Consider the following 57,671-nt stretch of genomic DNA (forward strand, 5'->3'; position numbering starts at 1 on the left):
TCCAAGCTTCGGTCGTGGGTTCGATTCCCATCACCCGCTTTTTATAAAATTTAATGGGCCTATAGCTCAGCTGGTTAGAGCGCACGCCTGATAAGCGTGAGGTCGATGGTTCGAGTCCATTTAGGCCCACCATTATATTTATAATTAATTTTTCCGCAGTAGCTCAGTGGTAGAGCACTCGGCTGTTAACCGAGTGGTCGTAGGTTCGAATCCTACCTGCGGAGCCATATGATAGAGAAGTACCCAAGTGGCTCAAGGGGCGCCCCTGCTAAGGGTGTAGATCGGGTAACCGGTGCGAGGGTTCGAATCCCTTCTTCTCTGCCATTTTTTTTTTGGCCCGTTGGTCAAGCGGTTAAGACACCGCCCTTTCACGGCGGTAACACGGGTTCGAGTCCCGTACGGGTCATATCTAAAGCTCAGTTATTTGTGATAACACAGGTAACTGAGTTTTTTATTTGTCTTTTATTAGGACTTTAGTTAACGATATTTAATTGAATCCGTTTGTCTTCATTATGTTAGAGTGTTCTTCGTTCGTTTTAAGATGTACAGGGCGTTATCGTTTCGAATTAAAGCTTTGTTTTATACAAAATGTCTTAGAAGCTAAAGGTAGAAGCCTATTTCATAACTCAGAATAGCAAAAAGTTAGTGTTTTAGCGTTAAACTCCATAAAGATTGATTTAATAACTAATTTTCTCTTGTGTATGAAAAAACGGACTAACTGAATTGTTAATCTGAATATTAGTAACCTTTGCTTTAAACGGTTACTTAATCATTCTTTATCATTTTTTGATACGCTTTAATTTCATCATCTAAAAAGACATTAGTTGCTAGCCGTTTCACTCGACTCCAGTATTCTTTGAATTCGTTATATTCATATCCTTGTTCCTCAATAAAATCAACTAAACAATCAACTAAACTGCCTCCATTAAGAAAATTAGGGTAAGCTACATCTCAATAAATATTCCCTTGTAGATTCAATATGTTTTCTGTCTCTTTTACAAATAAAGTAATGGAAACAGCACATCGCAGTCATAGCTCTCCACGGTCTCGCTATTCTCCTTTTCCATTAATCTTCATTCGGGTCACATATTCTTCATTTTCAATCCTAATAGCCCTTTCACTCATTTTAAGATGGTTTATTAACTATTATCCTTATTCCGAAGAAAATTAGAAAGCAAGAAATTGAAAGCAGGCGCATTATCTTAGTGTTAAAATGTGAATAGCTAAAGAAGAGGTGATTAAATGAACGGATTAAATAAACAGGTCATGTGGAATGCAGTTGAATCATGCGATGAAAACTATGATGGAGTATTTATTTATGCAGTTAAGTCCACGGGGATCTGTTGTAAACCTTCGTGTAGGTCAAGAACCCCATTAAAAGAAAATGTATCATATTATCCGTCATTTTCTTTGGCAATTAATGATGGATACCGTCCATGTAAAAGATGTCGTCCTGATTTACTTCACTCAAATGAAGAGGATATTATTTTATCAGCTAAACATATTATTGAAAAAGAATATCGAAATAGCTTAACATTGGATCGGTTAGCAATTGAAGTTGGAGTAAGTAAGTTTCACTTGCAAAGATTATTTAAAAAATCCACGGGTTTATCGCCGTTAGAATACGCAACTAAGTTAAGAATGAGAGAAGCTTTGAGATTATTACGAGATACTGAGAAAGCCATAACTGAAATAGCGCATATTCTTGGTTTTAAAGGCTCGGCACATTTTTCAAGCATGTTTCGTCATCATTTTAATTACACTCCAACTGCATTCAGAAAGGGGTTAAATAAATGAAATTAAAAGATGGATTAGCTTTATTTAGCCTAGCTGCATTATGGGGAGCTTCATTTTTATTTATTCGAATAGCCTCACCAGTTTTTGGTCCAATTTTAACAATACAAGGAAGAGTTACTATAGCTGCGTTTGCCCTGGTGCTATATTTGGTTATTACTAAAAAGCAATTACACTTTAAAAAGAGATGGAGACAATATTTAATAATAGGGGCATTAAATGCAGCAATTCCATTTACATTAATAGCTACATCAGCATTGCATTTGACAGCCTCAATGTCATCAATTCTAAACTCCTTGACACCATTATTTACAGCGCTAGTTGTCTTTTTATGGACGAAAGAAAAGTTGAGTATGCGAAAGTGGACTGGAATAATTGTGGGAGTAATAGGAGTGATCTTGCTAGTAGGATGGAGTTCAATTCCGTTTACTTATGATGTTAAAATAGCAATTGGACTAGCGGTTTTGTCGACTATTTCATATGGAATTGCAGGAGTTTATGCAAAGAAAGCATTTGTTGGGGTACCACCACTTTCACTTGCAGCTGGTCAACAAATTGGTGCTGCAATTTTACTTTTACCTTTTACATTTCTAAATTTCACTGTATCTACAGATAAAATATCGGGAGTTGCTATATTGGCAGTTCTAGGATTAGCATTATTTTGTACTGCTATAGCATATTTATTGTATTTTTATCTAATCGAAAGTGTTGGGCCAACCAAAACTTTAAGTGTTACTTTTCTAATACCTGTGTTTGGAATGATCTGGGGAGTTCTTATTTTGAAAGAACATATTACATTAGGAATGTTGTTTGGTTTTCTTGTCATTTTATGTGGTGTATATCTGATTTCAGATATTCGTTTAGGTGTAGTATCGTCAAGAAAGCGAATGCAAGTCTAATAAGCCTTTAAATAATAATGCAAAAAAAGGATTTTCGTAAAAACGAAGATCCTTTTTACTATATTACGATTATTATTTTATTGAGATAAAAATAAGTCCAACCAAAGGAGGTAGCACAACTCGGAAACTAATGATATTGACACGAGCTTTAGTTATTTTGAAGTGAACCTATGTATCTCAATAATTTTATTAAATTGCCTAAAACGTAAGTCAGATAATTTAATTCCACTATTTTGATCAATATATATTGTTGCTTGGTCTTCCATATTACCGAATAAATAAGAATTAGTTTAGAGATAATTTTTACTTTTGCATCTGAATTTCCTAATAATTTGTGATGAGCTTCTAAATATTTTTGTCAAAAAAAACTCTCCCTTACAATTCGACAATATTCTACAATTCTTTTTAAATACAAAGTTTATATGAGATAAAAGTGTGAAATATGTATGAATTTTTATGAAAAATCAAAAATTTACAAATTGTTACAAGGGAATTTTAAAATATTATGTATAAATATACATAAATATTCGTTCGACAAATTCGACATTTTTACGACAAGTGCAATAATGACAACGGTTTCATGAATGGTTATTCATTTTCCAAAAAATGTTTTTGAATTTTTTTTGCATAAAAACAAGGTGAATATATATATTTGTAGAATATTAAGAGATAGAAGAATTTAAGAGATTGTAATGAGGTGAGGATGTTGCTTTTGACACGGCCAACTGAGTTTGATGTGCATTTATTCCATGAGGGAAGTTTATTCCATAGTCATGAATGCTTTGGGGCACATGTAGTAAAAAAAGGGAATAAAGTTGGAACTACTTTTACAGTGTGGGCTCCACATGCGAAAGGTGTCTCAGTTGTTGGGGACTTTAATAGTTGGAATGGTTCTGAACATAAAATGGAAAAGTTGAACAATCAAGGGATTTGGACGATATATATCCCCGAAATAGGTCATGGGACGATATACAAATATGAAATTTCAACCAAACATGGTGAAGTTTTATTAAAAAGTGATCCTTTTGCTTTCTATAGTGAACTTCGACCAAGCACAGCTTCGATTGTTTATGATCTTTCGGGTTATAAATGGAAAGATGCAAAATATCGTAAGCAGAAATTTAAAAAGTCGGTATATGAAGAACCAGTTTTAATTTATGAAGTGCATTTAGGGTCTTGGAAAAAGAAGGAAAACGGTGATTTCTACACTTATGCAGAGCTAGCGACAGAACTAATTCCATATGTAAAAGATCATGGTTTTACACATATTGAAATATTACCATTAGTAGAACATCCATATGATCGTTCTTGGGGGTATCAAGGAGTAGGATATTTTTCTTCTACTAGTCGATATGGAAATCCTCATGAACTAATGAGCTTTATTGACGAATGCCACCAGCACGGATTAGGAGTCATTATGGATTGGGTACCTGGTCATTTTTGTAAGGATGCACACGGATTATACATGTTTGATGGTGAACCGACATATGAATATGAAGGTTATGATGCTAGAGAAAATGAAGTATGGGGAACAGCGAATTTTGATTTATCAAAACCAGAAGTAAAATCATTTCTTATTTCAAACGCCTTATATTGGATGGAATATTTTCATATTGATGGTTTCCGAGTAGACGCTGTTGCAAATATTTTATATTGGAAAAATAGAAATGAAGAGAATCCTTTTGCAACTTCTTTTTTAAGAAGGTTAAATGAAGCGGTTTTTGAACATGATCCTCAAGTATTAATGATTGCAGAAGATTCTACGGATTGGCCATTAGTTACTGCACCTACATACGAAGGTGGATTAGGTTTTAATTTTAAGTGGAATATGGGTTGGATGAATGACGTTTTAACTTATATGGAGACTCACCCAACGGAAAGAAAGCATCATCATAATCAGATGACTTTCTCGTTTTTATATGCCTTCTCAGAAAATTTTGTTTTACCTTTTTCACATGATGAAGTAGTACATGGTAAGAAATCTTTGCTAAATAAAATGCCAGGTACATATGAGGAAAAGTTTGCTCAATTAAGAGTACTATTTGGTTATTATTTATCTCATCCAGGTAAGAAGCTCTTATTTATGGGAAGTGAATTTGGGCAATTTGATGAGTGGAAGGATTTAGAGCAAGTTGATTGGATGATTAAAGATTATGAAAATCATTCCAAGATGAACAAATATTTCAAAGAATTATTATCAATTTATAAAAAAAATAAATCACTTTATGAAGTTGACAATCATTGGGATGGATTTTCATGGATTGATGCAAATAATGCAGATCAAAGTGTATTTTCATTTATCCGTAAAGGAAAAAACAAAGATGATTATGTCATCGTAATCTGTAATTTTAGAGAAATTTCTTATGACACATATCGAATTGGAGTACCTGCAAAACATCGATATAAAGAATTGCTTTCAAGTGACTATATACAATTTGGTGGCGATAGTAAAATAAATCGTTCTGCCATTGAATCAGAAGAAATACCATTCCATGGTTTACCATACAGTATTGAAATAGCATTACCTGCCTTTAGTTTTACAATCATTCGTCCAGTTAAAATGCGAAAGGGGATTAGCAGCAATGGTTCAGAAAAAATGCGTAGCAATGTTACTAGCAGGGGGAAAAGGGAGTAGATTAAGTTCTTTAACAAAAGAACTAGCAAAACCAGCCGTAGCTTTCGGAGGTAAATATCGAATAATAGATTTTACTTTAAGTAATTGCACAAATTCAGGTATTGATACTGTTGGGGTGCTAACCCAATATCAGCCACTAGTACTAAACTCATATATTGGTATAGGAAGTGCATGGGATTTAGATCGCTTAAATGGTGGGGTAACTGTTTTACCACCATATTCAGAAGCATCTGGAGTTAAATGGTATACAGGTACTGCAAGTGCAATTTATCAAAATTTAAATTATATAAAGCAATATCAGCCTGAATATGTGTTGATTCTTTCAGGTGATCATATTTATAAGATGGATTATAGTAAAATGTTAGACTATCATGTTGAAAAAGAGGCAGATGTATCTATTTCTGTTATCGAAGTTCCGATTGATGAAGCTAGCCGTTTCGGAATTATGAATACAAATGATGAAATGGATATTATAGAATTTGAAGAAAAACCTCAATATCCGAAGAGTAATTTAGCATCAATGGGAATTTATATTTTTAAATGGAATGTTTTAAAAGAGTTTTTAGAGATGGATGATCGCAATCCTGAATCAAGTAATGACTTTGGTAAAGACGTTATTCCACTTTTATTAGAAGAAAAGAAAAAAGTAGTTGCTTATCCTTTCAAAGGTTATTGGAAAGACGTTGGTACAGTAAAAAGCTTATGGGAAGCAAATATGGATTTATTAAATGAAGATAGTGAACTAAATATATATGACCGTGATTGGCGCATATATTCAGTTAATCCAAATCAACCACCACAATATATTGCACCTACGGCAATCGTTGAAGACTCTCTAATTAATGAGGGGTGTGTTGTTGAAGGGTTTATATCACATTCTGTATTATTCCAAGGTGTAACAATCGGAGAAGGCAGTATGATAAAAGATTCTGTCGTAATGCCAGGTTGTGTTATTGGAAAAGATGTTCGAATCGAAAACGCAGTAGTAGCTCCTGGAATGGTTATTCCTGATGGAAGTCTTTTAGGTCCTGAGAAAGATTATGAAGAGGTAATTCTAGTTACAAGCGAAGAATAAGAGGTGGCTCATTCCTCAAATAGAAAAATAGATTGAGAGGGTTATTTGATGAAACATACTATGCTAGGAATAATTGAGGCGTCAACACATTTTGAATCTTTAAAGCCGTTAACACAGCATCGACCATTAGCAACACTTCCTTATGCAGGTCGATATCGTTTAATCGATTTTATGTTAAGTAATATGGTGAACTCGGGTATTACGAGTGTCGCTGTATTTCCTGATCAACCTTATCGATCAATTATTGATCACTTAGGCTCCGGTAAACATTGGGACTTAAATCGTAAAAAGGATGGACTATTTATTTTTACGCCAGAGCCAACTGATGGAGCTTTTGGTACATTCGATTTCATCGAAAAGCATATTCAATTTTTACAACGTTCTACTCAAAAGTATGTAGTAGTAGCAAATACTTATACAATTTGTTCTGTGGATTTTAGACCAGTTTTAAAGAGACATATCGAAACAAATGCACAAATTACTGAGTTAAAGCAGTTCGGTAAATCTTTAAATATCTATATCCTTGAAAAAGAGTTATTGTTAAAGCTTTTTGAAAACTTCCACGAAAAAGGCTATGAAACAATTATGGACGTTGTACGTGATCAAAATAATGAGGTTGAACTAAGTGCGTATGAAATACCTCAACAAGTTGCAATCATTCAAACAATTGAGGATTATTTCGAGCAAAGTATGAAATTATTAAATCCTGAGATATGGAATCAATTATTCTTAAAATCTTATCCTGTCTTTACTAAGGTTAAAGATGAGCCACCAACAAAATATTCAAAAGAAGCAATTGTAAAAAATTCAATTGTAGCTAATGGATGTGAAATTGAAGGAACGGTTGAAAATAGTATTATTTCAAGAGCTGTGAAAATTGGAAAAAATACGATTATTCGCAATTGTGTTGTTATGCAAAAATCAAACATTGGAGATAATTGTATATTAGATGGCGTTATATTAGATAAAGATGTTCGAATTGAAGATGGTGTTGAAATAAAAGGAAGCTTAAGTGAGCCAGTAGTGCTTCAAAAAGGTTCAGTCCAAGGAGCGTTGATTCAGTGGTAAATGTTTTATATATTGTTTCAGAGTGTGTACCATTTGTTAAATCGGGAGGGCTTGCAGATGTTGCAGGCGCTCTCCCTAAGTATTTAAATAAACTAAATACGAATGTAAGAGTAATGCTTCCATTCTACTCGTTAATTCCCGCTAAATTTAGAGAAGAAGCTAAGCTGGTAAAAGAGCTATCTATAAATCTAGGCTGGAGAAAACAGTATTGTGGTTTATTTGAATTGAAAGTAGAAGGAACAACTTATTATTTTATTGATAACGAGTACTATTTCAATCGAGATAAGTTGTATGGTCATTTTGATGATGGAGAACGTTTTGCATTCTTTTCTTTAGCTGCAATTGAATGCATTAAAGAATTAGATTTTAAACCTGATGTAATACACTGTCATGATTGGCATACAGCAATGATCCCATTTTTCATGAAAGAGTATGGTGCATTAAAAGATATTAATCCAAAAATGAAATCTGTTTTTACAATCCATAACCTTCAATTCCAAGGCGTATTTTCAAAAGAAGTAATGGACGATATGTTAGGAATCGATGAACAATATTTTCGCGATGACTATTTGAAATTTTACGATTGCATCAATTTTATGAAAGCTGGAATTATTTCAAGTGATTTCGTAACAACTGTTAGTCCAACATATAAAGAAGAAATTAAGCATGAATTTTTTGGAGAGCAATTAGATGGACTATTACGTGAGCAAGATCACAAACTTTTTGGGATTGTAAACGGAATTGATGAAACAATTTATAATCCAGCTACTGATCGAAAAATTTACTCTAATTACGATGAGTTTACAATCGAAAATAAAACAGAAAATAAATTGAAATTGCAGGAGTCGCTTGCATTAAAAATGGATGAAAATATTCCTATCATTGCAATGGTTTCTCGATTAACAAGTCAAAAAGGCATTGATCTCATTCAACACGTATTCCCTCAAATTATGGATCATAATGTCCAAGTAGTAATTTTAGGTTCCGGTGATGAAGAATTCGAGAACTTTTTTAAAGCAATGGAGCATAACTACTACGATAAAGTAAGAGCTTATATTGGATTTGATGAAGGCTTTGCTCATCAGATTTATGCAGGTGCAGATTTATTCCTAATGCCTTCATTATTTGAGCCATGTGGACTAGGTCAGCTAATTGCGATGAAGTACGGGTGCGTTCCAATCGTAAGAGAGACTGGGGGGCTAAATGATACTGTCCAGTCATATAATGAAGAGACGAATAGTGGAAATGGTTTTACCTTCACTAACTATAATGCTCACGATATGCTTCACACAGTTGAACGTGGATTGAGTATTTATGAGAATAAAAAACATTGGAAATCAGTCAGAAGGAATGCAATTAGAAGAGATTCAAGTTGGTTAAAATCTGCTAAAGAATATGCAAAATTATATATGCAGTCTTCAAAGTAAAAATCTTTTAGGGCGAGGTGATTCCATGTTTTCTAGTGTGGAGGAGTTTGAGTGGAGTTTCAAAGAGAAACTAGAAAGTATGCATGGAAAGAGTACTGCAGATAGCACTACTCAAGAGCAATTTCAAACACTTGGAACAATGATTCGTGAACATATAAGTGGTAATTGGTTAGGAACGAGTGAACAATACCGCTTAGAGCGAAAAAAACAAGTTTATTATTTATCAATTGAATTCTTATTAGGAAAGCTTTTGAAAAGTAATTTAATTCATCTAGGGCTTAGAGAGTTATGTGAATCTGGCCTCGAGAGATTAGGAATTTCTTTAAGTGCTCTTGAAGAGTTTGAAAGCGATGCTGGACTTGGAAATGGTGGACTTGGACGGCTAGCATCATGTTTTCTGGATTCGTTAGCATCACAAGACTTGCCTGGTCATGGATGTGGCATCCGCTACAAACATGGCCTATTTGACCAAAAAATTGTTGATGGATATCAAGTGGAGCTACCTGAACAATGGCTAAAATATGGAAATGTTTGGGAAGTTAGAAGAGATGATGAATCAATTGAAGTTTTATTCGGAGGAGAAGTAGAAGCATTTAATAATAAAAATCGATTGGAATTCCGCCTTCATGGTGCAGAAGCAATCACAGCGGTACCATATGATTTACCGATTATTGGCTACCATACAAACACGGTAAATACATTGAGATTATGGAGTGCTGAGGCATCTACTCATTCTTCAAATAAATCACTGATGAAGTATAAGCGAGAGGCAGAAGCAGTTTCAGAATTCTTATACCCAGATGATACACATGATGAAGGAAAGATTTTACGCCTAAAACAGCAATATTTTTTAGTTTCTGCAAGTATTCAAAGAATAGTAGATTCATATAAGGAACAATATGGTAATATTCGTAAGCTCCATGAAGAAATTGCTATTCATGTAAATGATACACATCCCGTTTTAGCGATCCCAGAGTTAATGAGAATTTTAATTGATGTTGAAAAGTTATCCTGGGATGAAGCATGGGAAATTACAACTCAAACGATTTCATATACGAATCATACAACCTTATCGGAAGCACTTGAAAAATGGAGAGTTGATTTATTTAAGCCTTTATTGCCAAGAATTTATATGATTGTAGAAGAAATAAATGAAAGATATTGTAAAGAGCTTTGGAACAAATACCCAGGTGATTGGGATCGAATTGAACAAATGGCTATTATTGCTCATGGAGTCGTTAAAATGGCTCATTTAGCAATTGTAGGCAGTAAGAGCGTTAATGGAGTTGCTGAAATCCACACGGAAATTTTAAAACAAAGAGAAATGAAGCTTTTTTATGAGTATGAACCATTTAAGTTTAATAATAAAACAAATGGCATTACTCATAGAAGATGGTTACTCCAATGTAATCCTGAGCTTAGTAGCTTAATAAATGATTCGATCGGAGACGGTTGGATACACGAACCAACTCAACTTGAGAATCTATTAGAATATCAAGATGACGATGCATTCTTATCGCAATTTATGAATGTAAAGAAAAAGAGAAAAGAAGTTCTCGAAAATTATGTTCACTATACAAATGGAATTGCATTAGATACAGATTCAATCTTTGATATACAAGTAAAACGGATGCATGCATATAAAAGACAATTACTAAATGTGTTACATATCATGTATTTATATAATCGTTTGAAGGAAGATTCACATTTTAACATGCATCCTAGAACATTTATTTTTGGAGCAAAAGCATCTCCTGGTTACTACTTTGCTAAAAAGATCATTAAATTAATTCACTCAGTAGCTGATATTATTAATAATGATCGTTATATAAGTCAATTTATTAAAGTAATTTTTATTGAAAATTATCGTGTTTCATTAGGTGAAATCATTTTTCCAGCAGCGGATATTAGTGAACAAATTTCGACAGCAAGTAAGGAAGCTTCGGGTACTGGAAATATGAAATTTATGATGAATGGTGCTTTAACGCTTGGTACACTTGACGGTGCAAATATTGAAATCTTAAGAGAAGTTGGCGAGGAGAATATTTTTACATTCGGACTAACAGCTGACGAGGTATTAAATTATTACCAATACGGCGGATATAAAAGCAGTGATTATTACCATCATGATCTGCGAATAAAAAAGGTGTTAGATCAATTGCTTCACGGGTTATTTCCGTTACCAAGAGAAGAATTTGAACCAATTTTTGATTCGCTCATGTCTTATAATGATGAGTATTTCTTACTTAGAGATTTCTCTTCGTATGTAAAAGCGCATGAATGTATCAATCACACGTATCAAAATAAAAGAGATTGGGCTATAAAAAGCCTTAACAATGTTGCGAAATCGGGATTTTTTACAAGTGATCGGACGATTCGTCAATACGCATCAGAAATATGGAATATTCATCAAAGGACCTTACACCATTCTTAACCTCCTCTTAGATTATTAGGAGGTTTTTCATATCATGATGAAAAGCGAGAAAGGAGAGATACGTTGAAATTCCTTTCAGTTGACTATGATAAGGCCTTAGAATTATTACTTTGCATTGAACAGGCATATGCTCAGTTTGATAATGATGGTAAATTTATGATTCCAGCAAGCTATTCATTAGTAGATACAATTAAAGCGTGTGTTATTAGCGAGCTAGAATGGTTTGGCTATATTATTGAAAATGATGAATCCGTGATCATTGTGTTTCGAGGAACGAAATCAGACTTGGATTGGTTAGCTGATTTGAAAATTGATCAAGACTTATTTCCTTATGTGATGAACGGTGGAAGTGTCCATTCAGGGTTTCTATCAATTTATCAGTCTTGTCGAGAAATGCTTTTAGCAATTGTGAAGGAAAAGGCTCTTTCAAAAAAAATATTCATAACTGGGCATAGCTTAGGTGGTTCATTGGCCACGTTATTAGGATATGAAATAGCAATGACTGGAATTTGTAACCCGAATGTCTATTCATTTGGCTCTCCAAAAGTTGGAAATATAAAGTTTAAAGAAAACTATGATGAAAATGTTAGGCATAGTTTAAGATTTGTAAATTTATATGATATAGTACCCTTAAGCCCACCCTTTAAAGTAGAAGTGAAGCCATTAAACATTTATTTAGAATACGTTCAAGTGAAACATCCAATCACTTTTTCACTAAATAAAGGGTCAATTAAGAATAGCCACCATCTATCGACTTATATTGAAGGCGTTAAAAAGATGCAGTTGGATTATGATTATACTCCAACCTTTACTTACAAATTACGTGAAGCAGAACCAGCAGAAGAGGAAGTAATCTAATGGCACAGAAAAAAACTAGTCAAGATTTCGTTGACTAGTTTTTTGTATGTAAACAAAAAAACGCTTTTAAAGTAGTCTGAATTAATCATTACCATCCAGTAGATTACCAAGGCCACCTAATATACTTCCTTCTTCTTTAGATGAATTTGGTAAGTATTGACCAATTCGAGAAGCTAATCTTGCTAAAGTTAATGATTGAACCCAAATTGTACCTGGACCCTGTAATGTAGCGAAGAATAAACCTTCTCCTCCAAAAAGTGCAGTTTTTACATTTCCAACATATTCAATTTCATAATTAACATCACCAGTGAAGCCAACAATACATCCAGTATCGATCTTAACTTTTTCACCTGGATGAAGTGTTTTTTGGTAAATTGAGCCACCAGCATGTAAGAAAGCAAGACCATCACCTTCGAGTTTTTGCATGATAAATCCTTCACCACCGAATAGACCGGTACTCAATTTCTTTCTAAATTCGATTCCAACTGAAGTTCCTTTTGCTGCTGCCAAGAAAGAATCTTTTTGACAAATAATTTTATTTCCATACTCATGTAAATCTAACGGAATTATTGTTCCAGGGTATGGAGCGGAGAAACTGACAGTTTTTAAAGAGCTTGATCGGTTTGTAAAGCTAGTCATAAATAAGCTTTCACCTGTTACAAGGCGCTTACCCGCTCCGACCAACTTTCCAAATAATCCACCTCCTGATTGCGATGAACCGTCACCAAATATTGTTTCAAGTTCGATACCATCATCCATCATCATCATTGCTCCAGCTTCAGCAATCACGGTTTCCTTTGGATCAAGCTCTACTTGTACAAACTGCATATCATGGCCATGAATTTTATATGTAACTTCATGAGAATTTTTCATTTTTATTCCTCCTTTTAGTTTAACTATACAAATATTCTAATACTAAAATCTAGTTATTTATTTATAAATAATTTGATAAATTACTACAGAATCCGCATTTAGTTAGATTAATTGCTTAAGAAATTATAAACTTTTTTAGGACGTCAGTTAGGCCTAAATGTATAAAAGATAAATATTATGAATTATATAAAAAATTCCCTCAATTAAGCCTAAGTGTCATTGACGCACTTTTTTAGATATGATATATTTAGGTTACTATTAACTGCATATTTATTTGAAGGTAAGAAATTAACGATACATTTGCACTACAAAATTTTTAGTAACGCTCATTTTTCTTTGTCTTGAAAAGAAGTTTTGACCACTTTCAATGTTGTAGCAATCCTAAGCTGATTGGACAATGACGTTCTTTTTCTTTATCCCTCTTTTATGCACGCATTAATAGTGTATATATGTATTTCTAGGAGGTATTATCGATGGAATTCGGTAAAGTTAAATGGTTTAACAGCGAAAAAGGTTTTGGATTCATCCAAACTGAAGGTGGAAACGACGTATTCGTACACTTCTCTGCAATTCAAGGCGAAGGTTTCAAAACTTTAGAAGAAGGTCAAGAAGTTGAATTCGAAATTATCGAAGGAAACCGTGGACCACAAGCAGCTAACGTAAACAAAAAATAATTTTTGTTATGTTCAAGGCATCCTTTTTAGGATGCCTTTTTATATTAATCTAAAAATCTATCAATTCAGTAAGTAGATATTGTAGTTTAAATAGGTTGCAAATAATGACCAAATTGAATAGGGAATGAGTAATACAAATGAAGTTTTTGAATGTTTATATGCGATGATCGTTAAAAGAATTGCTGTAACAAAGACGAGTCCACAGTCGATTGTAGCCATAAGTAAATCTTTTTGTTTGAATTGAAAATAGCTAAACATCTGGTTAAATACATAATTAATAATCAATATAATATAAAACCATTTTGCTTTTTTGAAGGATTCTCCTAAAGATACGATTATACATACGCTCAAAGAAATGAAGGAATATAAGAATGCCCAAATAATTCCGATTGTTTTTCCTGAAGGAGTATAGCTAGGTTTATTTAGGTGACTATACCAATCGTAGTCGATCGGAAATAATATAGAAGCAACAAAAAATAAACAGTATAAGGAGAAAAATAATACAATTAACTTAATATTCATAAAACCTCCTTAATTAAGTTGTCTTGATTAAGTATATGTATTTAATTAAAAAATATAAAAAAAACGACCACATTGTAGTGATCGTTTTTAATGAAAGTTTAATTCATTTAGTACTTTTCAATGTCTTTCACATCAATTTCAGATAATTCTCCGTTTAAAGCTTGTTCTTCATAGTCATCAAGATCTTGTTCATATTGTTCATGTTTTTTTGTAGGGTAAACAGTTTGATTTTTTCCGTAAATATCAGTACCGATAAAGTTTTCAAATTCCTCAACATAACCTACATTTTCATAACTCTCAGTAAATGTGCTTCCATACTCCTCAATATTATTAAATTCAAAATCAGACGGTGTTTGAGAATTTCCATATCTTTCAACATCTTGTAAAGCGTCTTCAGCGTCATACATCATTGAGCGATCTTTAGGGTCTCTACTAAATGGAGGGTTTAGTACTTCTTCCTCAACAGGACGATCGTATCTTATACTAGAACTTGAAATATGCTGATCGTGAGTATGTTCGATCATCGCTTTTGCTGTAGGAAGAGCTTGTAACCGTTCAAAAGGTATTTCTTCACCACTTACTTCGCATATACCGTATGTTCCATTTTCTATTTTTTGTAACGCTGTATTAACATCAACTAGTTCGTTTCTTAAATGCTCATGAAGAGATATGTCTTTTTCACGCTCAAATAATTCAGTACCTAAATCACCTGGGTGGTTGTCTGCAAGTGAAAGCTCATCAACAGAATCTCTAAGTGAGTATGGTGTAAAGGCTGGATCATTTAGTCTTTCTTCTATATGTTTTTTTTGTTTTAGTAATTCGTTTTTAAATGTTTGGATTTGTGATTGTGAAAGCATCATGCTCCCCCTTTTCAATAAATGAATTTGACTATCCATATTTTGTTCAAAAAGGAGGAAAACATGAATTAAGTTTTTTGAGGAATTGTTCTTTCTTAATTAGGAAAAAATATTTCCAATTATTAAGCCTATAACAAGAAGGAATCCCATTATAGTATTTGTTTTTGCTGTTGCTGCCATGGCTGGCATCATTTCCATTGGTTGGGTCTTACCTATAAATCCTTTTGTTGCTTTTATTGCAACAGGGATACTTATTAATGAAATAAGTGCAAAAGGTGTAATTAAATTCATGATAACAAATACAATAACTAAAGCATAAGCAACGGCAAATAATGAACCAATAAAGATAATTGCATTCTTTTTACCTAATAAGATAACAAGTGTTTTACGTCCATTTTCTTTGTCATTATCTAGGTCACGAATATTGTTTGCTGTTAAAATTGCTCCAATTGTAATTGAAGTAGGGATAGAAAGTAAGATTACATTTGATGGTAAATTTCCAGCTTGAATATAGTAAGTAATTCCAATAATTACAACTCCCATAAAAAAGCCCGCTACTAACTCACCAAATGGAGTGTATGCGATTGGAAGTGGTCCTCCAGTATAAAAATAAGCTGCTGCCATACAAATAAGTCCAATAACTGCTATCCACCAGCTACTTTGAATACAAATATAAATGCCTAATAGAAGAGCGATACCAAAAAAAGTAAAAGCAAGATTTAAGACAGTTGAAGGTTTAATACCATCTCTTACGATTGCTCCTCCGATACCGACAGAACCTTCATGATCTAGCCCTCTTTTATAATCATAATATTCATTAATCATATTTGCAGCGGCTTGGATCAGTAAACTTGCAATAAGCATTGAAAGAAATAAAAGTAAATGAAATGAGTGATCTATGTGCGCTAACATTGTTCCAATCGCAACAGGAATGAACGCTGCGGTTAATGTATGTGGTCTTAATAAATTCCACCATGTTCTAAAACCTGTTGAGGAAGTTGGAGATTGAACAGTTGGTTGCATTTTAACATCCTCCTTTTTAATATTATTTGAAAATGTAGGTCATTTTACTTTAAAAAAGTATGGACGAACTTCATAAAATTGACAGTCTACATTCATCGTTGTATCTTTAGTTATATCATGTATTTAACGTATATTTAAGCTAGGGGGAACTATTATGCTTAGAACAGGTCAACTGGAATCGATTGCCTTCTTTGAGCATTCACTTCAAAAGGCAAAAGCTTGTTCAAAACGCTTCATTTGTAAAGTGGAAAAAATAATGAATATCCATCCCCTAAGTGTTTACCATTTTTATCATGAATTGGGTTTTACTGAACGCTTTTATTGGTCAAACCAAGAAAACTCGTTAATTCTCACAGGAATTGGTACTTTAGTTCCTTTTCATCATAGTACAGAAGAACAGTATTCTGCAATAGAAAAAGAATGGAAACGCTTTGGAGAGCAAGTGTATATCGAGCAAGAAAATTGCTTTGGTACAGGACCGATAGCTCTTGGGGGTTTCTCTTTTTTTGATAACTATAAAAATGATCAAGATTGGAAGAATTTTGGTACCTCCCATTTCTATGTACCTAAATTAATGGTGACGGTTACAAACGAAGGGACATTCATCACCTCTAATTATGAAATTAATGAACAAACTTCAGTAGAGGATTTATTGCTTCAATATAAAGAATATGATGACTTTTTAGAAAGATTTGGAATGAAGCAACCAAGTTTTACACAATCAGAATGTATTAACAAAGATGAATTTGAACCAAATGAATGGATTCAAAGTGTAAAAGAAGCAATTCATCAAATGAAAAACGAAGAATTAGAAAAAGTTGTTTTAAATCGAACTTTAAATGCAACATTTTCTGCAGAAGTAAATTCAACAAAAGTAATTTATGAATTAGAAGCAACAAGAAATGTTAACTATGTTATTTCTTATCAATTAAAAGATACTGTATTTATTAGCGCTACACCTGAGAGATTAATTTCTAAGAAAAATAATACAGTTTCTTCGATGTGTCTTGCTGGATCTGCCGCAAAAGGAATAACGAAGGAAGAAAACACAGAAGCCGCTAATTGGTTATTAAATAGTAAAAAAAATAATGGTGAACATGCTTTTGTTGTAAACTATATCCGAGAAACACTACAACAATATTGTAATGAATTATCAATACCCTCAACACCAAGAATAATGGCGACAAAAAGCTTATTGCATTTATTCACGCCAGTTGAAGGAAAATTATATAATCATGTTTCTTTATTTGAATTAATTCAAGCATTACATCCAACCCCTGCACTTGGTGGCTTTCCTAAGGAAGAGGCATGTAAATTAATTCGTGAACTTGAACCTGTGGACCGAGGATGGTATGGTGCACCGATAGGATGGATTGATTTAAATGGAAATGGCGATTTTGCTGTAGGTATACGTAGTGCCTTAATTAAAGAAGATAAAGCAAAATTATATGCCGGTTGTGGTGTTGTACAAGATTCAAAACCAGAGGAAGAATTTTTTGAAACTGGTGTAAAGTTTCTGCCAATGCTAAATGCATTAGGAGGGTTACGAAATGAAAGATAATGAAGCACTAACAAAGTATATTGGCGCACTTGTAGATGAAATAAGTGCATTAAATATTCAAAACGTTGTAATTAGTCCTGGATCACGCTCTACACCAATATCGATGTTAGTAAATGAACATCCAAAATTAAAGTCATATATTGCAGTAGATGAAAGAGGGGCAGCATTTTTTGCTTTAGGTATCGCTAAAAGTACGAAACAGCCTACAGTATTAATCTGTACTTCTGGAACAGCTGCTGCTAACTATTTGCCAGCTATATCTGAAGCAAAGGAATCTAGAATTCCATTAATCGTACTGACAGCTGATCGACCACATGAGCTTAGAGATATAGGTGCACCACAAGCTATGAATCAAATTGGTTTATACGGTTCATTTGTAAAAAAATTTATTGAACTAGCCTTACCAGAGGCATCGGAAGCAATGTACCAATATGCACGTTCAAGCGTTAATCGACTGTACCGTTCTTGTGTGACCGCTCCAATAGGGCCAGTACATATGAATGTGCCACTTCGAGAACCATTGGTGCCAAATTTTGCGATTGATGATTTATTTTCAGCAGGAAAGCGTAAAAATTCTGCTCACACAATACTTACTGAAACTCTTGCGACAATTTCAAACGAAACAAGTAATGAGTTCACCAAGCTTTTTCAATCAAAAAGAAAAGGCTTATTAGTTTGTGGTCCTTATGTTGAAGAAGAAGCTTTAAAGAAGATTAAAACTTTAGGAAATTTATTAGACTACCCAGTTTTGTGTGATCCTCTTTCAAATGGAAGAATGATTAGTGGTAATGATGAATCGAATGTAATTGATACATATGATACATTTCTTCGTTTTGAAGACATTGTTGATTCGCTTGATTCTGAAGTTATCGTACGATTCGGGGCAATGCCTGTATCAAAAACGTTTACTCAATATATACAAAAGCAAAAAGATTGCGAGCTAATTGTTATTGATGAAGGAGACTTATGGAGGGATCCGACGTTAAAAGCAACTCAAATGATTTCTTGTGATGATATCCAGTTTTGTAATGCAATTTTGGAGTCATATCAGAAAACAAGTAGTATAGAAATAGATTGGTTGAATAAATGGAAAACAATTAATGAAAAAACAAAAAATGGACTACAACAAGCAGAACAGTTTGATGAACTTTTTGAAGGAAAAATCGTTCAAGTTTTAGCAAAAAATTTACTTGAAGAAAGTACATTGTTTGTTTCAAACAGTATGCCTATTCGTGATGTGGATACGTTTTTACATAATCAATCTAAAAAGTTAAAAATTGCTTGTAATCGAGGGGTAAATGGAATAGATGGGACGATTGCAACCGCATTAGGAATGGCAGCAGCTGGAGAAAGTGTCACATTATTAATTGGAGATTTATCTTTCTATCACGATTTAAATAGTCTGGTCCTTTCTAAACTACATCATTTAACTTTAAGAGTGATACTTGTTAATAATGATGGGGGTGGAATCTTCTCATTTTTACCTCAATCAAAAGAAGAAAAACATTTCGAAGACTTATTTGGAACTCCTTTAGGATTGGAATTCGAGCATGCAACAGCTCTTTTCGGTGGAGTTCATACAAAAATTCATAATTGGTTTGAACTTGAAGATGAATTATCTAAAAAAAATAATGGATTACATGTAATTGAAATTCAGACAAATCGTAAAGAAAATTATGATCTTCATCAAAAAGTTTGGAGCATTGTAAAAGCAGAATACGAGAAATGAAATTAGGTGTTCTTGTTCATGGAAATTAAAATAAATGATGTCACATATTCATACATTGAATCTGGCCAAGGACAAACAATATTATTATTGCATGGTTTCACAGGTTCAAAGGAGACATGGGGAGATTTAATCAGTAAACTAGAACGAAATTATCATGTGATAGCAATTGATTTATTAGGACACGGAAAGACAGATTGTCCAATTAATGATGAGCGGTATAGAATGGAGTTTGCTGCTAAAGATTTACATGATTTTTTAGTACAAAAGCAAATTGATTCTGTGCATCTATTAGGCTATTCGATGGGAGGTAGACTAGCCCTCTATTTCGCTTTAGCCTATCCAACAAAAATTAGATCGCTCATTTTAGAAAGCTGCACGGCTGGTCTTAAAACCGACAATGAAAGATTTGCTCGAATCGAACAAGACAATCATCTATCATCAATGATCCTAAATGAAGGTATTGAAGTATTCGTTAATTATTGGGAAAACATTCCGTTGTTTTCAACTCAAAAGAATTTGACATCAGAGTCACAACAAACGATTAAACAAGGAAGATTAAATCAGTCACCAATTGGCTTAAGTAATAGTCTAAAAGGGATGGGGACGGGCATTCAGCCATCACTATGGAGTGATTTGAAGCAATTTAAAAAACCTACTTTATTAGTTTGTGGAGAATATGATGAAAAGTTTTGCTTAATAATGGGGAAAATGAACGAGAGGCTAGAAAATAGTGAAATTATTAAAATTCCACATGCAGGACATGCAATTCATGTGGAACATTCGGAAAAATTTGCTACAATAGTAATTGGGTTTTTATTGAAAAGTGAAAAGGAGGAAATTTCATGACTATTGAATGGGTACAAGAAAGAAAATATGAAGAAATTTTATATTCTACATATAATGGAATCGCTAAAATTTCAATCAATCGTCCACACGTACATAACGCATTTACACCATTAACAGTATCAGAAATGATTGATGCTTTTGCTTATGCAAGAGACGACGAAAAAATTGGTGTTATTATTTTAACAGGTGAAGGTGGAAGAGCATTCTGTTCTGGTGGAGACCAAAGTGTTCGCGGACACGGTGGTTATGTTGGACAAGACCGCATTCCTCGCCTAAATGTATTAGATTTACAACGCTTAATTCGCGTTATTCCAAAACCTGTAATTGCAATGGTAGCAGGTTATGCAATTGGTGGAGGAAACGTATTAAACGTAGTATGTGACTTAACAATCGCTGCTGAAAACGCTAAATTTGGACAAACTGGTCCTAAGGTTGGTAGCTTTGATGCTGGTTATGGCTCAGGCTATTTAGCTCGTATTGTAGGGCACAAAAAAGCTCGTGAAATTTGGTACTTATGCCGTCAATATAATGCACAAGAAGCATTAGATATGGGCTTAGTTAATAAAGTAGTACCTTTAGAAGAATTAGAAGCTGAAACAGTTAAATGGGCTGAAGAAATGCTGGAAAAAAGTCCAACTGCACTTCGCTTCTTAAAAGCAGCAATGAATGCAGACACAGACGGTTTAGCGGGACTTCAACAGCTAGCTGGAGATGCAACACTTCTTTACTACACAACTGAAGAAGCAAAAGAAGGTCGCGATGCATTTAAAGAAAAACGTACACCTGATTTCGATAAATTCCCACGTTTTCCTTGATTTGAAAGAAGATAAAAGCTTGATGAGAAATCATCAAGCTTTTTTTGCACATTAAGAAAGTATAAATTGACAGCGGAGAAGAAACCACGTCATAATTGCCCATTTTAGGAATTAAGTATAAGTGCAACTACGCCTCTGTCTTCGCCTAAAATCTCGCCAATAGAAGAGTTTTCTTTAAATGAACTTTTGTAAATTTTGATAAGAGTCAGGAAGTGTTTTTTATGAATCAAATTCCGAATTTTTTACTTGAGAGAGTCAGATTAACTCCTAATCGAATAGCAATTGCAACAGATGGAGAGGAAATTACGTTTAAGGATTTACATGAACGAGTTATAAATCTTGCATATAAACTTCACCATTTTGGCATAAAAGACGGATCTCACGTTTCGGTTTTAATGAATAATTCCGTTGAATTTATAGAAGTTGTTTATGCACTTCATTATATCGGAGCAACATCAATTTTATTGAATATAAGATTAAGTGATGACGAAATAGTATATCAATTAGAAAATAGTGATTCTGAATTTTTAATCGTAGCGAAATTAAATACGGTGAAGATTCCTGAAAATATAAAACTGTTAAATATTAATGAAATGGAGAACAGTGAATCAAAGGAATTTCCGATCAAGTCTAATTTTGATGGAGATAAAATCGCAACTATGATGTACACATCTGGTACAACAGGTTTCCCAAAAGCAGTTTTACAAACTTATTTTAATCATTGGAGCAGTGCAATTGCTTCAGTATTAAATTTAGGATTAGATCATAAAGATGTATGGCTAGTTTGTTTGCCAATGTTCCATGTGGGTGGTTTATCTACTGTATATAAAAGTGCGATTTATGGCATGAAAATTGTGTTAACGAAAAAAGCTGATGCACTTACCATTAAGGACTGTGTCAAAAAGCATAATGTAACAATTCTATCTGTTGTAACAAAAGTATTAAATGACCTCTTAACAATTGTTGAAGGTACAAATGATTTAAACAGCGTAAGGGCAGCTTTACTTGGTGGAGGACCTGCTCCGTTACCTCTTTTACATAAGGCAAGAGGATTAAATGTCCCAGTATATCAAACATACGGAATGACTGAAACTTGTTCACAAATTGCAACGCTCTCTCCTGAATATATGCTTTCTAAAATTGGTTCGGCAGGTAAAGCTTTATTTGGATGTACGCTAGAAATAAGAGACAATCATCGAACTTGTTTACCAAAAGAAGTAGGAGAAATTGTAGTCAAGGGGCCGAACGTGAGTAAAGGTTATTATAAACTTGCTAAGTTAACTGATTCGACTGAGTATCTATATACAGGAGATTTGGGTTATGTAGATGAGGATGGTTTTTTATTTGTAGTTGACCGTCGAAGTGACTTAATTATTTCTGGCGGAGAGAATATATATCCAGCAGAGATTGAATCAGTATTACTATCGCATCCAGATATTATTGAAGCTGGTGTAACAGGCAAAGATGACCCAAATTGGGGTAAAGTACCTGTTGGATTTGTTGTAAGTAAATCCTCTAATCCTCCGTTACAAGAAGAACTAATCGAGTATTGTAGAGATAAAATCGCAGGGTATAAAATTCCAAAGGAAATATTTTATGTAGACAACCTACCAAGAAATGCAACAAATAAGCTAGTTAGAAGAGAGCTACTTAAGCTTCTACAAGGGGAATAAACATGTTGATTTGGCAAATTGAATTATTTTTAATTGAACAGCCTCTAAAAATACCTTTTAAAACAAGCTATGGTACATATGAAAAACGTGAAAGTATTATTGTTAAAATTGTAGATGCTAACGGAATATGTGGTTATGGGGAAGTCGTTGCTTTTTCAGAGCCGTGGTATACAGAAGAAACAATTCAAACAGCTCTTCATACTTTACAGGATTTCTTTATACCGAACTTATTAAAAAAACAGTTTAATCATCCAAGTGAAGTTGCTATACAATTAAATCAATTTAAAGGCAATCAAATGGCTAAATCTGGACTTGAAGGTGCATATTGGGATTTGTATAGTAAACTAAATTCAGTCACTTTAGCACAAGCTTTAGGGGGCAATAAGGCAGATATACCAGTTGGGGTTGTAATTAGTATAGACGAGCCAATAAAAATGTTGAAACAAATTGGTGCATATGTAGCAGAAGGCTATGAACGATTTAAAGTTAAAGTTTCAAAAGAAAATGATTATGAAATTGTATCAACTATACGAAATAGCTATCCAACAATCCCTCTAATGATTGATGCCAATTCAGATTATTCGATTGAAGACATTCCGAAACTAAAAAAATTAGATGAATTTAATCTGTTGATGATTGAACAGCCCTTCGGCGAACGCCAATTCATCGAGCACGCCATTCTTCAAAAGGAAATTTCTACTCCTGTCTGTTTAGATGAAAGTATATGTTCCTTAGAAGATGTTCAAATTGCGTATGAATTAAACGCTTGCGAAATCATTACGGTAAAGCCTGGGAGAGTCGGAGGATTAACTAAATCAATTGAAATTCATGATTATTGTGTGGAAAAGAATATTCCAATTTGGGTTGGAGGTATGATTGAAACAGGGATTTCTAGAATTCAGAACGTTGCCTTAGCATCTCTTCCCGGATTTACAATACCGGGAGATATTTCGGCTTCATCTAGACATTGGGAGCATGATCTCATTTTTCCAGAGGTAGCTTTAATAAATGGAAAAGTTAAAGTACCAATTAGCCCTGGTTTAGGAGTCGAAGTGGATGAAGAGAGAATCCGAAGCATTTCTAAAAAGATTTATAAATATTATACTTAAAAATAGGAAATTTGGTAACAAAGGTCTCACACAACAGAAACAGTATTCTAGGGTGGAATTTAACACACACTCAATAATAGACAGAAATAGCCTAATAAAAAAATACGATCAAATTAAACTTGTTATTCGTTTCAAGTTTCTTTGACCGTATCTTTTTTTGTTTCTTTATTTATTTTATCAGGTACAGGATCATATCCACCTGGATGTAGTGGGTGACACTTAAGTATTCTTTTAGTAGTTAAATAAGTTCCTTTAAGGGCACCATGGGTTTGTATTGCCTCTAGTCCATAACTTGAGCAAGTTGGATAGAATCTACATGATGGTGGCGTTGCAGGTGAAATCCATTTTTGATAAAATCTAATGATTCCAATTAAAATTTTATTCATATACAAACCTTTCGTCTGCTAGAATTATTTCTCATCATGGTTATTTTTCATTTTAACGTCTTCTAGCTTATCGACTTTATGTTGTACACCATAGCCTTTATTTACGGTAAGAACGAATGCACCGAATACAACAACGATAATAATTCCACTAACAACAAAAACTCCAGTCATACTATATCCTCCTAAATAGTTATACTACTATGATATAGTATACTGTCCAATATGCAAGGCATTCAAATATTTTCATAAAGTTTCAGGAATATTATTTCAATAATGATGAAACATTTTAATAGAAATAGTACAATGGAAAAACAAGTATGAATGTAGGAAGGTTAAAATGTACATATTTAAAGATTTTTACCATAATACAGTTGAATTATCGTTTGAGAAACATCCATTTTCACCCGATCCAAAACATGTTTGGGTTATTTGTAAATACAATGACCAATGGTTACTCACAGACCATCAAAGAAGAGGATACGAATTCCCAGGCGGAAAAGTCGAGGAAGGCGAATCACCTGAAGAAGCAGCTAAACGTGAAGTTTTAGAAGAAACAGGTGGAAATGTATCTAAAATTAATTATTTAGGGCAATACCGTGTTACAGGTAAGGATAAAATTATCATAAAAAATATTTATTTTGCCGAAATAGGAGAACTTTTAACACAAAAGCATTATTTTGAAACAAACGGCCCTGTATTGTTAGACGAATTTCCACCAAACATAAAAAAAGATCGCCGATTTAGTTTTATCATGCGTGACGAAGTATTTTCACAAAGTTTAAGTTACTTGAATACTAAAAAAAGCTCACTTTTATAAGGTGAGCTTTTTTTAGTGTTGAAATATATAATTATAAGGGGTTCATGATCTATAAATGATTCTAAATATTAATCTGTTTGAGCAATTTTATTAAACCAACAAACTCTAGTAAATGTTTATTGTTTCTGAAGTTAAAAATATCAAGAGTAATTTTTAGAAAAAAGTTCAAATGATTAGTTTATAAGTTAATGTTCGATCTCAATTGATCTACAAACGGATTAACAAGTTATTATGCTACTCTAAGTAAAGGATATTAAATAGGTTTTTAGTGTAAGCATTTTTTTGATGAATAAGTTGATTGGAGCGAATGGGTGCTCGACTCCTATGGGATAAGCGGGAAGGCTGAGACCCCACAGGAACGAACGTGACGAGGAGGCTCAGGTCTCGCCCCATGGAAAGCGAGCATCCCGTAGTGGAAATCAACTTCACTAAACTCCTTTACGAAAATTTGGAAATTAAATGACAAGGTTGTTTTTCAACAGAGTGAAAAAAGCTCACTATATTAAGTGAGCTTTGATACATTAAACTTTTCCTATACCTTTAACTCATATTACTCCAAATTACTTCTTTATTGTTTTTCTCTCAATATATTCAACAATAATATACATCAAACCAGCACATACACTTATGATTAATACACTCATTAGAACAAGAGTAAAATTAAATACTTGGAAGCCATAAACGATTAAATAGCCAAGTCCGTTTTTTGAAACTAAGAACTCTCCGACGATCACTCCTACCCAAGCTAATCCGACATTTACTTTTAATGTTGAAATGACGGTAGGTATACTAGCAGGAAAGATGACATTTTTAAATATTTGAGTTTTTGTTGCTCCAAAACTTTTAATGACTTTTACGTAATTTTCATCTACCTGTAAGAAGGCTTGATAAATAACTAGCGCTGTTATGACAAAACTTATTATGATCCCCATGGCAATTATGGAAGAATATGAGGGGCCAAAAATTACAATGATGATTGGACCAAGCGCGACTTTTGGCATGGCATTAAAGACTACTAAAAATGGATCAAGTACCTTTGAGGCAAATGGATACCACCAAAGAATGATTGCCAGAATGACCCCGATAATTGTGCCTAAAATAAATCCAACGAGTGTTTCAGTGATTGTAGTCATAGCATCATGATAAATGGAGCCATCTCCCAATTTTGCGCTGAGTAAATCGTAAATTCTAATAGGTGAACTAAACAATAATGGATCAATTATTTTTCGATGACTTAAAAGCTCCCAAGCTATAAAAAAGATAATAATAATTAATAGTTGGAAGAAAAATATGAGTAGCTTTGTACGACGATTTTTTTTGACGATACTGGCGTGATAGGATTTTAGTTCGTCATTTACTTTATCCACGTTTCTCCAACTCCTTCCAAATCGCAGAAACATAAGAAGAAAAGAGTGATTGGTGTCGTGTTTCAAAAGGGGAGCGTATACATAATTCTTCTGGTAAATTGAAAATTTTTGATATTTTTGTAGGAGCATTTGTTAGCGTAATAACCCGATCACACATGGCTACTGCTTCTTCTATATCGTGAGTTACTAAGATAGCGGTAGTGTTTAACTTCTTAAATAAGTTGAAAACTAATTCTTCAAGCTTAACTTTATTTTGATAATCTAGAGCGGAAAATGGTTCATCTAATAATACAATTGAAGGGCTTGTAGAAAGAGTTCTCACTAATGCAACGCGTTGTCTCATCCCACCGGATAGTTCTCTTGGGTATGCATTTTCATAACCATTTAGTCCAACTTCATTTAGCAATTTTAGCGTTCGATTTTTATTTTCTTCGGAATCCTTATCTAGAATCTGAAGACCTAGAAAGATATTTTCTTTAATTGTTTTCCAAGGGAATAAATAGTCATGCTGAAGCATGTAACCAATTTCTCCCGATTTTATATCATAAGGTTTACCTTTAAACTTCACTGAACCGTGATATGGTGTAAGCAATGAAGAAATGATCGATAAAAGTGTGCTTTTTCCACAGCCACTTGGACCTAATACAGATACAAATTCACCTTTTTCAACTTCAAACGTTAAGCCATCCAATATTTTAATTGCTTTTTCTTTCGATAAAAAAACATGAGAAATTTCATTAACTGATAGATAATTCATTTTATTAACCTACTACTTCTCCGTAGATTTTTCGGCGAATTTTGTATCAACTAAAACTGAGTGTGGAACTTCTTTTGGTAATACACCAGAGTTCTTCATAATCTTTTGAAGATTATTCCACTCATCTTCTTCTAATATTGGATTTGTTGAATAAGAATTTTGAGACTTATAACGTTCAATAACTTTTATTGAAATGTCTAAAGGAGTATCTTTAAAGAATGGTGCAACACTTTTTGCAATCTCTTCTGCGGAATGAGTATCAACCCATTGTTCAGCTTCATAAATTGCATCAGTAAATTTTTGAGCCGTTTTCGCATTCTTCTTCAAATAACTTTCTTTTGCTATAAAAGCAGTGTAAGGAACTTTTCCAGACTCCAAGCCGAATGAAGCAACGATTTTACCTCTTCCTTCTTTTTCCATAATACTTGCTGTAGGTTCAAACAATTGAACATACTCTCCAGTACCTGAAGCATATGCATTCGCGATATTTGCGAAGTCAATATTCTGAATAAGGTTCAGATCTTTATGTGGATCGATCCCATGTTTACTTAGGACATATTCGCCAACCATTTGTGGCATTCCACCTTTTCTTTGACCTAAAAATGTTTTGTCTTTTAGTTGGTCCCAATTAAATGGTACAGTTTGATTTCTAGCTACTAGAAATGTTCCATCAGTTTGAGTCAATTGGGCAAAGCTTTTTACTGGATCATTTGCACCTTGAGCGTATACATATATAGTTGTTTCAGGCCCAACTAATCCTATATCTGCACCGTTTGACAATACAGCAGTCATAGTTTTATCTCCACCAGCAGTAGTTGTTATTTCAACATCCAATCCATGCTTTTTGAAGATTCCTTCACTAATGGCCACATATTGAGGTGCATAAAACAATGAATGTGTCACTTCTGCAACTCTTACCTTTGTGGTACCATCTTTAGGTTTATCCTTCGAACATCCACCTAAAATAGAAGCAACTAATAAAAACAAAATAACGAGCCATTTGATTTTCATTTAATCCCTCCTAATCGAAAATATACAATTAGCCTATGCAATAGGAGAAAATGGGTGAATGCGGAGTACTGACCGTGCTAAAATCGCTTGGAAACTTATGAGACATCTGAGATGTACAGGATAAGATGGTAAAATAAAGAAAAACCTCTCTTACTTCCTTTTTAGGAAATTAGAGAGGTTTTTATCTACTCTTTGAAAAATATTTTCGAGTATCTTCACGTATTTCGTTAGGTAAAACACTTTCTAATTCTTTGTTTAACCATGAAAGTGTTTTATTACGTAAATAATCATGCATCTTTTCTTCGGCAGAGAGCATGACTAAATTGATCGTGCAGGAGGTACTTGGAGTACAACCCTTTTCTCTAAAAAGATAACCGTTATCTTTAATATTTTTGCATTGAAATATTGGCTTAGAACCTTCAATTGCTTCAATTACATCCCAAAAAGAAATTTCTTCTGGAGACTTGGCAAGTTTAAAGCCACCCTTAACTCCTGGAACTGAACTTACAATACCAGCTTTAGACAACTTACTAAAAATCTTTGAAAGATATGTATCTGAAACACCTTGAAAGAAGGATAAGTCCTTTATTCCAATTGGAGAATCTTCAGGAGTGTCAATTAAATAAACAAGGCAGTGAAGTGCATACTCAACTCCAACGCTATACTGCATTAAAACACCTTCTTCATAAATGAGATTATTTTTAATTAATCTTAGAAATGTTTTATTTCTTTGTCAAACATTTACGTTTAGGAGTAATTCAAAGTTAAAAGAAGTTTGACATAATGAAATAAACGAATTATTATAGATAATATAAATCGGCGATTAATAGTGTCGCTAATTTATATATTTCAATAAACTACATTTACTTTAATTATTTTTAGAATTAACTTTTTTAGGGGGAATTAAAATGGAAAAACAAATTAATTATTCAAAATTAGCACCAGAAGCATTAAAAATAATGATGGAAATGGAAAAGTATATTAAATCAGCAGGTATAGACGATAAACTTCGTGAACTTATTAAAATTCGCGTTTCACAAATAAATGGTTGTGCATTTTGCCTTGACATGCATACCTCTGAAGCAAGAGAAATAGGAGAAACGGAACAACGTTTATACTGTATTAGTGCATGGAGAGATTGCGATTTTTACACAGATGCAGAAAAAGTAGCTTTAGAGTTAACTGAGCATATCACACTGATTTCGAATAAAGGTGTATCTGATGAACTATATAATCGTGTAAGTAAACACTTTAGCGAAAATGAATATGCAAATCTTGTATTCATCATCAATCAAATTAACAGTTGGAATCGTATCTCTATTTCTATGGGTAATAAACCAGCTGAAAAATAATATCCTAATTAAATTTGATATAAAAAAAATGAGCCGAAGAGTGGCTCATTTTTTTAATGTAATTTCAATTTTTATTAAAATTTTTTACTTCTATAACATCGCTTTTTATTAATTTATTTTTATTAGAATAAATTTTTATAGTGTAAAGATCATAATTATTTTTAATATAAATTTTTTTGATCCACTGTCATATTTGAAGTAGCAATAGAACTTTTAAAGAATTATCTGGAGGTTGTTTTTTTATACTGAAATTAAAAATGGCTGCCAAAAAGTCATAGATTCCGACTTTTTGGACAGCCCTTACATTTTAATTTATAAGATTATTTTAAAGGTCCACCAAGTTCAGCTAATTTAGCATCAAAGCCTTCAAATTTTTTGAAGTTTTCTTTGAATTTATTTACTAATTCAAGAGCTTTTTGATCATAAGCTGATTGATCTTCCCAAGTTGTTGATGGAACTAATACGCTATCAGGTACACCAGGTACATGAGTTGGAATTGCTAGACCGAAAAACTCGTCTTGTGTAGTTTCAACTGAGTTCAAATCTCCTTCAAGTGCAGCGTGAACCATTGCTCTTGTGTAAGAAAGATTCATACGTTTACCAACGCCGTATTCTCCACCAGTCCAACCAGTGTTTACTAAGAAAACATTTACATTATGTTTTTCAATTTTTTCACCAAGCATTTTTGCATATTCTACAGCTGGAAGCGGTAAGAATGGTGATCCGAAACATGTAGAGAATGTTACTTGTGGAGAAGTAACACCACGCTCAGTACCAGCTAATTTACTAGTAAATCCGCTTAAGAAGTGGTACATTGCTTGCTCTTTTGTTAATTTACTGATTGGAGGTAATACTCCAAATGCATCAGCAGTTAAAAAGATAATTGCATGCGGATGTCCAGCAACACTTGGCTCAATGATATTTTGAATTGCTTGCATTGGATATGCAGCGCGAGTATTTTCTGTTAAAGTTGTATCATCATAGTCAGCTAAACGGCTATCAGATTTAACAACAACATTTTCTAACACAGTACCAAATTTAATTGCAGAGAAAATTTGAGGCTCTTTTTCAAATGTTAAATTGATACATTTAGCGTAGCAACCACCTTCAATATTGAATACACCATTATCTGACCAGCCATGCTCATCATCACCGATTAACTTACGGTCTGCATCTGCAGATAATGTAGTTTTACCAGTTCCTGAAAGTCCAAAGAATAATGCTACATCGCCTTCGCTACCAACGTTAGCAGAACAGTGCATTGGTAAAACATTATTTTGTGGTAATAGGAAATTCATGATAGAGAAAATAGATTTTTTCATTTCACCAGCATATTCCGTACCACCAATTAAGATTATTTTCTTCTCAAATGATATAATAACAAATGCCTCTGAATTTGTTCCATCTACTACTGGGTCTGCTTTAAATGTAGGGGCAGAAACAATTGTAAATTCTGCTTCATGAGTTTGAAGTTCTTGCTCAGTTGGGCGAATAAATAATTGATGAGCAAATAAGTTGTGCCATGCAAATTCGTTAATTACTTGGATTGGTAAACGATACTCTGTATCAGCACCAGCAAATCCTTTAAATAAGAATAATTCGTTACGATCTTTTAAGTAATTAAGTACTTTGCTATACAATTTTTCGAATACGTCAGCAGAGATTGGTGTATTTACTGAACCCCAATCGATTAAATTTTCAACAGATGCCTCTTTAACAATAAATTTATCTTTAGGTGAACGTCCAGTATATTTGCCTGTTGAAACGCTAACTGCTCCTGTTGACGTTAAAATTCCTTCTTGTCTTGTTAGAACTTTTTCAACTAATTCAGAAACGCTTAGTTGGTTATACATTTGATTACTAGTAAGTAATTCGTTTAATTCAAAGTTTACATCAACTGTCTTCATATACTAATACCATCCTTTAAATATAATTTGTCTGCCATGTAGGTATCTCGATAAATAGTATAACACATTTATTTTAATAGTGTATACTATTAGTTGGCAAAATGTGTTATGAATTTGATTAAAAAATAAATTTGAGTAAAATTTACTTATTTTATTGAAGGAATTTAGTTAATTGTAAGATAATATTTAGTAATTTCCCATTAAATAGAAATGAATGTAGAAATTAAGTTATTGTAGAATTATGTCTAAGTAATGATGAAAATTGTTGACAAGAAAGTGAAATTTTAATATGATACTTTTCATACGGATACTCTCTTATCCCGAGTAGGTGGAGGGATACAGGCCCTACGAAGCCCAGCAACCTCACATAATGTGAAAGGTGCTGAACCTGATGCAAGGCTTTTTTTGTCTTGGACGATAAGAGTGAAAGGCAAATAACTTTAACCCTTTCCTCACGCAATTTTGGATAAGAGGAAGGCTTTTTTTTTGCTCAAAACTTAATTACAGTGGCAATTTCGTAATTTACACTGAGTTATCTTTATCTTAAATGGGGAACATTAGTATAGGAAATACTTTTTCTATTCTTTTGTTGAAAAAAGAGATCCGTCAATTCAATTTAGGAGGGGACTCAATGTCACAACGTCGTTTATTTACTTCAGAATCAGTTACAGAAGGACATCCAGATAAAATCTGTGACCAAATTTCAGATTCTATTCTTGATGCAATTTTAGCAAATGATCCGAATGCTCGTGTAGCAGCGGAAACTTCAGTTACAACAGGTTTAGTACTTGTTGCAGGTGAAATTACAACTTCTACTTATGTAGATATTCCAAAAATCGTTCGCGAAACAATCCGTGAAATCGGTTATGACCGTGCAAAATACGGATTTGATGCAGATACATGTGCAGTTTTAACTTCTATCGATGAGCAATCAGCAGATATCGCTTTAGGTGTAGACCAAGCATTAGAAGCTCGTGAAGGTAGCATGTCAGATGAAGAAATTGAAGCAATCGGTGCAGGAGACCAAGGTTTAATGTTCGGTTTTGCTGTCAATGAAACACCTGAATTAATGCCACTTCCAATTTCATTATCTCACAAAATTGCTCGCCGTTTAACTGAAGTTAGAAAAAATGAAACAGTTTCTTACTTACGTCCAGACGGTAAAACTCAAGTAACAGTTGAGTATGATGAAAACAACAAACCAGTTCGTATTGATGCAATTGTTGTATCAACACAACATGGTCCAGAAGCTACTCAAGCTCAAATTGAAAATGATATTAAAGAACTTGTAATTAAACCAGTTGTACCAGCTGAGTTAATTGATGAAAACACAAAATTCTTTATCAACCCAACAGGTCGTTTCGTAATCGGTGGACCTCAAGGGGATGCTGGTTTAACAGGTCGTAAAATTATTGTTGATACTTACGGTGGATATGCTCGTCACGGTGGTGGCGCATTCTCTGGTAAAGATGCAACTAAAGTTGACCGTTCTGCTGCTTACGCTGCACGTTACGTTGCGAAAAACATCGTAGCTGCTGGCTTAGCTGATAAAGCTGAAGTTCAATTAGCATATGCAATTGGTGTTGCTAAACCAGTTTCAATCGCTATTGATACTTTTGGTACAGGTAAAGTTTCAGAAGAAAAATTAGTTGAAGTAATTCGCAACAACTTCGACCTACGTCCAGCTGGAATTATTAAAATGCTTGACCTACGTCGTCCGATTTACAAACAAACTGCTGCTTATGGTCACTTTGGCCGTACAGATATCGATCTTCCTTGGGAGCGTACTGATAAAGCAGAAGTTTTAAAAACTGAAGCAGGTCTATAATAAAATGATTAAGGCTGAATATGGCATATGCTATATTCAGTCTTTTTTGCATTTTAAGAAAGGATAAATTGGCAAAGAGGAAGATAATACGACGTGGTGGCCAATTTTAAGAATAAAATATAAGTGCAACTACGCCCCTGTTTTCACCTAAAAGGCTCGTCAATCGACGAGTTTTCTTTATTTATATAGAATTACATTTCTTTATATAGGTATACTTAAAAATCATTTTTCATAGGTTTAAATGACTAAATTAATGTTTGTAATGGAGGAACCTATGAAAGCGATTATATGTACAAAATATGGTCCACCAGAAGTTCTTCAAATCAAAGAAGTTGAAAAACCAAAAATAAAAGATGATGAGGTATTAATTAAAATACACGCAACAACTGTAACCGCTGGAGATGTAAAACTTAGAAGCTCCGATTTTCCTTTTATGTATTGGCTGCCTTCACGCCTTATGTTTGGCCTTACAAAGCCGAAAAATAAAATATCAGGTTGTGAGCTTGCAGGAGAAATAGTCAAAGTTGGCAAAAACGTAAGAAATTTTAAAATAGGTGATCAAGTTTTTGGATATAGTGGATTTACTTTTGGGGCTAATGCTGAGTATATATCTTTACATGAGGAAGGTGTTCTAGCTAAAAAACCAATAAATATGTCATTTGAGCAAGCTGCAGCAGTACCTGTTGGGGCACTTACTGCATTACACTTTCTAAGGAGAAGTATTATTCAAAATGGACAAAAAGTACTTATTTATGGTGCTTCAGGAAGTGTTGGAACATATGCAATTCAGTTAGCTAAATATTTTGGTACAGAAGTTACCGCCTTATGTAGTACTTCTAATTTAGAATTGGTAAGGGCTTTAGGCGCAAATGAAGTAATAGATTATACAAATGAAGATCTTGCTAAGAGTAAGAAAACTTATGACATTATTTTTGATACGGTAGGAAAAAGCTCATTTTCTAATTGTAAAAGAATGCTTAACAAAGATGGCGTTTATTTATTAAGTGCAGTATGGAAGCTTTCAGTTTATTTTCAAGCAATATGGAGTAATTTGATTAGTAATAAAAAAGCCATACTTGGTGTAGCAAATATGAACAATGAAGATTTAAACTATATAAAAGCACTTATTGAAGCGGATAAGTTAAAAGCTGTTATTGATCGACAGTATCCGCTTGATCAAATTGTTGATGCACATCGTTACGTAGAAAAAGGGCATAAGAAGGGGAATGTCGTTATTAACATTCGAGAGATTTCAGACTGTTGACAAACGCTCGCTTTCTTTGTTGCTTCGCCTCCTAGCGCGGTGCTCATTACTATTTGGGGTTACACCGCCTCGAAATATATACTTTATCTACACAAAGAAATCCCTCAAAATGACCTTTTGAGGGATTTCTTTTATAGATTTTCATTTTGCTGTCGGATTTCTTCACCAGCTAACATCATATTGGCTGTTTCAATTTTACGGTGCTCATCCACGGAATGCCCTGGATCGAGATTATTAAGGTCTGCTTGTATTTTCATTTGCTCTTCGTTTATGAGGGGGATATTTTTTTTGCTCAATTTTATTACCTCCATATATATTGTAGAAAGTCGATGAAACTCATCGTTGTTTTAGTCTTAACGAATTGACTAACTTCATTCAAATTTATAGAAGTATTTGATTTACTGGCTTAATTCATTTATTAATTTTTGAAAGGTGAGATAAGCAGGCTTAATCGTATAATCATCCTTCATAATACCAAATTGATGAAATAGGTCGTCTTTTGAACTATCAGCATCCCTTAAACCAAAAAATTCATAATGAGTAATATTTAGTTCCTGACGAAGTGAATAGACTGTTCGAATAATTTTCTCAAGTACGATTGATTGCTGCTCATATGATCTTTCGATTTGTATAAATGGATTTTTTCCGGTAGGCCATCCATTCTCTGTAATGTGGATTGGAAGAGTGGATGGGAAACCATTACTATCCAATGTTTCTCGAAATTTACGTAGTATGTTTTCTACTGAAACAGCAACTTCCTCAATTTTTAATGGTTCCTCAAATACATCCACATAAAAATTATGACCTACATAATCAATTGAATGAATTAATTCGTCCCCACCAATTTTCATTAGATTTTCCCAAAAATGTGGAATTGTTTTTTCTCCCTCAGGAACAGAGCCAAATCCAATTTTAATAGGTAAATTGTTTTTTTCAATTTCTTCTCTTACAGTTAGAACGCCTTGTACAAGCGCTTCTAATACATATGGTTTGGATCCATCCATAAACGATAAATTAGGCTCATTTGTAATTTGAATTGATTCAAGGCAAGTGCCATACGCTTTAATTACTTTACGAACAAAATTTAACCAATAATCCAGTGAAAGGCTTGGATCCATAAGGCAGCCAATTGTTAAATCTCCTAATAAACCTGCGCTTTTATATCGATTTAGAGCGTCAAATACTTTTTCTTCTGTTTCAGGTCCCGTATAAACAGCATACATTCTTGGTAAAAGCTGATTAGTATTACCTTTTAGCTCTTTAAGAGCAGATGATATTTTTTCATAATTATCATCAGGACCTGTAGCTAATCCTATAGGTGTACCAGCTACGCTAAGGGGATAGATACCAAAAGTTAACCCAGTTGATTTCATCTGCATCACTCCTTTAGTTAGTTAGTAAATATATATTTACATTTTATTGTTCAAATATATATATTTATGATATTATCGGTTTGTATATCGGGTAAATAATAAACTTTTATTTACTAAATGTCAATTTAGAAATTTTTTTCATAGAAAGGTTCGTAATAAAATGAATTCAAATCCAAATCAAATTGCAGAGAAGTTTATCCAACTACTTCCTTTAATTTTTAATAAGTTTAACAAGCCGGGCTCTAAAAATTCTTTAAAGAATAAGCAGACCGAGTTAACTCATTTACAAAGTCATATACTAGAAGAGTTGTTTCAAACAGTAGATGGAATCTCAATTACAGAGCTAGCACAAAATATAAGCATATCTAAACAGCAAATGACTCCATTAATTATGAAATTAGAAGAAAAGGAATATGTATCTAAAATTCAGGATCTGAATGATAAACGAAGTGTAAAAATTATACTTACTGAAAAAGGAAAAAAAGTTGTCACAAAACGGTGGGAAGATTTTTATCATATTTTTTGTGAACGAATTGGACAACTAGATGAGGAGGACTTGCTTGATTTAGATTACTCAATGCACAAAATCATAAGAATACTTGGGAAATTAGAATAGAGGGCAAATTGAAGGGGAGGAATCTCGATGAGCCTGCTTATTTTTGTTAAATTATAGAAATCCTTGAACATTACTTACTAATCATATATTATGTTTTAATATAACAACATACAAAAAATGTATAACCTCATTGATATGGTATGAGGGTCTCTACCAGGAACCGTAAAATCCTGATTACGAAAAAGAATGTAATTTTATTTACATCCTTCTTCGTAATCAGGATTTTTTTTGTTTTCACACAATTATGAAAATGACTAGGGAGGAAAAATAATGAAAACAGTCTATATAAATGCAACATTTTTTACAATGGATCAGGAGAATCAAATTTTTGATAATGGTATGATGATCGTACAAGATCAATTCATTACTTATGTAGGAAATCATTCTGAAGAGTTAATGAAGGATGCAGATCAAGTAGTTAATCTTCAAGGGAAATGGGTAATGCCAGGACTTGTTAATACACATTCACATATTCTTATGACTCTTTTACGTGGTATTGGAGATGACATGCTGCTAAAGCCTTGGTTAGAAACTAAAATATGGCCAATCGAAAGACAATATACAACAGAAATTGCTTCTATAAGTGCACAGCTTGGTATTTTAGAAATGGTTAAGTCAGGCACTACAACGTTCTCAGATATGTTTAACCCTAATGGAATCGATCCAAATGTTGTCATGGAGACAATTAGTGAAACTGGAATTAGAGGAGCATTTTCATATTCAATATTTAGCTTTGGAACTGAAGAAGAGCAAAGATTGAATCTTAAAGGTGCTGAGCAATTTTCAAAAGACTACAAAAGTTTTGCTGATGGCCGTCTTACAACGATGGTTGCACCCCATAGTCCATATGCATGTACACCAGAAGCTCTAATCGAAAGTGCACGCATTGCAAAAGAAAATGATTTAATGATGCACATTCATGTATCTGAAACAGATTATGAAATTCAAGATATTGAAACCCGCTATTCGAACCGCCCTGTAGAACATCTTCGCAAATTAGGTGTATTTAATCAACCGACAGTAATGGCTCACGGAGTAGTTCTTAATGATGAAGAAAGAGCGATACTAAAGGAATATGATGTACGAGTTGCTCATAATCCAATTAGTAATTTGAAGTTAGGTTCTGGGGTTGCTGATGTGGTTAGTTTATTAAACGCTGGAGTAAAAGTAGGTATAGCAACGGATAGCACTGCATCTAATAACAATCTTGACATGTTTGAAGAAGTGAGAATAGCTGCACTGCTACAAAAAGGAATGTATAAAGATGCTACGAAATTCTCAGCACAAACTGCATTAACTTTGGCTACTCGAGGTGGCGCAGAAGCTATAGGAATGGGACATACTGGATCACTTGAAGCCAATAAGAAGGCAGACTTTATTACAATTTATCCATTTGATAAAGAGCATTTACAACCATTAAGTAATGCATATTCACACTTACTATACGCTGCACGTGGTAGCGATGTATGTGATGTTTTCATTGATGGGAAAGCAGTAGTAAAGGACCGTATTAGTTTAACAATTGATGAAGAAAAAGTAATTTCAGAAGTAAATCGATTACAGAGTAGATTTGCTTAGAAGAAGTTTACAAAGAAGAGCAGGAAAAGTAATTTCCTGCTCTTTCTAATTTAAAAATAGCGTTCATTGATGATTTTTAAGTGATGTAATTCATGGCCTGCAATAATATAAGCAATAGCACGAGGTGTCGTTGGGTGATTTAGAACATTTCCCTCATTTTCTAATGTTTCATAAGATAAGTTTTCTAGCATGGATAAAGTGGCTTGACGAACAGTTTGAAATTCATAAATAATTTGCTCTAGATCAAGTCGGTTAAAATTTGCATTTTCATTATAGGCATTCTCATCAAAAGATGGCAATGGAGTGTGATCTCCTCTTGCAATTGCCAACAGACGATAGCACATTATTCTTTCAGTATCTACTAAATGTCCAAGAACCTCCTTAATACTCCATTTCCCTTCCTCGTATCGATATTCGGATTTTTCTTTCGAGATTGCTTTAAAAAAGTTTATTGATTCCTCTAATTGCTTCCTCAAATTGCTTCCTCAAAATAGTTTGTAGGTCACCTTCAGGAACTAGCTCAATATAACCTTTAAAGTGTGGATTATATTCGTTTGAATTTGGTCTAGACATCATTATTAATCACCTCAAAGTTTTTAGATTTAAGATCAACAAAGCATAGTACAATAAGGAAATTATATAGTATGGTAAAATTAAGTAAATAGAAGTTTGAAAAATAAAAATATTAAGGATGATTAATATGAATATTCAGCTGAAGCAACGTTTTAAGCAATTTGCAAAAATTGAATGTGAAAATTCTAGTGGACTATATGAATATTTATCATTAAAAATTGCAGAAGACGAAGAAATACTTGATTTGTGTTCTTTTGCGCAAGACGGTCAACCTATTCCCAATTTATTATTAGGTTCGATTCATTATTTGTTAATGAATGGCAATCGTCATCCGTTAAAGGATTTCTATCCAAGTCTAGTAGAAACTCCAAAAAAATTAGAAGATTCCTATCCATATTTTCAGGATTTTTGTAAAAAATTTAGAAACGAAATTATTCAGCTTATTCAAACGAAAATTGTCCAAACAAATGAAGTTAGACGTTGTGCCTATCTTTATCCGTGCTTTTCCTACATTTATCAAAAGGTTAATAAACCAATCTCATTAATTGAAATAGGAACTAGTGCTGGACTTCAGCTATTATGGGATCAATATAAGTATTCTTATAGCTCATGCGAAACTATTTATGGGGATATAAAATCGAATGTTCTTATCGAATCGAAAGTAAAAGATAAAGGCTCAACTATTCTCACATTATTAGACAAAGTTCCTCCAGTTGTTGATCGATATGGAATAGATTTACATGTAAATGATTTATCAAATGAAGAAGACTATTTGTGGCTAAAAGCCTTAATTTGGCCTGAGCATTTTGAACGAAGAGAGTTATTTGAAAAAGCCGTTCTATGTATGAAGGAAAATGAAATCAATTTATTAGAGGCAGACGGTATTAATATCCTTCCAGATGTAGTTAAACAGCTATCAAATGATTCAATTCTATGCATTTTTCACACACATGTTGCAAATCAAATACCAGAAGAAGGAAAACAACGTTTACTAAAAACTGTTGAGGATATTAGTAAAAATAGAGATGTATTTCATCTATATAATAATATTTGGGATCGGATGCTACATCTTGACTATTATATCGGTGGGATTAAGTCTGAAAAAGTAATAGGAGAAACAGAAGGTCATGGAAAATGGTTTGAATGGAGGATTTACTAAAAATATATAGCTATGAAAAGAGGGAGTAAAATGGAGATTAAAGGATTAAATCATTTGTTGTTTTCAGTATCTAATCTTGAAACAGCAATCGATTTCTATAGAAACGTATTTGATGCAACTCTCTTAGTGAAAGGCAGAACAACAGCATATTTTGATTTGAATGGTATATGGCTCGCTTTAAATGTAGAGAAAGATATACCTAGAAAAGAAATTCATCAATCGTATACGCATATGGCTTTTACAATTGATGAAGACGATTTTGAAAAAATTTATGATAAACTAGTTCAACTAAAGGTGAATATATTGAATGGCCGCGATAGAGATAAACGTGATAAAAATTCAATTTATTTTACTGATCCAGATGGACATAAGTTTGAATTTCATACAGGTACTTTACAAGATCGAATTGAATATTATAAACAATCAAAACCACATATGGATTTCTACATTTAGTTGTTGATTAGAAAGTTTAGAAAAACTTTCTATATAAAAATATCTTGAATTAAAGATATTTTTTGATACAATATAGTTAAGATCTCGGTAAATAAAATATAAAATATCGTATTAAACAGATAAATAAATGAGATATCTATATAGGTTATTCTTTATATTATATCTTGAATTAAAGATAAAAATAAAAGGAGCGATAAACTATGTTTGAAAAAATTAATAATAAACAATTAGGTCATGCTGATCACGGTTGGTTAAAAACAATTCACCATTTTTCATTTGCAAATTATTATGATCCAAGTAATATGAACTTTGGTGTATTAAGAGTATTAAATGATGATTTAATTAAAGCACACAGAGGTTTTGGTACTCACCCACATAATGATATGGAAATCATCACATATGTCATTAATGGAAATTTAACCCACTCTGATAGTATGGGGAATAAACATGAAATTGGACGTGGCGATATACAGTACATGAGTGCAGGAACGGGTGTATATCACAGTGAACACAATATGGGTAAGGATTTATTAAGGTTAATTCAATTATGGATTATTCCTGACAAAGAAGGTCATACTCCAAATTACGGTGACTTAATATCAGATTGGGAAAAGAGAGAAGGAAAATGGTATCATATGGTATCTCCAGTTGAAGGGAGTGCCCCGATCAAAATTCACCAGGATGCAAATATTTACTCGCTTGCATTAAATGAAAATGAAGAAATTTCTTTTGAAATGAAAAAGGATCGACAAGCGTATTTAGTCTTATTAGAAGGAAATGCCATTGTGAATGGAGAACTAATGGAAGCTAGTGATGCTGCAAAAATAATTGAAGAAGATATTAAAATAAAATCAAAAGATTTTTCACATTATTTAGTAGTAGAAATGAAAAAATAATAGATGAAATGATCTAATTATTGGAGGGGAAATAGGGAATGAAAACAAGTATTAAATGGGATGGAAAGTTAGCTTTTTCAGGAATTGCACCATCTGGCCATGAGATAAAAATGGATACTGCCGAGTCTTTAGGTGGAGAGAATAGTGCACCTACACCAGTTGAACTTTTAATTAATGCAGTTGCAGGATGTACAGCAATTGATATCGTATTAATCCTTGAAAAAATGAGATTAAAACTAACTTCATTCGAAATTGAAGTAAATGGTGAACGAGCAGAAGAGCACCCTAAGCGATTTACTGACATTCACTTGCATTATCTATTAGGTGGAGAGTTAGATGCAGAAAAAGTTCGAAAAGCTATTAAATTATCAAAGGATAAATATTGCTCGGTAGCTCATTCTTTAAACGCTAACATTACAGCAAGTTTCACATTAAATGGAACGAAGGATGAAGAAGTAATGTAATTAAATGTAGCTGTCTCTAAAGTGAAAGTACTACTTATGGGGCAGCTTTTTTAATTGCAATTCAAAAAAACCAGCACTTTGCTGGTTTTTATACTTACTCTTCATTATCTAATTGTTTTTTTACATAAGTAGGAAGCATAAAGCACCCAACATGTAGGTCTGTATTATAATATTTTGTTTCGATTCCTAACTTATTCCATTCATCAGCTTTAATGTCTTTAATTGGGTCGTATTTTTTGGAAGCAAATCCGAATAACCAATGTCCAGATGGATAAGTTGGCATATGGAATTGATAGACTCTTGAAATCGGAAATGTTTCTTTAATTTTGGAATGAGCACGTTTCATTTCGTGCGCGTAACTAGCGTAATATGGACTTTCATGCTGGTTAATAAGTATACCTTCTTCACTTAATACCCGTTTGCAATTGTTATAGAAAGCAACTGTAAAAAGCCCTTCACCAGGTCCAATAGGATCAGTTGAATCGACCAAAATCAGATCGTAATAACCTTCATCAGCTTCTTGTACGAACTTTAGGCCATCTTCGAAATATAAGGTTAATCGATTATCTTGATCTAATTTTGAAGCCGTTAAAGGTAAGTATTGTTGGCATAGCCTTACCACTCGCTCATCAATTTCTACCATATCAACAACTTCCACACTTGGGTATCGTAGTACTTCACGAGCAGTACCACCGTCGCCCCCACCGATAATTAGTACTTTTTTAATGTTTGGATTAACGGCCATTGATACATGCGTAATCATATCATGGTAGATAAATTCATCTTTTTCCGTAACCATCATATAACCATCTAGTGTAAAGAATGTTCCAAATGTTTCACTTCTAAAGAAATCGATTTGTTGAAACTCACTTTTTTCAGAATGAATATGTTCTTGAACCTTTATGGAGAACTTCGTATCTTCTTGGTGATTCTCTGTATACCATAAATCCATTAAATTTTCCTCCAAACTTCGATCGACGACCTTTATTATATAAGGGTCATCATCATCGTTGATTGTGATCGTTCCTTCTGCTTTTAAATAAAGATAATGCTGAATCAATTCGGTTGAAATTAGTTCACCAGGTATACAAAGAGGGATACCAGGAGGGTAAATCATGATTGATTCGCCACTAATTAATCCACTAGCATCATGAATTGAAATAATACGTTTTGGATGATAGTACGCTTCTCTAGGAGTCATGACCATCTTAGGATTTTTTAATGCAACACTAATATCTGTCTCAAGTTTTGGAAGTTTACCGTAATATCGGTCACTAATATCCCTTAATGCATCAATTAATGTTTGAATGGTGTCTTCATTATCACCTAGCGAGATAATTGCTAAAATGACATTAGGTTCGGCAAGTTCGATTTGAATTTTATATTGTTCTGCAAGCATGTCATATACTTTAAAACCAGACATTCCTAAATCTGAAACTTTAACAACGAGTTTTAACTCATCGTAATCGAATACTCCAACTCCATTTCGATATGAATCTCGTGTAATACATTTTAATCCTTTTATGGAGTTAATTTCATCTTTAGCTTTTTTCGTTAAATTGAGTAATTTTTCAAAGCGCTCTTGACCTTCTAAAACTAATTTCTTTCTAGCAACATCGATTGAACACATAAGTAAATAGGAAGCAGATGTTGTTTGAAATAAATTAATTGTAGATCGAACCCTATTTTTAGTAATGATCCCATCATTATGTAGTAGAACTGATGCTTGTGTTAAAGCACCTCCAGTTTTATGCAAACTAAGGGTAACAAGGTCAGCACCAAGAAGGGCAGCGTTACTTGGTAAATCAGGGTGAAACGAAAAGTGAGCACCATGGGCTTGGTCTACTAAAACAGGAATCCCCCTGGAATGACCAATGTCGATAATTTGTTTTAAATCTGAAGTTGCTCCAAAATAAGTTGGATTTATAATAAGGATAGCTTTTACATCCGAATTTAAATCTAGAGCATGAAGAACAGATTTTACTGAAACGCCATTTACAATTCCATACTCATAATCAATTTCTGGTTCAATAAATACTGGTTTAGCACCCGCTAAGATTAATGCATTTATTGCGGATTTGTGTACATTCCTTGGTAGGAGAATTTTATCTCCATGTTCAAGGGCGCTCATAATCATATATTGAACTCCAGAAGTCGAACCATTTACTAACATATAAGCATTATCTGAATGAAAGGCATCCGCTAATAATGTTTCGGCTTCTTGGATTACACCTGTTGGATGCGATAAGTTATCAACACGCTTTGAAGAATTGACATCCATCTTAAGAGCCATATCACTCCAAAGCTCTCTTAATTCCTCGAGTGAATTACCTCTTTTATGCCCGGGAACATCAAAGCTTGTAATATCTTCCTTAGCATAACGGACTAATTCAGTTAAAAGCGGTGTTTTACTGTGATCCATCATCCATCAATATCCTCCACATCAGGACCATTCCATAAATTTTTACCGTAAAAGATTTCATCCATCTCATACTTTACTTTTTCTTCTATTTCTAAAATTTCATCCGCGTCTAATTTTTCTTTTGTGTAGCCAAAAAGATAATTATCCAAATTAAATTGTTTCAACTTACATTTTGTATGAAAAATATTTTCTTGGAACACATTCACATCAATCATTTGATACATTTCCTTTATTTTTTGAGGAATGTAATTTTGGATTGAGTTTATATCATGATCAATAAATAATTTATAACCACTAACATCACGAGTAAATCCTCGAACACGATAATCAATTGTCATAATATCGGCATCAAATTGGTGAATTAAATAGTTTAATGCTTTTAATGGAGAAATTTCTCCGCATGTAGATACATCAATATCTGCTCTGAATGTACTAATTCCATCATCCGGATGATATTCTGGGTAAGTGTGAACAGTAATATGACTTTTATCTAAAGCTGCTACTACTAGCTCCGGTAATGGACCAGGTGATTCGGAATAAGTTTCAGATGAAGGGTTATCAACCGGACCTTCTGAAACGAGAATCGTAACACTTGCTCCTTGAGGATCATAATCTTGTTTTGCAACATTTAAAATGTGAGCTCCAATGATATGCGTAACTTCAGTTAAAATTTTTGTTAAACGGTCAGCGTTATATTGTTCATCGATGTACTGAATATAGGCTTCACGTTCTTCTTTCGTTTTTGTAAAGCAAATATCATACATATTAAAACTTAATGATTTCGTTAAGTTATTAAAACCATAAAGTTGAAAATTATTTGACGATGAAATATTCATCTATTGTCCTCCTAATTTTACAAAGTGAAAAAGTACGTACGAAAAGTAAAAGCGACTGTACAATAGTCGCTAGTGTAACTACTCAATATATATTGTTGGTTTTTGAATTATTCATTATTCACATAAGTTGATGATTGAGGAGTTACTGATAGATAAGTTTTTTTGTCGTTTTATTTATAATATTCAGAAAATAAAAACTTGAAAAATCTTAAGCCTTCTTAGATATGAGGATTGGTGGTTGTGGTGTAAAGATTAGTTCAAATTCTAGTACTAGTTTATTAAAGATACTAGTCCAATCCTGTGTTAATGCATAATCTCTTGCTTTTTTTGACATATGCTTCAACATTTCACTTCCTTGTAAGCAATCCTCAATTGCTTGGCAAAAAGAAGATATATTTTGGGGCTCACAGAGGACACCAGTTGAATAATCTCTAATTATATTTTTAACTCCACCTGCATTTGCACCAATTACTGGTGTTCCACACGCCATTGCTTCAAGTACTACATTTCCAAATGTTTCAGTGTCAGACGGAAAGACCATTAAATCAGACACACCGTATATCTCAACTAAGTCCTTTTTTTGAAGGTAGCCTGTATAGATAATTTGATCAGTACCAGTTTTCTTGATCATTTCTTCTTTTTTGGGACCATCTCCAACGATTATCCAAGTTAAATTTTTGTTAAAACGTTGTTTAGTATAGTTTATTATCTTCGATAAGGTTTCTAAATCCTTTTCAGGTGCAATTCTTCCGACAAAACAAACCGTATATTTAGAAGTAATATTATATTTTTGTTTTATTTCATTATGATTAGGAGTTGGACGAAAGATTGAACAGTCAACGCCATGGGTCCAAATAGAGAGATTGTTAAAACCTTTTGTCACTAAATGATTGAATGTATCCTTCGAAGGAACAAATATTTTTTGAGTAGGTTTATGAAACCAATCTAAGTACTTCCATAAAATATTTTCTAAGAATGTTAAGTTATAGTACTGAAGATAATGATCAAAATTTGTGTGGTATGAAGCAACTAAAGGAATTTTCATTTTTTTAGCAATATGGAGACCGCTTAATCCAATAGTAAATGGCGTTGCGATATGAATAATATCCGGATTAAATTCTTTAAGCGTCTTTTTCATTTTAGAAAGGTTTGGAAATGAAATTTTACATTCAGGATAAATTTTAAATGGTACAGATTTTAATCTTGTTACATCTTCCGTTGAAAATAAACCGTAGTCCTCAGGAGCAAACACATGGTATGAATGGCCATGATCTTTTAAGTAATTTGTAAATCGATTTAAAGTTTTGGCAACACCATTCACTTGAGGAATATAGGTGTCTGTAAAAATAGCTACTCTCATAATTTTTCCTCCTCACAAATGATAGATAAAAAACTGTGAAATAAATGTAGTAAATATACCAAGTAATATTCCGAAAAACACATCTGTTGGATAATGTAAGCCAAGATAAATTCGAGAGAAAGAAACACACAAAACTAAAGGAAGTAAAATAAATGCTGTAAATGGTAAATAAATCATAATAGGAAGTGCAACAGAAATAATTGCCGTTGTATGACCAGAAGGGAAGGAATGATCTTTTAAAGGATTTTTTAGAACAAAAGTACCTTCTAGTTTAAGATAAGGCCTTTTACGTGGATAAAAACGTTTAAGGAAATGAACAGGAATATGGCTAAGAGAAAGGGTACAACAACATAAGATTGATGCTTCATGCAATTCACCTTTGGAATAAAGTAATAAAATTAATGCTGATGCAATTGTAAAAGTAGCTCCGCCAAGATGTGTAATATTACGAAAGAAAAAATTCAAGTAACGCTTCTGGAACAATGAATTAACGCGATAAAAAAGTTGACATTCATATGTGTGAATCTTTTGAAGAATAGCGCTCATTTTTCATCCTCCATTATGCTGATATTTTTAACTTCATTATAAAAAGGGTTTATGGATTTAAATAGAAGCTTTTGTAAATGAATAATTTAGATATGTAAATTTTTATTAAACGGATCGGAGCGGGGATGATTAAGGTATGATAGGACAAGCACATTTGTCTGAAGTGCAAATAAAATCGGGATAAGTGCAATTAAAATAATGGAAAGTAAAAATAAAAAAGCTAGAACTGAAAACAAATTCTTGAAACTGCAAATAAAATTAGTGGAACTACAAATAAAAAAGTTAATTCTGCAAATAAAATCGCTCAAACTGCAAATAAAACAGCTAATCCAAAATAAAATTGAGCAGAAAGCACAAAAATTGAAAGAAATAACCTTAAAATAGTTTCAGAGAAGACCAAAAACGAAACAAGATTCAGCAAAACAAAAAGAGAAGGCATAAATTCCTTCTCAGTGTGATAAAAGTAATAAATCTTGATTTTCATATCGTTTTATAGAAAAATCCTCAAATTCAACCTTAATTATTTCGAAAGATTTTCTTCTTCTACTTTTTTATAGAATTGTCCTTTTTCAATGTATTCTCTACGAATTCGATCCATATCAGTGATGTCTTCTTCTGTTAATTCACGGACTACTTTAGCAGGTCTACCAAACGCTAATGTATTAGGAGGTATTACTTTTCCGCCTGGAACTAAGCTACCTGCACCAATCATTGCACCTTCACCGATTTCGGCACCGTCTAAAACGATTGAACCCATTCCAACCAATGCATTCTTTTTAACTGTACAACTATGTAAAATAACGCTATGTCCAATTGTTACGCCATCTTCTAAAATTAGAGGGCATTTTGGACTTTGGTGTAGAACAGATAAATCTTGAACATTTACATCATTTCCAATGATTGTATCATTAACGTCGCCACGGATTACTGCACCAAAAAATACACTACTATTTGCTCCAATTGTGACAGAACCGGTAACAGTTGCAGTTGAAGCGATAAAAGCTGATGGTTCGATTTTGGGTTGCTTCCCTTTGTATGGTAATATCATACTATACCGTTGCCAAGCATATAAAAAATACGATGATTGTTTAGTTGAAATTGTCTAAACAACAAGGCAACGTAGTTCACCTCCATAATATTTACTTCAATATGAGTATAACTTATTTCACCAATATGTAATTAATGAAAAATAGGGAGGAGTGAAAAAATGTCACTACCTAAAAATCCGATACAATTAATGCCGAAAGTTTATAAAGCTGTTTTTCCTTTAGTGCATCAGGAATTAAACTATTGGAGAAATTTTGCAACGACAATCCCAGATCCAGAACTTAGAAAACAAGCATTAATGAGTATCGATACAAAAACATTCCATTGTGAAGGTGGTGCAATTTTAGCATTACTTTCTGAAAAGAATTTAAAACCAGTAATAGAGTTTATCGTTGCATATCAAACAATTAGTGATTACTTAGATAATTTATGCGACCGTAGTACTTCGCTTGATCCAGTTGATTTTGAAGCACTACATGAGTCAATGATTGATGCAGTAAAATGTCAAAAATCAGATCAAATGTATTATCGCTTCCGAGAAGAACAAGATGATGGTGGATATTTACGTGCACTAGTTTCAAAGTGTCATAGTAGTTTAAATCAATCGAAGCATTATGAGGGAATTAAAGAGTACTTAGTCCAACTTGCTGATTATTATTGTAAGTTACAAATACATAAGCATGTAAAAAAAGAAGAGCGAGTTCCTAGATTAACAAATTGGTTTGAAAAATATCAGCCAGATCTTTCTGACTTAGAATGGTATGAATTCTCTGCGTGCGCAGGTTCAACTCTTGGGATTTTTTGTTTAGTTTCTTATTCATTTAACGAAGTAATTTCTGAAGAATTATTTGAACAAGTTTATAAAAGTTATTTCCCTTATGTACAAGGACTTCATATACTACTAGATTATGTAATTGATCAAAAGGAAGATGAAGAAGGCGGAGATTTAAATTTCTGCAGTTATTATCCTTCTAAAGATGTCATGTTAAATAGGATTGAGTATTTTTCAACTAAAAGTGATCAAGCCTTAAAAGATTTAAAAGACTATCGTTTTCATCGAATGATATGTCAAGGATTGCTAGGCATTTACTTGGCCGATAAAAAAATGGCAGGACCAGACGAGATGAAAAGGATTAGAAGAGGGATTGTTAAAAACGGTGGCTTAACATCATTCTTTTTCTATGGAAATGCTAAGTTATATTTTAAATTAAAAGAGTTAAAGGCGAGTAATAGAAGAGTGAAGGAATCAGTTTAAAAATTAAAAGCAGATTGTATCATACTTATACAATCTGCTTTTATTTATGGTCTTTTTTCCTCTAAAATATTATATCTAGACCCATATGCCATCTAGGGTCATGGCATAGTTGATCTATTACTCTCTGTGAAAAATTTACTCTCAGTGAAAAATAACTTCATAAGTGGTGGAGTTACAATTGTTGTGATTAGTACCACTATAACAAGGATTGCAAACATTTCCTTACTTAAAAGATTATTTGCTAAACCTGTGGATGCCATAATCAGTGCAACTTCACCGCGTGATACCATTGCTGAACCGATTCCGAGTGAATTTTTAGTTGGAAATCCCGCCAGTTTTGCTCCTAATGCACCACCAATTAGTTTCGTTAAAATAGCGATAATACTTATCATAATAATAGTCGGAATCGAATGACTCAACCCCGTAAATTGAACTGATACACCTATTAAAGTGAAAAACACAGGTACAAATACAGAGTAAGCAATAGTTTCGACCTTTTCAAAGACCTCTTGTTTAAACTTAGTAACGGATATCGAAATTCCTGCGATATAAGCTCCGATTATTGCAGCAATACCTGTTTGGTCTGCAAAGGCTGAGAATAAGAAGCAAACTATTAAAGCTGCAGAGATTAGTGTTTCTGATACGTTTAGTTTTATAAATCTTTTTAGGAACCAAGGTACAATCTTCCAACCGATTAATATGGCAAATGTAAAAAATATAAACTTTTTAAATAAAAGAATTGGTAAACTAACTGCGCTACCACTGAAACTCATAACAAATGCTAATGCTATGATGACAACAATATCATCAATTACGGCAGCTCCTAAAATTGTTGCCCCATCTTTTGTTTTAAGTTTACCCATTTCTTTTAATGTAGCCACAGAAATACTTACGCTAGTTGCAGATAGGATCAGCCCTAAAAAAATAGCTTCAAATTGGCTTAAATTTATGGAAATACCATAAAGATAACCTGAGAATAATGGGAATAGTATTCCGAGTACCCCTACATAAGAAGAAGCTTTCCCAGTTCGTTTAAATTCATTAAGATCAGTTTCTAAACCTGCAATAAACATAAGTAAAATGACGCCAATTTCGCTCATTTCATGTAATGTTTCTGTTTCAGTAATGATTCCAAGAACAGCTGGACCTAGTATGATTCCTATTAATAGCTTTCCTAAAACTGAAGGCTGACCAAGCTTTGTACTTAGATCCCCAAAAACTTTAGAGGCAATCAATATAATAGCAAGTTGCACATAAAGCATAAACTCATCTCCCGTCTGAACGCATAAAAAAAGAACCTGCCACGATAGGTTAAGTAAATTACACACTTATCCTAATCGTGACAGGCTCCTCCGTACAATGCATTTAATTTAATATAATTATAAACTAATATTGACTATGAAAACAAGTTTAAGTAATGAATTTGTCTCAATATAAATAGAAAATTAGTTTAATAGAATTAATAAAATAAGTGAAATAAAGTAAGCAAAATGAAGGAGTATAAACGATATGGCACTTTTAATTTTTCGAAAAAATAACATATATTTTAGGACAAAAGAATGAAAAAAAATTAAAATCATACTCCCAAAGAAACCATAAAAATACCCATAAATTACCCAAAGGGTCATCTGATTGACTTGTGAAGATTCTGTATGAAATCCTCTATATAATGAAACAAGGTAAAAAACTGACCAGTAATTGATGAACGCAATTAATCCAATTAATAATAATATCCAATTCGAATTCCGTAAAATGAACTGAAAAACATTACGAAATATTTTATTCAAATTGTTTAGGTTTGTAGTCAACTCTTCACACCCCTAGAGTTGGTTTATATCAATCAACTACTATTTGGTTTGTATGAAAAAATCAATTAAGTGGTTATATCTTTACATAATATTCAATTGATTCCATGAATACGCCGTAATTAGATATTATTAATAATTTTTTGTAAATTTCTATAGATCGATAAAGTTACTTGATAAATAAATTTTATGTTTTATCCAAAGGGGGTATGTTCTTAATAAAAAACTTTGATCTGTTTTTAAAACTTCATTACAAAAAAAGAGGCCCAATAAGTACAATGACTTAAGGGGCGCTTTTGTTAATTTAATTTTTAGTTGGTTCAATTTGAGTAAATATATCTCGATGAACTCTTTTCATTTCTTCAAAAAATTGCTCACGTTTAATATTATTATTATCTAATATTTCTTTAAATGAATTTGTTTTACCCTTTTGAGCGATGATATTTTCCAAAGGTTTATTTGAAAGTTTTGATACAACTGCGATAAATATTAATTTCTTCATTTCCATTTTATGTTGCTCAACAGCTTTATTTATATTAGCTTCAGGTTGGTTTAAGTAATTTGAAATATACTTAACAACTTCCTTTTTGTGGTTTTCTAACATTTTATTTGCTTTTTTGTTGTGGTGATGATGTCTATGATGCTCACCATCATCTGTTGTTGCATCATGATCATGATGTGGATGGACATAATAATTTGCTGCCGCAATGTTTTCGGCATTTACTGAAATTGTACTAAGTGTAAAAAGACTAACTACTGCACCTGCAAAAATAGCTTTTTTCATTTTGATTACCTCTTTTCTTATTTTGATTTTTTTATCTTTACCAATTTCCCAAGAAAAATTTACCATAAATGATTTTTTAATGAATTTTTAAGATATTTATAATGGTTATGAGGAGGTCAAAACAAAATTCTATAATTGTACTTTTGGGAAATTTGGGGCCAAAATAAAAAAACTGTCTTAAATTAGACAGTTTTATCCAAGCTGTTGAAAAAAGAATTTGTCAATTAAATTGTTGGATTGATTATTGATAACTAAGTTGTGTCATATTGATTTCCACTACAGGGTGCTCGCTTTCCATGGGGCGAGATTCTTGAGCCTCCTCGGCGCAGCCTGTGGGGTCTCAGCCTTCCCGCATGTCCCATAGGAGCCTAGCACCCTTCCGTTCCAATCAAGTTCTTTATAAAAAAAGAATAATCTTAAAAACAATAGAATAGTCAATTGAACGAATGAATTACCCTTTATTAATCAAATGGTAACTTATGATGACGACTTACACATCTTTACAAATATTGATCGTCAAAAAAGAAGATATTTTAATTTCTGCAAGTTAGTTAAAATATTTATATATCAACCAAAATCACTTGTTTATCAATAAGATTACAGATAAAACAATAATAAATAGACTATTTTTTCATAAAAATTCATTTAATGTTTGTATTTTCAATATTGACTACAATATATTTCAACACACTGAAAAAAACTGTCTAAAATTAGACAGTTTTTTCTTAAGCCCTTTTTTCAATTGCTAATATAAAAGGGGGATTATTTGCTTGATTTATAAATCGATAAGTTAATACATGTGCCAAGTCTTGAGGGATGTTTTGAGCAAAGTTCATTAATGCATCTTTTTCAATTTCTCCGCCTTCATGACCATGATAAATCACGATTACGATAATCCCTTCTGGAGCCATCATTTCGAGTATTTGTTCAATTGCAGAAATGGTTGACTCGGGTACTGTTACAATTGATTTATCACTACCAGGTAAATAACCAAGATTAAAAATTGCACCTTTTAATTTTTCGTGAAAAGAAGCAGGGATTACTTTTTTTACTTCTGCGTGACTTCTTTGCAAAAGTGTAACTTGATTGCTTAAATTTTCATTATTGATTCTTTCGGTCGTCTTTTGTACAGCTAATTCTTGGATATCGAATCCGTATACATGACCAGTTTCACCAACCAATTTTGCTAAAAATACAGTATCATGACCATTACCTATTGTGGCATCAATGGTAATATCGCCTTCTTTAACAGTTGATTGGAGAAGCTTTCTAGCATACGGTAAAATACGATCTAGAATCATGTTAATTGTACTCGATTATTTGCGAATTTACCTTGCCAGCTATTTCTACGTTCAAACTCACGATCAATTGCATTCAATACTTCCCATTTTTTTAAGCTCCACATTGGTCCGATTAATAAGTCTGGTGGACCGTCTCCAGTAATACGATGTACGATTACATCACTTGGAATGATTTCAAGCTGATCAACGACTAAGTTAATATAAGCGTCAAAATCCATGAATTCAACTAATCCTTTTTCATATTGCTTCATCATTGCTGTACCTTTTAATAGGTGAAGTAAGTGAATTTTAATTCCTTGGATATCAAGTTTAGCAACTTCCATCGCAGTTTCCATCATCATTTCTGGAGTTTCAAGAGGTAACCCGTTAATAATATGTGAACAAATACGGATGTTGTGCTTTCTTAATTTTTCTACGCCTTCTACGTAAGTTTTATAATCATGTGCACGATTAATAATATTTGCAGTTTTTTCGTGAACAGTTTGTAATCCTAATTCAACCCATAAATAAGTTCGTTTATTTAAATCTGCAAGATATTCAACAACATCATCTGGTAAACAATCCGGTCTTGTTGCGATTGATAAACCTACTACGCCTTCTTGCTCTAATATTGGTTCGAACTTTTGTTTTAATACTTCTACTGGTGCGTGAGTATTTGTGTAGGCTTGGAAATAGCCTAAGTATTTTCCGTTTTGCCATTTCTCATGCATTTTATCTTTTATTTTATGAAATTGAGTTACAACATCCTCAGCTCGATCTCCTGCAAAGTCGCCCGAACCAGATGCGCTACAAAAAGTACAACCTCCAAATGCAACTGTACCATCTCTATTTGGACAATCAAATCCAGCGTCAATTGAAACTTTAAAAACTTTTTCGCCAAATTGTTGTCGTAAATGATAATTCCACGAATGATATCTTTTATGATCTATTGTATATGGAAAAGGATTGTTTTTTGTCATTCCTCATCCCTCCCTTAATTTAAGTCAATATTATCGATTTTATCATGCTCTAAAAAGAAAACCAAATGGAAAAACCTTTCTTATTTGTAAAGAAATAATTGTACTCTGATTGAAAGGTTCGGAAATACTATCCTTGAGGTAACCTACATATCGGATACTTCATTAAAGTCTCAAAGGAGGTATTTTCTTGGGAATAACAGATCGCGCATACGGACAAGAACAAGTACAAAAAGCAAAATTAGCGTATGATTACGCAGTAGAGCAATTAGAAATTGGTATGAGACAAGAGCATTATAATGATATTGAATATTCACAAGCACAAGCAGGGATTGAAGAAGCACTTATTGAGCTTGAAAAAGTTGCAAACCTTGCAAATGCAGAAAATAAAGATGAATTCTATCGTTTACGTCGACAATTAACACAGTTACAACATCAAATGATTATAACTCCGCACTAAAGGAGATTAGAATATGCAAGAATACGTTCGCGAATATACTCTACTTGGGAGGAATCCAAAAATGGTAAAGAAGAAATCAAAAAGTAATAACCCTGAACAAACAACAAAAAATAAAACAAAAACAGAATTCTCAGGTGAACTTTCTGCTGTAGATCAAGTGAAAATAAATAACTCTAAAAAAGGTCAACCACAGAGATCAAAGCAGGGGTAAGGCAGGAAAAAGGGAATAGCGAGAGCAAAAGAAAAGGAAGGCATGCCTTCCTTTTTTCTTTTCATTTGGTAATTTTAGGGTTTATATGGTGCTTTTCTAATACTTTCTAGTTTTTTTGTCCTTTTTATCTCTCCACACTTAATGCGTGCCTCTTGAAACTAGGAAGATTCTCCTCTACAATTAATGAGTTAACGAGATAAAAATAGATAAAAAGGGACAGCTTTGAGGGGAGTACGGGATGCCAAAAAAACTATGGTTTTTGTTAATCGGTATGATTTTAAATGTAACAGGTAATTCTTTTTTATGGCCATTCAATACAGTATATATCCATACGTATTTAGGAAAGTCCTTGTCTGTTGCGGGGCTTATTTTAATGTTTAATTCATTGGCTGGTGTATTTGGTAATATGCTCGGTGGCTGGCTTTTTGATAAGTTTGGGGGATATAAGTCAATCCTAACTGGCATTAGTATTACGTTTTTGTCGATTCTAGGTTTGGTAATTAATCATACTTGGACATTTTACAGTTGTTTCTTTGTAATATTAGGGTTTGGAGTCGGTATCGTATTTCCATCAATGTATGCGATGGTTGGAGCGGCATGGCCAGAGGGAGGTCGTAAAGCTTTTAATGCAATTTATGTAGCACAAAATCTTGGTGTTGCGATTGGTACGGCTTTAGGTGGAATTGTTGCAGATTTTAATATTAATTATATTTTCTCCGCTAATTTGCTATTATATATTATTTTCTTCTTAGTAGCTTTATTTGGATTTAGAGATATTGGTGTACCAAAGCAATTAAAAGAAGCTCATGTAGAAAAAGCAGAAAAACAAAAATTTTCATTTACTCCTTCAATGAAGGCTCTGATGATTGTTTGTGTTGCGTATGTTTTATGTTGGTTAGTTTATGTGCAATGGCAAACTACGATTGCTTCAGAAATGCAAAATCTGCATATTGGATTAAAAAAATATAGTCTGTTATGGACTATAAATGGTGCGCTTATTGTCTTAGCTCAACCAATCGTATCAACTGCGATACGTAAATTTGAGTTAAGTATGAGAAAGCAAATGTTGTTTGGAATTGGATTCTTTATTGCTTCGACCATTCTTGTGAGCACTGCCGACCAGTTCTCAATGTTTATGACAGGTATGATCATTTTAACAATTGGAGAAATGTTCGTCTGGCCTGCAGTACCAACTATTGCGAATATGCTTGCTCCAAAAGATCGTATAGGAATGTATCAAGGGATTGTAAATAGTGCAGCGACGGTTGGAAGAATGCTTGGACCTGTTATTGGAGGAGCACTTGTTGATACTTTTAATATGAGGGTATTATTTATCATATTAGTTGTCTTTTTAGTAATAAGCATGGTCTTCTCTGTGCTTTATGAAAGATTAGCAAAAAAAGTAGTAAAAGCTGAAAATCAAACTTTTGCTTCTTAAAAATAGGCAATGTATAATTGACCTTTTTCTTTGGTTATAATAAAATGGTATAAATTAAATCTAAATGATCGGCTATGATTGGGAATAGTAGTGAATATGAAGAGGTTTAGAGAGTTGACGGCTGGTGAAAGTCAATCCATTCTATTCATGAACTCGCCCATAAGCCACATTTGTGAACGGTGTTTACCAAGTAATAAATGTCGTGTTCCACGTTACGGAAACAAGTGAATGTATTTTTACATTAATTTGGGTGGTACCGCGGGAAATCCTCTCGTCCCTTTTGGGATGGGAGGATTTTTTTATTTGTAGGCCGCTAGGACCACAGCCGAGCCATTTATACATGAAAAAAGGAGGCAATAATATGAGTTTTAATCATGGTACTATTGAACAGAAATGGCAGAAGTATTGGTTAGAAAATAAAACGTTTAAAACAACTGACGATACAAGCAAGCCGAAATTTTATGCACTTGATATGTTCCCTTATCCATCTGGAGCGGGATTACATGTAGGTCATCCAGAAGGGTACACAGCTACTGATATCCTTTCAAGAATGAAAAGAATGCAAGGCTATAATGTACTTCATCCAATGGGTTGGGATGCATTTGGTCTACCTGCAGAACAATATGCATTAGATACAGGTAATGACCCTGCTGAGTTTACTGAAAAGAATATTAATACTTTCCGAAATCAAATTCAGGCATTAGGATTCTCATATGATTGGGATCGTGAAGTAAATACAACTGATCCTAATTATTACAAATGGACTCAATGGATTTTCCTAAGAATGGTTGAAAAAGGATTAGCTTATGTAGATGAAGTTCCTGTTAACTGGTGCCCAGCTCTTGGTACAGTTTTAGCTAATGAAGAAGTAATCGATGGTAAAAGTGAGCGCGGAGGACATCCGGTTGAGCGTCGTCCAATGAAGCAATGGATCTTAAAAATCACAGCTTATGCTGATAGATTATTAGAAGATCTAGAAGAATTAGATTGGCCTGAAAGCTTAAAAGAAATGCAACGTAACTGGATAGGCCGTTCTGAAGGTGCTGAAGTTTACTTTAATGTTGATGGATTCGATGAAAAAGTAACAGTATTTACAACGCGTCCAGATACATTATTCGGTGCAACTTATGTTGTATTAGCTCCAGAACATGATTTAGTTAATAAAGTTACAACAGCTGATCAAAAAGATGCAGTTGAAGCATACATCGATTCAGTTAAATCGAAAAGTGATCTAGAAAGAACTGATTTAGCGAAGGATAAAACAGGCGTTTTCACAGGAGCATACGCAATTAACCCTGTAAATAACGAAAAGCTTCCAATTTGGATTGCTGATTATGTACTTGCAAGCTATGGAACTGGTGCAGTTATGGCAGTACCAGGACATGATGAGCGCGATCACGAATTTGCAGTTAAATTTAATTTACCAATCGTTGAAGTTGTTGAAGGTGGAGACGTTCAAAAAGAGGCTTACGCTGGAGATGGCAAACATGTTAACTCTGATTTCTTAAACGGTTTAAATAAAGAAGAAGCACTTGTAAAAATGATCGAATGGTTAGATTCTTCAAAAGCAGGTGAGA

The 57,671-nt window shown here is 33.2% G+C and carries 53 protein-coding genes, 4 tRNA genes, 2 riboswitches and 1 other annotated feature (1 of these 60 running past the window's edge); of the genes, 34 read left to right on the top strand and 23 right to left on the bottom strand.

Annotated features, from left to right (window positions below; genetic code table 11):
• The first annotated feature begins 55 nt into the window (after positions 1–55).
• The 12 genes from EP747_RS16275 (at position 56) to EP747_RS16335 (ending at position 12,190) form a co-directional block, all read left to right on the top strand.
• Positions 56–132: transfer RNA gene (locus EP747_RS16275), tRNA-Ile, on the top strand.
• Between the two features lie 20 nt (positions 133–152).
• Positions 153–227, top strand: a tRNA-Asn gene (locus EP747_RS16280).
• A gap of 6 nt (positions 228–233) precedes the next feature.
• Positions 234–324, top strand: a tRNA-Ser gene (locus tag EP747_RS16285).
• A 10-nt stretch (positions 325–334) separates the two neighbouring features.
• Positions 335–406: transfer RNA gene (locus EP747_RS16290), tRNA-Glu, on the top strand.
• A gap of 836 nt (positions 407–1,242) precedes the next feature.
• Positions 1,243–1,797: a bifunctional transcriptional activator/DNA repair enzyme AdaA gene (locus EP747_RS16300; RefSeq protein WP_129691179.1), complete on the top strand. Its 555-nt coding sequence runs from the start codon at positions 1,243–1,245 to the stop codon at positions 1,795–1,797.
• Positions 1,794–2,693: a DMT family transporter gene (locus EP747_RS16305; protein ID WP_129691180.1), complete on the top strand. Its 900-nt coding sequence runs from the start codon at positions 1,794–1,796 to the stop codon at positions 2,691–2,693. The genes EP747_RS16300 and EP747_RS16305 overlap by 4 nt, the downstream gene beginning before the upstream one ends.
• Before the next feature lie 703 nt (positions 2,694–3,396).
• Complete coding sequence (gene glgB / locus EP747_RS16310) at positions 3,397–5,328, top strand: 1,4-alpha-glucan branching protein GlgB (RefSeq protein ID WP_129691181.1); 1,932 nt, start codon at positions 3,397–3,399, stop codon at positions 5,326–5,328.
• Entirely contained in the window at positions 5,276–6,403 is a 1,128-nt protein-coding gene (locus EP747_RS16315; protein WP_088013619.1) for a glucose-1-phosphate adenylyltransferase, read from the top strand. The genes glgB and EP747_RS16315 overlap by 53 nt, the downstream gene beginning before the upstream one ends.
• 48 nt (positions 6,404–6,451) lie before the next feature.
• Positions 6,452–7,471 carry a sugar phosphate nucleotidyltransferase gene (locus EP747_RS16320; protein WP_129691182.1) on the top strand — a complete coding sequence of 340 codons (1,020 nt, stop codon included), beginning with the start codon at positions 6,452–6,454 and terminating at the stop codon, positions 7,469–7,471.
• On the top strand, positions 7,465–8,898 hold the full coding sequence (gene glgA / locus EP747_RS16325) for a glycogen synthase GlgA (protein ID WP_129691183.1): 1,434 nt from the start codon (positions 7,465–7,467) through the stop codon (positions 8,896–8,898). The genes EP747_RS16320 and glgA overlap by 7 nt, the downstream gene beginning before the upstream one ends.
• 25 nt (positions 8,899–8,923) lie before the next feature.
• Positions 8,924–11,332 carry a glycogen/starch/alpha-glucan phosphorylase gene (locus EP747_RS16330; RefSeq protein ID WP_129691184.1) on the top strand — a complete coding sequence of 803 codons (2,409 nt, stop codon included), beginning with the start codon at positions 8,924–8,926 and terminating at the stop codon, positions 11,330–11,332.
• A 63-nt stretch (positions 11,333–11,395) separates the two neighbouring features.
• Positions 11,396–12,190 (top strand): lipase family protein, encoded by a 795-nt coding sequence (locus EP747_RS16335; RefSeq protein ID WP_129691185.1) that lies wholly within the window; start codon positions 11,396–11,398, stop codon positions 12,188–12,190.
• An 81-nt stretch (positions 12,191–12,271) separates the two neighbouring features.
• Here the strand turns inward: EP747_RS16335 and EP747_RS16340 are convergent, their stop codons facing one another.
• The gene (locus EP747_RS16340; RefSeq protein ID WP_129691186.1) at positions 12,272–13,063 is read right to left on the bottom strand and encodes a TIGR00266 family protein; all 792 of its coding nucleotides are present in this window, start codon (positions 13,061–13,063) and stop codon (positions 12,272–12,274) included.
• 473 nt (positions 13,064–13,536) lie between these two features.
• Here EP747_RS16340 and EP747_RS16345 point away from each other — a divergent pair, with 473 nt between their 5' ends.
• Positions 13,537–13,737, top strand: coding sequence for a cold-shock protein (locus EP747_RS16345; RefSeq protein WP_088013613.1), 201 nt, complete (start codon positions 13,537–13,539; stop codon positions 13,735–13,737).
• Between the two features lie 60 nt (positions 13,738–13,797).
• On the opposite strand, the gene EP747_RS16350 is transcribed toward EP747_RS16345, so the two are convergent.
• The 3 genes from EP747_RS16350 to EP747_RS16360 all read right to left on the bottom strand — a co-directional run bounded on the left by EP747_RS16350 (position 13,798) and on the right by EP747_RS16360 (position 16,139).
• A complete protein-coding gene (locus tag EP747_RS16350; protein WP_129691187.1) occupies positions 13,798–14,259 on the bottom strand; it encodes a TspO/MBR family protein in 462 nt (153 codons plus the stop codon).
• 107 nt (positions 14,260–14,366) lie between these two features.
• Complete coding sequence (locus EP747_RS16355) at positions 14,367–15,116, bottom strand: TraR/DksA C4-type zinc finger protein (protein WP_129691188.1); 750 nt, start codon at positions 15,114–15,116, stop codon at positions 14,367–14,369.
• A gap of 99 nt (positions 15,117–15,215) precedes the next feature.
• Complete coding sequence (locus tag EP747_RS16360; protein WP_056473273.1) at positions 15,216–16,139, bottom strand: 1,4-dihydroxy-2-naphthoate polyprenyltransferase; 924 nt, start codon at positions 16,137–16,139, stop codon at positions 15,216–15,218.
• Between the two features lie 154 nt (positions 16,140–16,293).
• Between EP747_RS16360 and EP747_RS16365 the strand changes: the two genes are divergently transcribed.
• The 6 genes from EP747_RS16365 (at position 16,294) to menC (ending at position 23,872) form a co-directional block, all read left to right on the top strand.
• Positions 16,294–17,700 carry an isochorismate synthase gene (locus EP747_RS16365; RefSeq protein WP_129691189.1) on the top strand — a complete coding sequence of 469 codons (1,407 nt, stop codon included), beginning with the start codon at positions 16,294–16,296 and terminating at the stop codon, positions 17,698–17,700.
• The gene (menD, locus tag EP747_RS16370; RefSeq protein WP_129691190.1) at positions 17,690–19,429 is read left to right on the top strand and encodes a 2-succinyl-5-enolpyruvyl-6-hydroxy-3-cyclohexene-1-carboxylic-acid synthase; all 1,740 of its coding nucleotides are present in this window, start codon (positions 17,690–17,692) and stop codon (positions 19,427–19,429) included. The genes EP747_RS16365 and menD overlap by 11 nt, the downstream gene beginning before the upstream one ends.
• Before the next feature lie 18 nt (positions 19,430–19,447).
• On the top strand, positions 19,448–20,275 hold the full coding sequence (gene menH, locus EP747_RS16375; RefSeq protein ID WP_129691191.1) for a 2-succinyl-6-hydroxy-2,4-cyclohexadiene-1-carboxylate synthase: 828 nt from the start codon (positions 19,448–19,450) through the stop codon (positions 20,273–20,275).
• The gene (gene menB, locus EP747_RS16380; protein ID WP_114346666.1) at positions 20,272–21,090 is read left to right on the top strand and encodes a 1,4-dihydroxy-2-naphthoyl-CoA synthase; all 819 of its coding nucleotides are present in this window, start codon (positions 20,272–20,274) and stop codon (positions 21,088–21,090) included. Before menH ends, menB begins: the two co-directional genes overlap by 4 nt.
• 221 nt (positions 21,091–21,311) lie before the next feature.
• Positions 21,312–22,763, top strand: coding sequence for an o-succinylbenzoate--CoA ligase (locus EP747_RS16385; RefSeq protein WP_129691192.1), 1,452 nt, complete (start codon positions 21,312–21,314; stop codon positions 22,761–22,763).
• A 2-nt stretch (positions 22,764–22,765) separates the two neighbouring features.
• Positions 22,766–23,872: an o-succinylbenzoate synthase gene (gene menC, locus EP747_RS16390; protein WP_129691193.1), complete on the top strand. Its 1,107-nt coding sequence runs from the start codon at positions 22,766–22,768 to the stop codon at positions 23,870–23,872.
• Positions 23,873–24,003: 131 nt separating this feature from the next.
• On the opposite strand, the gene yidD is transcribed toward menC, so the two are convergent.
• Entirely contained in the window at positions 24,004–24,258 is a 255-nt protein-coding gene (yidD, locus tag EP747_RS16395; protein ID WP_098233478.1) for a membrane protein insertion efficiency factor YidD, read from the bottom strand.
• A gap of 24 nt (positions 24,259–24,282) precedes the next feature.
• Entirely contained in the window at positions 24,283–24,429 is a 147-nt protein-coding gene (gene ytzI, locus EP747_RS16400; protein ID WP_088013603.1) for a YtzI protein, read from the bottom strand.
• Between the two features lie 166 nt (positions 24,430–24,595).
• Here ytzI and ytkD point away from each other — a divergent pair, with 166 nt between their 5' ends.
• A complete protein-coding gene (gene ytkD / locus EP747_RS16405; RefSeq protein WP_098233477.1) occupies positions 24,596–25,075 on the top strand; it encodes an RNA deprotection pyrophosphohydrolase in 480 nt (159 codons plus the stop codon).
• A gap of 560 nt (positions 25,076–25,635) precedes the next feature.
• On the opposite strand, the gene EP747_RS16410 is transcribed toward ytkD, so the two are convergent.
• The 4 genes from EP747_RS16410 to EP747_RS16425 all read right to left on the bottom strand — a co-directional run bounded on the left by EP747_RS16410 (position 25,636) and on the right by EP747_RS16425 (position 28,880).
• On the bottom strand, positions 25,636–26,475 hold the full coding sequence (locus EP747_RS16410) for an ABC transporter permease (protein ID WP_129691194.1): 840 nt from the start codon (positions 26,473–26,475) through the stop codon (positions 25,636–25,638).
• Complete coding sequence (locus tag EP747_RS16415) at positions 26,435–27,199, bottom strand: ABC transporter ATP-binding protein (RefSeq protein ID WP_129691195.1); 765 nt, start codon at positions 27,197–27,199, stop codon at positions 26,435–26,437. The genes EP747_RS16410 and EP747_RS16415 overlap by 41 nt, the downstream gene beginning before the upstream one ends.
• Before the next feature lie 12 nt (positions 27,200–27,211).
• Positions 27,212–28,204 carry an ABC transporter substrate-binding protein gene (locus EP747_RS16420; protein WP_419179319.1) on the bottom strand — a complete coding sequence of 331 codons (993 nt, stop codon included), beginning with the start codon at positions 28,202–28,204 and terminating at the stop codon, positions 27,212–27,214.
• A 187-nt stretch (positions 28,205–28,391) separates the two neighbouring features.
• Positions 28,392–28,880 (bottom strand): RrF2 family transcriptional regulator, encoded by a 489-nt coding sequence (locus EP747_RS16425; RefSeq protein ID WP_129691197.1) that lies wholly within the window; start codon positions 28,878–28,880, stop codon positions 28,392–28,394.
• A gap of 238 nt (positions 28,881–29,118) precedes the next feature.
• Between EP747_RS16425 and EP747_RS16430 the strand changes: the two genes are divergently transcribed.
• The gene (locus EP747_RS16430) at positions 29,119–29,562 is read left to right on the top strand and encodes a carboxymuconolactone decarboxylase family protein (RefSeq protein ID WP_129691198.1); all 444 of its coding nucleotides are present in this window, start codon (positions 29,119–29,121) and stop codon (positions 29,560–29,562) included.
• Between the two features lie 320 nt (positions 29,563–29,882).
• Here the strand turns inward: EP747_RS16430 and pckA are convergent, their stop codons facing one another.
• On the bottom strand, positions 29,883–31,469 hold the full coding sequence (gene pckA / locus EP747_RS16435) for a phosphoenolpyruvate carboxykinase (ATP) (protein ID WP_129691199.1): 1,587 nt from the start codon (positions 31,467–31,469) through the stop codon (positions 29,883–29,885).
• Between the two features lie 312 nt (positions 31,470–31,781).
• Positions 31,782–31,893, top strand: a riboswitch (SAM riboswitch).
• A 207-nt stretch (positions 31,894–32,100) separates the two neighbouring features.
• On the opposite strand from pckA, the gene metK reads away from it, so the two are divergent.
• Both metK and EP747_RS16445 read left to right on the top strand, forming a co-directional pair.
• The gene (gene metK, locus EP747_RS16440) at positions 32,101–33,297 is read left to right on the top strand and encodes a methionine adenosyltransferase (protein ID WP_098119567.1); all 1,197 of its coding nucleotides are present in this window, start codon (positions 32,101–32,103) and stop codon (positions 33,295–33,297) included.
• 274 nt (positions 33,298–33,571) lie between these two features.
• Entirely contained in the window at positions 33,572–34,561 is a 990-nt protein-coding gene (locus EP747_RS16445) for an NAD(P)-dependent alcohol dehydrogenase (RefSeq protein WP_129691200.1), read from the top strand.
• A 131-nt stretch (positions 34,562–34,692) separates the two neighbouring features.
• Here EP747_RS16445 and EP747_RS24330 read toward each other — a convergent pair whose 3' ends face one another.
• Both EP747_RS24330 and EP747_RS16450 read right to left on the bottom strand, forming a co-directional pair.
• On the bottom strand, positions 34,693–34,857 hold the full coding sequence (locus EP747_RS24330; RefSeq protein WP_165347107.1) for a hypothetical protein: 165 nt from the start codon (positions 34,855–34,857) through the stop codon (positions 34,693–34,695).
• 102 nt (positions 34,858–34,959) lie between these two features.
• Positions 34,960–35,934 (bottom strand): hypothetical protein, encoded by a 975-nt coding sequence (locus EP747_RS16450; RefSeq protein ID WP_129691201.1) that lies wholly within the window; start codon positions 35,932–35,934, stop codon positions 34,960–34,962.
• 160 nt (positions 35,935–36,094) lie between these two features.
• Between EP747_RS16450 and EP747_RS16455 the strand changes: the two genes are divergently transcribed.
• Positions 36,095–36,550 (top strand): MarR family winged helix-turn-helix transcriptional regulator, encoded by a 456-nt coding sequence (locus EP747_RS16455; RefSeq protein WP_129691202.1) that lies wholly within the window; start codon positions 36,095–36,097, stop codon positions 36,548–36,550.
• 97 nt (positions 36,551–36,647) lie between these two features.
• A riboswitch (purine riboswitch) is annotated at positions 36,648–36,747 on the top strand.
• A gap of 73 nt (positions 36,748–36,820) precedes the next feature.
• Entirely contained in the window at positions 36,821–38,128 is a 1,308-nt protein-coding gene (locus tag EP747_RS16460; RefSeq protein ID WP_129691203.1) for an amidohydrolase family protein, read from the top strand.
• 50 nt (positions 38,129–38,178) lie between these two features.
• Here EP747_RS16460 and EP747_RS16465 read toward each other — a convergent pair whose 3' ends face one another.
• The gene (locus tag EP747_RS16465; protein WP_235832913.1) at positions 38,179–38,604 is read right to left on the bottom strand and encodes a DinB family protein; all 426 of its coding nucleotides are present in this window, start codon (positions 38,602–38,604) and stop codon (positions 38,179–38,181) included.
• A gap of 218 nt (positions 38,605–38,822) precedes the next feature.
• Between EP747_RS16465 and EP747_RS16470 the strand changes: the two genes are divergently transcribed.
• The 4 genes from EP747_RS16470 to EP747_RS16485 all read left to right on the top strand — a co-directional run bounded on the left by EP747_RS16470 (position 38,823) and on the right by EP747_RS16485 (position 41,673).
• Positions 38,823–39,860 (top strand): DUF2332 domain-containing protein, encoded by a 1,038-nt coding sequence (locus EP747_RS16470; protein ID WP_419179320.1) that lies wholly within the window; start codon positions 38,823–38,825, stop codon positions 39,858–39,860.
• Positions 39,861–39,890: 30 nt separating this feature from the next.
• Positions 39,891–40,313 carry a FosM family fosfomycin resistance protein gene (gene fosM, locus EP747_RS16475; protein WP_129691205.1) on the top strand — a complete coding sequence of 141 codons (423 nt, stop codon included), beginning with the start codon at positions 39,891–39,893 and terminating at the stop codon, positions 40,311–40,313.
• A gap of 200 nt (positions 40,314–40,513) precedes the next feature.
• Positions 40,514–41,209 (top strand): pirin family protein, encoded by a 696-nt coding sequence (locus EP747_RS16480; protein ID WP_129691206.1) that lies wholly within the window; start codon positions 40,514–40,516, stop codon positions 41,207–41,209.
• Between the two features lie 38 nt (positions 41,210–41,247).
• Positions 41,248–41,673 (top strand): OsmC family protein, encoded by a 426-nt coding sequence (locus tag EP747_RS16485; protein ID WP_129691207.1) that lies wholly within the window; start codon positions 41,248–41,250, stop codon positions 41,671–41,673.
• Between the two features lie 94 nt (positions 41,674–41,767).
• Here the strand turns inward: EP747_RS16485 and speE are convergent, their stop codons facing one another.
• From speE to EP747_RS16515, 5 genes are all read right to left on the bottom strand, one after another.
• Positions 41,768–44,098 carry a polyamine aminopropyltransferase gene (speE, locus tag EP747_RS24540; RefSeq protein WP_205753841.1) on the bottom strand — a complete coding sequence of 777 codons (2,331 nt, stop codon included), beginning with the start codon at positions 44,096–44,098 and terminating at the stop codon, positions 41,768–41,770.
• On the bottom strand, positions 44,095–44,931 hold the full coding sequence (gene speD, locus EP747_RS16500) for an adenosylmethionine decarboxylase (RefSeq protein WP_129691208.1): 837 nt from the start codon (positions 44,929–44,931) through the stop codon (positions 44,095–44,097). The genes speE and speD overlap by 4 nt, the downstream gene beginning before the upstream one ends.
• Positions 44,932–45,139: 208 nt before the next feature.
• A complete protein-coding gene (locus EP747_RS16505) occupies positions 45,140–46,291 on the bottom strand; it encodes a glycosyltransferase family 4 protein (RefSeq protein WP_129691209.1) in 1,152 nt (383 codons plus the stop codon).
• Positions 46,292–46,303: 12 nt separating this feature from the next.
• On the bottom strand, positions 46,304–46,837 hold the full coding sequence (locus tag EP747_RS16510; protein WP_129691210.1) for a phosphatase PAP2 family protein: 534 nt from the start codon (positions 46,835–46,837) through the stop codon (positions 46,304–46,306).
• 520 nt (positions 46,838–47,357) lie between these two features.
• The gene (locus EP747_RS16515) at positions 47,358–47,885 is read right to left on the bottom strand and encodes a gamma carbonic anhydrase family protein (RefSeq protein ID WP_129691211.1); all 528 of its coding nucleotides are present in this window, start codon (positions 47,883–47,885) and stop codon (positions 47,358–47,360) included.
• A gap of 159 nt (positions 47,886–48,044) precedes the next feature.
• On the opposite strand from EP747_RS16515, the gene EP747_RS16520 reads away from it, so the two are divergent.
• Positions 48,045–49,139, top strand: a complete 1,095-nt coding sequence (locus EP747_RS16520; RefSeq protein ID WP_129691212.1) for a tetraprenyl-beta-curcumene synthase family protein — start codon at positions 48,045–48,047, stop codon at positions 49,137–49,139.
• Between the two features lie 98 nt (positions 49,140–49,237).
• Here EP747_RS16520 and EP747_RS16525 read toward each other — a convergent pair whose 3' ends face one another.
• The 4 genes from EP747_RS16525 to EP747_RS16540 form a co-directional block, all read right to left on the bottom strand.
• A complete protein-coding gene (locus EP747_RS16525) occupies positions 49,238–50,401 on the bottom strand; it encodes a cation:proton antiporter (protein ID WP_129691213.1) in 1,164 nt (387 codons plus the stop codon).
• Between the two features lie 847 nt (positions 50,402–51,248).
• A complete protein-coding gene (locus tag EP747_RS16530; RefSeq protein WP_129691214.1) occupies positions 51,249–51,728 on the bottom strand; it encodes a hypothetical protein in 480 nt (159 codons plus the stop codon).
• 725 nt (positions 51,729–52,453) lie between these two features.
• A complete protein-coding gene (locus tag EP747_RS16535) occupies positions 52,454–53,029 on the bottom strand; it encodes a class I SAM-dependent methyltransferase (RefSeq protein WP_129691215.1) in 576 nt (191 codons plus the stop codon).
• Positions 53,026–53,988, bottom strand: coding sequence for a TIGR01212 family radical SAM protein (locus EP747_RS16540; protein ID WP_114346696.1), 963 nt, complete (start codon positions 53,986–53,988; stop codon positions 53,026–53,028). The genes EP747_RS16535 and EP747_RS16540 overlap by 4 nt, the downstream gene beginning before the upstream one ends.
• Positions 53,989–54,181: 193 nt before the next feature.
• On the opposite strand from EP747_RS16540, the gene EP747_RS16545 reads away from it, so the two are divergent.
• From EP747_RS16545 to leuS, 4 genes are all read left to right on the top strand, one after another.
• A complete protein-coding gene (locus EP747_RS16545; RefSeq protein WP_129691321.1) occupies positions 54,182–54,445 on the top strand; it encodes a DUF2524 family protein in 264 nt (87 codons plus the stop codon).
• 61 nt (positions 54,446–54,506) lie between these two features.
• Positions 54,507–54,656, top strand: a complete 150-nt coding sequence (locus EP747_RS16550; RefSeq protein ID WP_129691216.1) for a glycogen biosynthesis protein GlgD — start codon at positions 54,507–54,509, stop codon at positions 54,654–54,656.
• 238 nt (positions 54,657–54,894) lie between these two features.
• Positions 54,895–56,094: an MDR family MFS transporter gene (locus EP747_RS16555; RefSeq protein ID WP_129691217.1), complete on the top strand. Its 1,200-nt coding sequence runs from the start codon at positions 54,895–54,897 to the stop codon at positions 56,092–56,094.
• A 65-nt stretch (positions 56,095–56,159) separates the two neighbouring features.
• Positions 56,160–56,376, top strand: a binding site (T-box leader).
• A 79-nt stretch (positions 56,377–56,455) separates the two neighbouring features.
• Positions 56,456–57,671: the 5' portion of a leucine--tRNA ligase gene (leuS, locus tag EP747_RS16560; protein ID WP_129691218.1), read on the top strand. The gene runs 1,202 nt beyond the window's last position; only the first 1,216 of its 2,418 coding nucleotides appear in the window; the start codon lies at positions 56,456–56,458; its stop codon lies beyond the right edge, outside the window.

It is taken from the genome of Gottfriedia acidiceleris (assembly GCF_004138285.1).
GTDB classification, from domain to species: Bacteria; Bacillota; Bacilli; order Bacillales; family Bacillaceae_G; genus Gottfriedia; species Gottfriedia acidiceleris_A.

Coding starts and splice junctions, on each gene's coding strand:
- EP747_RS16300 (WP_129691179.1), top strand. CDS start 1,243: ATGAACGGATTAAATAAACAGGTCATGTGGAATGCAGTTGAATCATGC.
- EP747_RS16305 (WP_129691180.1), top strand. CDS start 1,794: ATGAAATTAAAAGATGGATTAGCTTTATTTAGCCTAGCTGCATTATGG.
- glgB (WP_129691181.1), top strand. CDS start 3,397: ATGTTGCTTTTGACACGGCCAACTGAGTTTGATGTGCATTTATTCCAT.
- EP747_RS16315 (WP_088013619.1), top strand. CDS start 5,276: ATGGTTCAGAAAAAATGCGTAGCAATGTTACTAGCAGGGGGAAAAGGG.
- EP747_RS16320 (WP_129691182.1), top strand. CDS start 6,452: ATGAAACATACTATGCTAGGAATAATTGAGGCGTCAACACATTTTGAA.
- EP747_RS16330 (WP_129691184.1), top strand. CDS start 8,924: ATGTTTTCTAGTGTGGAGGAGTTTGAGTGGAGTTTCAAAGAGAAACTA.
- EP747_RS16340 (WP_129691186.1), bottom strand. CDS start 13,063: ATGAAAAATTCTCATGAAGTTACATATAAAATTCATGGCCATGATATG.
- EP747_RS16345 (WP_088013613.1), top strand. CDS start 13,537: ATGGAATTCGGTAAAGTTAAATGGTTTAACAGCGAAAAAGGTTTTGGA.
- EP747_RS16350 (WP_129691187.1), bottom strand. CDS start 14,259: ATGAATATTAAGTTAATTGTATTATTTTTCTCCTTATACTGTTTATTT.
- EP747_RS16355 (WP_129691188.1), bottom strand. CDS start 15,116: ATGCTTTCACAATCACAAATCCAAACATTTAAAAACGAATTACTAAAA.
- EP747_RS16360 (WP_056473273.1), bottom strand. CDS start 16,139: ATGCAACCAACTGTTCAATCTCCAACTTCCTCAACAGGTTTTAGAACA.
- EP747_RS16365 (WP_129691189.1), top strand. CDS start 16,294: ATGCTTAGAACAGGTCAACTGGAATCGATTGCCTTCTTTGAGCATTCA.
- menD (WP_129691190.1), top strand. CDS start 17,690: ATGAAAGATAATGAAGCACTAACAAAGTATATTGGCGCACTTGTAGAT.
- menH (WP_129691191.1), top strand. CDS start 19,448: ATGGAAATTAAAATAAATGATGTCACATATTCATACATTGAATCTGGC.
- menB (WP_114346666.1), top strand. CDS start 20,272: ATGACTATTGAATGGGTACAAGAAAGAAAATATGAAGAAATTTTATAT.
- EP747_RS16385 (WP_129691192.1), top strand. CDS start 21,312: ATGAATCAAATTCCGAATTTTTTACTTGAGAGAGTCAGATTAACTCCT.
- menC (WP_129691193.1), top strand. CDS start 22,766: ATGTTGATTTGGCAAATTGAATTATTTTTAATTGAACAGCCTCTAAAA.
- yidD (WP_098233478.1), bottom strand. CDS start 24,258: ATGAATAAAATTTTAATTGGAATCATTAGATTTTATCAAAAATGGATT.
- ytzI (WP_088013603.1), bottom strand. CDS start 24,429: ATGACTGGAGTTTTTGTTGTTAGTGGAATTATTATCGTTGTTGTATTC.
- ytkD (WP_098233477.1), top strand. CDS start 24,596: ATGTACATATTTAAAGATTTTTACCATAATACAGTTGAATTATCGTTT.
- EP747_RS16410 (WP_129691194.1), bottom strand. CDS start 26,475: ATGTTTCTGCGATTTGGAAGGAGTTGGAGAAACGTGGATAAAGTAAAT.
- EP747_RS16415 (WP_129691195.1), bottom strand. CDS start 27,199: ATGAATTATCTATCAGTTAATGAAATTTCTCATGTTTTTTTATCGAAA.
- EP747_RS16425 (WP_129691197.1), bottom strand. CDS start 28,880: ATGCAGTATAGCGTTGGAGTTGAGTATGCACTTCACTGCCTTGTTTAT.
- EP747_RS16430 (WP_129691198.1), top strand. CDS start 29,119: ATGGAAAAACAAATTAATTATTCAAAATTAGCACCAGAAGCATTAAAA.
- pckA (WP_129691199.1), bottom strand. CDS start 31,469: ATGAAGACAGTTGATGTAAACTTTGAATTAAACGAATTACTTACTAGT.
- metK (WP_098119567.1), top strand. CDS start 32,101: ATGTCACAACGTCGTTTATTTACTTCAGAATCAGTTACAGAAGGACAT.
- EP747_RS16445 (WP_129691200.1), top strand. CDS start 33,572: ATGAAAGCGATTATATGTACAAAATATGGTCCACCAGAAGTTCTTCAA.
- EP747_RS16450 (WP_129691201.1), bottom strand. CDS start 35,934: ATGAAATCAACTGGGTTAACTTTTGGTATCTATCCCCTTAGCGTAGCT.
- EP747_RS16455 (WP_129691202.1), top strand. CDS start 36,095: ATGAATTCAAATCCAAATCAAATTGCAGAGAAGTTTATCCAACTACTT.
- EP747_RS16460 (WP_129691203.1), top strand. CDS start 36,821: ATGAAAACAGTCTATATAAATGCAACATTTTTTACAATGGATCAGGAG.
- fosM (WP_129691205.1), top strand. CDS start 39,891: ATGGAGATTAAAGGATTAAATCATTTGTTGTTTTCAGTATCTAATCTT.
- EP747_RS16480 (WP_129691206.1), top strand. CDS start 40,514: ATGTTTGAAAAAATTAATAATAAACAATTAGGTCATGCTGATCACGGT.
- EP747_RS16485 (WP_129691207.1), top strand. CDS start 41,248: ATGAAAACAAGTATTAAATGGGATGGAAAGTTAGCTTTTTCAGGAATT.
- speE (WP_205753841.1), bottom strand. CDS start 44,098: ATGATGGATCACAGTAAAACACCGCTTTTAACTGAATTAGTCCGTTAT.
- speD (WP_129691208.1), bottom strand. CDS start 44,931: ATGAATATTTCATCGTCAAATAATTTTCAACTTTATGGTTTTAATAAC.
- EP747_RS16505 (WP_129691209.1), bottom strand. CDS start 46,291: ATGAGAGTAGCTATTTTTACAGACACCTATATTCCTCAAGTGAATGGT.
- EP747_RS16510 (WP_129691210.1), bottom strand. CDS start 46,837: ATGAGCGCTATTCTTCAAAAGATTCACACATATGAATGTCAACTTTTT.
- EP747_RS16515 (WP_129691211.1), bottom strand. CDS start 47,885: ATGATATTACCATACAAAGGGAAGCAACCCAAAATCGAACCATCAGCT.
- EP747_RS16520 (WP_129691212.1), top strand. CDS start 48,045: ATGTCACTACCTAAAAATCCGATACAATTAATGCCGAAAGTTTATAAA.
- EP747_RS16525 (WP_129691213.1), bottom strand. CDS start 50,401: ATGCTTTATGTGCAACTTGCTATTATATTGATTGCCTCTAAAGTTTTT.
- EP747_RS16530 (WP_129691214.1), bottom strand. CDS start 51,728: ATGAAAAAAGCTATTTTTGCAGGTGCAGTAGTTAGTCTTTTTACACTT.
- EP747_RS16535 (WP_129691215.1), bottom strand. CDS start 53,029: ATGATTCTAGATCGTATTTTACCGTATGCTAGAAAGCTTCTCCAATCA.
- EP747_RS16540 (WP_114346696.1), bottom strand. CDS start 53,988: ATGACAAAAAACAATCCTTTTCCATATACAATAGATCATAAAAGATAT.
- EP747_RS16550 (WP_129691216.1), top strand. CDS start 54,507: ATGGTAAAGAAGAAATCAAAAAGTAATAACCCTGAACAAACAACAAAA.
- EP747_RS16555 (WP_129691217.1), top strand. CDS start 54,895: ATGCCAAAAAAACTATGGTTTTTGTTAATCGGTATGATTTTAAATGTA.